The sequence below is a fragment of the Shimazuella alba genome (genome assembly GCF_009831235.1).
In the GTDB taxonomy this organism is placed as follows: Bacteria; Bacillota; Bacilli; order Thermoactinomycetales; family Thermoactinomycetaceae; genus Shimazuella; species Shimazuella alba.
The window spans coordinates 115,344-173,014 of record NZ_WUUL01000009.1; the positions used below are offsets into that span (position 1 = coordinate 115,344).

The 57,671-nt window shown below is 38.5% G+C and carries 59 protein-coding genes and 2 pseudogenes (2 of these 61 cut by a window edge); 31 read left to right on the plus strand and 30 right to left on the minus strand.

Going from position 1 to position 57,671, the window contains the following annotated elements:
• The 7 genes from cas7c to GSM42_RS13970 form a co-directional block, all read right to left on the minus strand.
• On the minus strand, positions 1-587 hold the 5' portion of the coding sequence (gene cas7c, locus GSM42_RS13940; RefSeq protein WP_160802143.1) for a type I-C CRISPR-associated protein Cas7/Csd2. It extends 283 nt beyond the left edge of the window; only the first 587 of its 870 coding nucleotides appear in the window; its start codon is at positions 585-587; its stop codon lies beyond the left edge, outside the window.
• Positions 574-2,439, minus strand: a complete 1,866-nt coding sequence (gene cas8c, locus GSM42_RS13945; RefSeq protein ID WP_160802144.1) for a type I-C CRISPR-associated protein Cas8c/Csd1 — start codon at positions 2,437-2,439, stop codon at positions 574-576. The genes cas7c and cas8c overlap by 14 nt, the downstream gene beginning before the upstream one ends.
• Positions 2,440-3,153 (minus strand): type I-C CRISPR-associated protein Cas5c, encoded by a 714-nt coding sequence (gene cas5c / locus GSM42_RS13950; protein ID WP_160802145.1) that lies wholly within the window; start codon positions 3,151-3,153, stop codon positions 2,440-2,442. It abuts the gene before it with no gap.
• A gap of 15 nt (positions 3,154-3,168) precedes the next feature.
• The gene (gene cas3, locus GSM42_RS13955; protein ID WP_160802146.1) at positions 3,169-5,571 is read right to left on the minus strand and encodes a CRISPR-associated helicase Cas3'; all 2,403 of its coding nucleotides are present in this window, start codon (positions 5,569-5,571) and stop codon (positions 3,169-3,171) included.
• 503 nt (positions 5,572-6,074) lie between these two features.
• On the minus strand, positions 6,075-6,233 hold the full coding sequence (locus GSM42_RS13960; RefSeq protein WP_160802147.1) for a helix-turn-helix domain-containing protein: 159 nt from the start codon (positions 6,231-6,233) through the stop codon (positions 6,075-6,077).
• A 252-nt stretch (positions 6,234-6,485) separates the two neighbouring features.
• A complete protein-coding gene (locus GSM42_RS13965) occupies positions 6,486-6,872 on the minus strand; it encodes a hypothetical protein (RefSeq protein WP_160802148.1) in 387 nt (128 codons plus the stop codon).
• Positions 6,873-6,973: 101 nt separating this feature from the next.
• The gene (locus GSM42_RS13970; RefSeq protein WP_202404930.1) at positions 6,974-8,167 is read right to left on the minus strand and encodes a M24 family metallopeptidase; all 1,194 of its coding nucleotides are present in this window, start codon (positions 8,165-8,167) and stop codon (positions 6,974-6,976) included.
• Positions 8,168-8,228: 61 nt separating this feature from the next.
• Between GSM42_RS13970 and GSM42_RS13975 the strand changes: the two genes are divergently transcribed.
• Genes GSM42_RS13975 through GSM42_RS13985 form a run of 3 tightly spaced genes read left to right on the plus strand, consistent with a single transcriptional unit; the run spans position 8,229 to position 10,780 of the window.
• Positions 8,229-9,689: an alkaline phosphatase family protein gene (locus GSM42_RS13975; RefSeq protein ID WP_160802149.1), complete on the plus strand. Its 1,461-nt coding sequence runs from the start codon at positions 8,229-8,231 to the stop codon at positions 9,687-9,689.
• A 51-nt stretch (positions 9,690-9,740) separates the two neighbouring features.
• Entirely contained in the window at positions 9,741-10,442 is a 702-nt protein-coding gene (locus tag GSM42_RS13980; protein ID WP_160802150.1) for a hypothetical protein, read from the plus strand.
• Between the two features lie 32 nt (positions 10,443-10,474).
• Positions 10,475-10,780 carry a winged helix-turn-helix transcriptional regulator gene (locus GSM42_RS13985; RefSeq protein ID WP_160802151.1) on the plus strand — a complete coding sequence of 102 codons (306 nt, stop codon included), beginning with the start codon at positions 10,475-10,477 and terminating at the stop codon, positions 10,778-10,780.
• A 119-nt stretch (positions 10,781-10,899) separates the two neighbouring features.
• On the opposite strand, the gene GSM42_RS13990 is transcribed toward GSM42_RS13985, so the two are convergent.
• The 4 genes from GSM42_RS13990 to GSM42_RS14005 form a co-directional block, all read right to left on the minus strand.
• Positions 10,900-11,133, minus strand: coding sequence for a hypothetical protein (locus GSM42_RS13990; protein ID WP_160802152.1), 234 nt, complete (start codon positions 11,131-11,133; stop codon positions 10,900-10,902).
• A 196-nt stretch (positions 11,134-11,329) separates the two neighbouring features.
• Positions 11,330-11,677: a hypothetical protein gene (locus GSM42_RS13995; RefSeq protein WP_160802153.1), complete on the minus strand. Its 348-nt coding sequence runs from the start codon at positions 11,675-11,677 to the stop codon at positions 11,330-11,332.
• Positions 11,678-11,838: 161 nt separating this feature from the next.
• A complete protein-coding gene (locus GSM42_RS14000) occupies positions 11,839-12,000 on the minus strand; it encodes a hypothetical protein (protein WP_160802154.1) in 162 nt (53 codons plus the stop codon).
• Complete coding sequence (locus GSM42_RS14005; RefSeq protein ID WP_160802155.1) at positions 12,001-12,147, minus strand: hypothetical protein; 147 nt, start codon at positions 12,145-12,147, stop codon at positions 12,001-12,003. It lies immediately after the preceding gene.
• A 210-nt stretch (positions 12,148-12,357) separates the two neighbouring features.
• Between GSM42_RS14005 and GSM42_RS14010 the strand changes: the two genes are divergently transcribed.
• Positions 12,358-13,890, plus strand: coding sequence for a fumarate hydratase (locus GSM42_RS14010; RefSeq protein WP_160802156.1), 1,533 nt, complete (start codon positions 12,358-12,360; stop codon positions 13,888-13,890).
• Positions 13,891-13,991: 101 nt separating this feature from the next.
• Positions 13,992-14,906, plus strand: coding sequence for a DUF1002 domain-containing protein (locus GSM42_RS14015; protein ID WP_160802157.1), 915 nt, complete (start codon positions 13,992-13,994; stop codon positions 14,904-14,906).
• Positions 14,907-14,978: 72 nt separating this feature from the next.
• Here GSM42_RS14015 and GSM42_RS14020 read toward each other — a convergent pair.
• Together GSM42_RS14020 and GSM42_RS14025 are read right to left on the minus strand one after the other, a co-directional pair.
• A pseudogene (locus tag GSM42_RS14020) lies at positions 14,979-15,536 on the minus strand (nitroreductase family protein); the annotation flags it as partial.
• Positions 15,537-15,613: 77 nt separating this feature from the next.
• Positions 15,614-16,567, minus strand: coding sequence for a DMT family transporter (locus tag GSM42_RS14025; RefSeq protein ID WP_160802159.1), 954 nt, complete (start codon positions 16,565-16,567; stop codon positions 15,614-15,616).
• 127 nt (positions 16,568-16,694) lie between these two features.
• Between GSM42_RS14025 and GSM42_RS14030 the strand changes: the two genes are divergently transcribed.
• The 5 genes from GSM42_RS14030 (at position 16,695) to sdhB (ending at position 24,902) form a co-directional block, all read left to right on the plus strand.
• On the plus strand, positions 16,695-18,053 hold the full coding sequence (locus GSM42_RS14030; RefSeq protein ID WP_160802208.1) for an aminotransferase class I/II-fold pyridoxal phosphate-dependent enzyme: 1,359 nt from the start codon (positions 16,695-16,697) through the stop codon (positions 18,051-18,053).
• A 148-nt stretch (positions 18,054-18,201) separates the two neighbouring features.
• Complete coding sequence (locus tag GSM42_RS14035) at positions 18,202-21,351, plus strand: MMPL family transporter (protein WP_160802160.1); 3,150 nt, start codon at positions 18,202-18,204, stop codon at positions 21,349-21,351.
• A 350-nt stretch (positions 21,352-21,701) separates the two neighbouring features.
• A complete protein-coding gene (locus tag GSM42_RS14040; RefSeq protein ID WP_338055306.1) occupies positions 21,702-22,358 on the plus strand; it encodes a succinate dehydrogenase cytochrome b558 subunit in 657 nt (218 codons plus the stop codon).
• 16 nt (positions 22,359-22,374) lie between these two features.
• Positions 22,375-24,132, plus strand: coding sequence for a succinate dehydrogenase flavoprotein subunit (sdhA, locus tag GSM42_RS14045; protein ID WP_160802162.1), 1,758 nt, complete (start codon positions 22,375-22,377; stop codon positions 24,130-24,132).
• Positions 24,129-24,902: a succinate dehydrogenase iron-sulfur subunit gene (gene sdhB, locus GSM42_RS14050; RefSeq protein ID WP_160802163.1), complete on the plus strand. Its 774-nt coding sequence runs from the start codon at positions 24,129-24,131 to the stop codon at positions 24,900-24,902. Before sdhA ends, sdhB begins: the two co-directional genes overlap by 4 nt.
• 110 nt (positions 24,903-25,012) lie before the next feature.
• Here sdhB and GSM42_RS14055 read toward each other — a convergent pair whose 3' ends face one another.
• The gene (locus tag GSM42_RS14055; protein ID WP_160802164.1) at positions 25,013-25,861 is read right to left on the minus strand and encodes an HAD family hydrolase; all 849 of its coding nucleotides are present in this window, start codon (positions 25,859-25,861) and stop codon (positions 25,013-25,015) included.
• Between the two features lie 485 nt (positions 25,862-26,346).
• Between GSM42_RS14055 and GSM42_RS14060 the strand changes: the two genes are divergently transcribed.
• From GSM42_RS14060 to GSM42_RS14070, 3 genes are all read left to right on the plus strand, one after another.
• A complete protein-coding gene (locus tag GSM42_RS14060; RefSeq protein ID WP_160802165.1) occupies positions 26,347-26,949 on the plus strand; it encodes a hypothetical protein in 603 nt (200 codons plus the stop codon).
• Between the two features lie 323 nt (positions 26,950-27,272).
• Positions 27,273-28,007 carry a hypothetical protein gene (locus GSM42_RS14065; RefSeq protein ID WP_160802166.1) on the plus strand — a complete coding sequence of 245 codons (735 nt, stop codon included), beginning with the start codon at positions 27,273-27,275 and terminating at the stop codon, positions 28,005-28,007.
• Between the two features lie 1,254 nt (positions 28,008-29,261).
• Entirely contained in the window at positions 29,262-29,609 is a 348-nt protein-coding gene (locus GSM42_RS14070; protein ID WP_160802167.1) for a hypothetical protein, read from the plus strand.
• A gap of 767 nt (positions 29,610-30,376) precedes the next feature.
• On the opposite strand, the gene GSM42_RS21515 is transcribed toward GSM42_RS14070, so the two are convergent.
• Together GSM42_RS21515 and GSM42_RS21520 are read right to left on the minus strand one after the other, a co-directional pair.
• A complete protein-coding gene (locus GSM42_RS21515) occupies positions 30,377-30,493 on the minus strand; it encodes a DUF3885 domain-containing protein (RefSeq protein ID WP_160802209.1) in 117 nt (38 codons plus the stop codon).
• A complete protein-coding gene (locus GSM42_RS21520; protein ID WP_476712896.1) occupies positions 30,457-30,777 on the minus strand; it encodes a DUF3885 domain-containing protein in 321 nt (106 codons plus the stop codon). Before GSM42_RS21520 ends, GSM42_RS21515 begins: the two co-directional genes overlap by 37 nt.
• Positions 30,778-30,982: 205 nt before the next feature.
• Between GSM42_RS21520 and GSM42_RS14085 the strand changes: the two genes are divergently transcribed.
• The gene (locus GSM42_RS14085; RefSeq protein ID WP_160802169.1) at positions 30,983-31,147 is read left to right on the plus strand and encodes a hypothetical protein; all 165 of its coding nucleotides are present in this window, start codon (positions 30,983-30,985) and stop codon (positions 31,145-31,147) included.
• Positions 31,148-31,323: 176 nt separating this feature from the next.
• Positions 31,324-31,692: a hypothetical protein gene (locus GSM42_RS14090; RefSeq protein WP_160802170.1), complete on the plus strand. Its 369-nt coding sequence runs from the start codon at positions 31,324-31,326 to the stop codon at positions 31,690-31,692.
• Here GSM42_RS14090 and GSM42_RS14095 read toward each other — a convergent pair.
• Positions 31,682-32,698, minus strand: coding sequence for a LacI family DNA-binding transcriptional regulator (locus tag GSM42_RS14095; RefSeq protein ID WP_160802171.1), 1,017 nt, complete (start codon positions 32,696-32,698; stop codon positions 31,682-31,684). The genes GSM42_RS14090 and GSM42_RS14095 overlap by 11 nt on opposite strands.
• A gap of 311 nt (positions 32,699-33,009) precedes the next feature.
• Here GSM42_RS14095 and GSM42_RS14100 point away from each other — a divergent pair, with 311 nt between their 5' ends.
• The 3 genes from GSM42_RS14100 to GSM42_RS14110 all read left to right on the plus strand — a co-directional run bounded on the left by GSM42_RS14100 (position 33,010) and on the right by GSM42_RS14110 (position 35,834).
• A complete protein-coding gene (locus GSM42_RS14100) occupies positions 33,010-33,978 on the plus strand; it encodes a sugar phosphate isomerase/epimerase family protein (RefSeq protein WP_160802172.1) in 969 nt (322 codons plus the stop codon).
• Between the two features lie 11 nt (positions 33,979-33,989).
• Complete coding sequence (locus GSM42_RS14105; RefSeq protein WP_160802173.1) at positions 33,990-35,012, plus strand: Gfo/Idh/MocA family protein; 1,023 nt, start codon at positions 33,990-33,992, stop codon at positions 35,010-35,012.
• Between the two features lie 537 nt (positions 35,013-35,549).
• A complete protein-coding gene (locus tag GSM42_RS14110; protein WP_160802174.1) occupies positions 35,550-35,834 on the plus strand; it encodes a hypothetical protein in 285 nt (94 codons plus the stop codon).
• A 218-nt stretch (positions 35,835-36,052) separates the two neighbouring features.
• Here the strand turns inward: GSM42_RS14110 and GSM42_RS14115 are convergent, their stop codons facing one another.
• The gene (locus GSM42_RS14115) at positions 36,053-36,607 is read right to left on the minus strand and encodes a helix-turn-helix domain-containing protein (RefSeq protein ID WP_160802175.1); all 555 of its coding nucleotides are present in this window, start codon (positions 36,605-36,607) and stop codon (positions 36,053-36,055) included.
• Positions 36,608-36,719: 112 nt separating this feature from the next.
• Between GSM42_RS14115 and GSM42_RS14120 the strand changes: the two genes are divergently transcribed.
• Positions 36,720-37,307, plus strand: coding sequence for a LysE family transporter (locus tag GSM42_RS14120; RefSeq protein ID WP_160802176.1), 588 nt, complete (start codon positions 36,720-36,722; stop codon positions 37,305-37,307).
• A 121-nt stretch (positions 37,308-37,428) separates the two neighbouring features.
• A complete protein-coding gene (locus GSM42_RS14125) occupies positions 37,429-37,953 on the plus strand; it encodes a 5' nucleotidase, NT5C type (protein ID WP_160802177.1) in 525 nt (174 codons plus the stop codon).
• A gap of 303 nt (positions 37,954-38,256) precedes the next feature.
• Here GSM42_RS14125 and GSM42_RS14130 read toward each other — a convergent pair whose 3' ends face one another.
• The 3 genes from GSM42_RS14130 to GSM42_RS14140 form a co-directional block, all read right to left on the minus strand.
• Positions 38,257-39,129: an NAD(P)-dependent oxidoreductase gene (locus tag GSM42_RS14130; RefSeq protein ID WP_160802178.1), complete on the minus strand. Its 873-nt coding sequence runs from the start codon at positions 39,127-39,129 to the stop codon at positions 38,257-38,259.
• A 213-nt stretch (positions 39,130-39,342) separates the two neighbouring features.
• Positions 39,343-39,921: a TetR/AcrR family transcriptional regulator gene (locus GSM42_RS14135; protein ID WP_160802179.1), complete on the minus strand. Its 579-nt coding sequence runs from the start codon at positions 39,919-39,921 to the stop codon at positions 39,343-39,345.
• 174 nt (positions 39,922-40,095) lie between these two features.
• Positions 40,096-40,374, minus strand: a complete 279-nt coding sequence (locus GSM42_RS14140) for a zinc ribbon domain-containing protein (protein ID WP_338055309.1) — start codon at positions 40,372-40,374, stop codon at positions 40,096-40,098.
• 87 nt (positions 40,375-40,461) lie between these two features.
• On the opposite strand from GSM42_RS14140, the gene GSM42_RS14145 reads away from it, so the two are divergent.
• Positions 40,462-40,647, plus strand: coding sequence for a hypothetical protein (locus GSM42_RS14145; protein WP_160802181.1), 186 nt, complete (start codon positions 40,462-40,464; stop codon positions 40,645-40,647).
• Between the two features lie 24 nt (positions 40,648-40,671).
• Positions 40,672-40,920, plus strand: a complete 249-nt coding sequence (locus GSM42_RS14150; protein ID WP_160802182.1) for a hypothetical protein — start codon at positions 40,672-40,674, stop codon at positions 40,918-40,920.
• 329 nt (positions 40,921-41,249) lie between these two features.
• Here the strand turns inward: GSM42_RS14150 and GSM42_RS14155 are convergent, their stop codons facing one another.
• The 8 genes from GSM42_RS14155 to GSM42_RS14190 all read right to left on the minus strand — a co-directional run bounded on the left by GSM42_RS14155 (position 41,250) and on the right by GSM42_RS14190 (position 49,840).
• Positions 41,250-42,383 (minus strand): mannitol-1-phosphate 5-dehydrogenase, encoded by a 1,134-nt coding sequence (locus tag GSM42_RS14155; RefSeq protein WP_160802183.1) that lies wholly within the window; start codon positions 42,381-42,383, stop codon positions 41,250-41,252.
• 1 nt (position 42,384) lies between these two features.
• A complete protein-coding gene (locus GSM42_RS14160; protein WP_160802210.1) occupies positions 42,385-42,819 on the minus strand; it encodes a PTS mannitol transporter subunit IIA in 435 nt (144 codons plus the stop codon).
• Positions 42,819-44,942 carry a BglG family transcription antiterminator gene (locus tag GSM42_RS14165; protein WP_160802184.1) on the minus strand — a complete coding sequence of 708 codons (2,124 nt, stop codon included), beginning with the start codon at positions 44,940-44,942 and terminating at the stop codon, positions 42,819-42,821. The genes GSM42_RS14160 and GSM42_RS14165 overlap by 1 nt, the downstream gene beginning before the upstream one ends.
• 76 nt (positions 44,943-45,018) lie before the next feature.
• On the minus strand, positions 45,019-46,416 hold the full coding sequence (locus tag GSM42_RS14170; RefSeq protein WP_160802185.1) for a PTS mannitol transporter subunit IIBC: 1,398 nt from the start codon (positions 46,414-46,416) through the stop codon (positions 45,019-45,021).
• Between the two features lie 456 nt (positions 46,417-46,872).
• Complete coding sequence (locus GSM42_RS14175; RefSeq protein ID WP_160802186.1) at positions 46,873-47,388, minus strand: hypothetical protein; 516 nt, start codon at positions 47,386-47,388, stop codon at positions 46,873-46,875.
• An 18-nt stretch (positions 47,389-47,406) separates the two neighbouring features.
• Positions 47,407-47,982, minus strand: coding sequence for a hypothetical protein (locus GSM42_RS14180; RefSeq protein WP_160802187.1), 576 nt, complete (start codon positions 47,980-47,982; stop codon positions 47,407-47,409).
• A gap of 94 nt (positions 47,983-48,076) precedes the next feature.
• Positions 48,077-48,214, minus strand: a complete 138-nt coding sequence (locus GSM42_RS14185; protein ID WP_160802188.1) for a hypothetical protein — start codon at positions 48,212-48,214, stop codon at positions 48,077-48,079.
• A 276-nt stretch (positions 48,215-48,490) separates the two neighbouring features.
• Complete coding sequence (locus GSM42_RS14190) at positions 48,491-49,840, minus strand: helix-turn-helix domain-containing protein (protein ID WP_160802189.1); 1,350 nt, start codon at positions 49,838-49,840, stop codon at positions 48,491-48,493.
• Positions 49,841-50,022: 182 nt separating this feature from the next.
• Between GSM42_RS14190 and GSM42_RS14195 the strand changes: the two genes are divergently transcribed.
• The 4 genes and pseudogenes from GSM42_RS14195 to GSM42_RS14210 all read left to right on the plus strand — a co-directional run.
• Positions 50,023-50,187: a hypothetical protein gene (locus GSM42_RS14195; RefSeq protein WP_160802190.1), complete on the plus strand. Its 165-nt coding sequence runs from the start codon at positions 50,023-50,025 to the stop codon at positions 50,185-50,187.
• Positions 50,177-50,464 carry a hypothetical protein gene (locus GSM42_RS14200; protein WP_160802191.1) on the plus strand — a complete coding sequence of 96 codons (288 nt, stop codon included), beginning with the start codon at positions 50,177-50,179 and terminating at the stop codon, positions 50,462-50,464. Before GSM42_RS14195 ends, GSM42_RS14200 begins: the two co-directional genes overlap by 11 nt.
• Positions 50,465-51,048: 584 nt before the next feature.
• Positions 51,049-51,453, plus strand: coding sequence for a hypothetical protein (locus GSM42_RS14205; RefSeq protein WP_160802192.1), 405 nt, complete (start codon positions 51,049-51,051; stop codon positions 51,451-51,453).
• A gap of 208 nt (positions 51,454-51,661) precedes the next feature.
• Positions 51,662-52,092, plus strand: a pseudogene (locus GSM42_RS14210) (transposase); the annotation flags it as partial.
• Positions 52,093-52,258: 166 nt separating this feature from the next.
• On the opposite strand, the gene GSM42_RS14215 reads toward GSM42_RS14210, so the two are convergent.
• The gene (locus GSM42_RS14215; protein ID WP_160802193.1) at positions 52,259-52,651 is read right to left on the minus strand and encodes a hypothetical protein; all 393 of its coding nucleotides are present in this window, start codon (positions 52,649-52,651) and stop codon (positions 52,259-52,261) included.
• Between the two features lie 1,371 nt (positions 52,652-54,022).
• Here GSM42_RS14215 and GSM42_RS14220 point away from each other — a divergent pair.
• The 5 genes from GSM42_RS14220 to GSM42_RS14240 form a co-directional block, all read left to right on the plus strand.
• Complete coding sequence (locus tag GSM42_RS14220; RefSeq protein ID WP_160802194.1) at positions 54,023-54,673, plus strand: N-acetylmuramoyl-L-alanine amidase; 651 nt, start codon at positions 54,023-54,025, stop codon at positions 54,671-54,673.
• A 349-nt stretch (positions 54,674-55,022) separates the two neighbouring features.
• Positions 55,023-55,661, plus strand: coding sequence for a pyrophosphatase PpaX (gene ppaX / locus GSM42_RS14225; RefSeq protein ID WP_160802195.1), 639 nt, complete (start codon positions 55,023-55,025; stop codon positions 55,659-55,661).
• 41 nt (positions 55,662-55,702) lie between these two features.
• On the plus strand, positions 55,703-56,077 hold the full coding sequence (locus GSM42_RS14230; protein ID WP_160802196.1) for a globin domain-containing protein: 375 nt from the start codon (positions 55,703-55,705) through the stop codon (positions 56,075-56,077).
• Positions 56,078-56,136: 59 nt separating this feature from the next.
• Positions 56,137-57,168, plus strand: a complete 1,032-nt coding sequence (fni, locus tag GSM42_RS14235) for a type 2 isopentenyl-diphosphate Delta-isomerase (RefSeq protein ID WP_237446614.1) — start codon at positions 56,137-56,139, stop codon at positions 57,166-57,168.
• Between the two features lie 358 nt (positions 57,169-57,526).
• On the plus strand, positions 57,527-57,671 hold the 5' portion of the coding sequence (locus GSM42_RS14240; protein WP_160802198.1) for a hypothetical protein. Its footprint extends 77 nt past the window's final position; 145 of the gene's 222 nt are visible here — the first part of the coding sequence; the start codon lies at positions 57,527-57,529; its stop codon lies beyond the right edge, outside the window.

Here is a 57,671-nt window from a genome sequence, read left to right on the forward strand (position 1 = left end):
TTTTCTGCCAATTGTGTGTTGATACTGCCATAAAAGACGTAAACGCCAAAGTCTACCCGATGTTTCATTCCCATCGTGTCGGATCCTTTTATATCGCTTGTCTCACTATTTACACTTTTGGTGATTTGCATACTGGAAATATCAATCGGATCTATACTGGTTGCTGTATGAATAGAAACCGGTCCTCTCACTCCAACTGATACTCCTTTTCCTTTCGCCTTACCCTTAAAAGAGAATACCTGCCCAAAACTTCTTACATCGATCCATTCTTGACAAGCAATACTTGCAAACAGGTCACTCACATCCTGTTTTTCCTGTAGCAATTTCTCTAATTCTGGATGAGCTTCCGCCCGTGCTTTCAAACTACTGTATCCATCTATTTGTTTGTCATTAGATTGAACAAACACCATTTCACCCATATCAAGTAATCTATTACGGATTTTCCGTTTTATCGCAACATCAGATATCTCACCATGACCGTCATAGTCTTGACGAGGACGGTTACCATTCAATGGATCACCATTAGGATTAGCTTTATGCACCGTTAACACAACCGCGAAATCAATTTTATGATCAAGACTCATCATTACTTATCTCCTTTTTCCCAAACTCTTTTTGATACAATGCATACCGCTGACTGTAAAGACCATGTAAATATTTCCCGGACAACGATTTGTTATTAAAATCTTCCACCTTTATTTTTGCACCAATCTGATCAATCAATTTGTTCAAATCTGCAGCTCTTGCTCCTAATTTCACTTGATATGGTTGCAGTGCAGCTTGGATCATTCCCCAAGTACGCTCTGGATGTCGATGAAAAGCATTCATATAACGAATCGCATTCGTTGCGCGTTTTTCCGTCTTATCCATTGCCCTTCGCTCTAAAACGTCAGCAACCGCAAGCAACCGCCCAAATAAATAACTACGATCTTCATTTGTCAGATCTAATTCCACTCCAACTCCTCCTTGTTGTTTATGAATTAGTGCACAGGCTACACTCAATGCCTTTTCCCACTCGCCTTCTTCTTTAAAAGCCACAGGATTAGAAGCACGATGGAAAACATTGCGGATGATATCATTTGGAATCGCTCGTCCATCAATAATGCATGGTAGAAAACGTTCCATCAATCCCTTTACTACTTTTTCATTTACCTGTGGTCCATAGGCGGCTAGGGCAATATTTTGTGTAGATGGAGCACCCAAGTAAGTTCTTCCTTGAAATGGATGTAACCAAACACATGTAGTGTGCCAATTCTTCAATTGTTCTAAGTAGTCGTCACTTCGTAACTGACGATAGTAGAGAACAGCTAATCTACCAGGTGTTGCCGAATCAAGTACAATGATATTGACATTGGGATCAGCTGATAAATCATTTTTTCGCCCTTCAATTGCATTGGCTACCTGTTTAGCGTAGTGTTCAAAAGTATAGGTTTGTTTCGTTGATTGTGTTTCAAATCCAATATTCAACGCAGCAAGTGTGTCTGCCATTGGATCAGGAACAGATTCAACACGGTTGCCCCAAACGAGAAAAACACGATTATCAATGATTTTCGCTTGTTTTTGAATTAGCCACTTTAACGCATTATGTGCCTTCTGTGATACATCATAGCTAATATTTGCAGCTTGATTGGCAATATCAAATCTCCCTCGAAAAGTAAAGCCATTATTATCATTGGAAGAAATGAGCTTCGCTTTGTCACCAGCATGTCTGATTTTGTTTGCATGTCTGTATGTGCTAGCACGGATTTCGCCAGTGACATAACAATAATCATTTCCATGCAGCTGCTTGTGATAAAAGCGAATAAAAGATGTATACATCTTCTGATCTTCCCAAACTTTTGGTATTTGTTTTTGAGAAGCGTAAACACGAAAACGGATAAAAGCACCATCTATACTTTCAGTGATTGTCTGGAAAATTTGCGGTTTATCTCCTCTTGTTTTATCCCATTTTTCAATCAGTTTATTGTTCTCATCTACATGAAGGATACCTTCTTTGATCAAATCAGCAATCAATGCCCGTTTCCGCACATACTGATAAATACTTTTCACTTTCTCATCAGCATGAATCGAAGTAGCCCACTGTTTTAATTGTTCTAAGTAATGAGCAAAAGGCTTCTCCCCTTTGCTGCCTCCATAATCAGCAAAATCACCTGCAACATAACTAAGTTTGTCATGCAAAGGGTACGGCGCTATCTTTGAGCCTGATCGGCTCGCGGAATCCTCTGTACAAGGAATAACTGTGACATCACCCTTTTTCCCAAGAATGTTAGCTGTGAGAAAATTCCCATCTTCACTAATCAAGACCTCGATATGAGCTGTTTGTGTCGTATGGGAAATAGGTAAAAGTGTATATGTCTGATCATTATTTCTCTTCAAGAATTTACCCACTTGATCAAGATTCGCTTGATATGTTTCATAAAGCTGTAGTAAATAACTCATTTATTCACCCCCTAACTCTGACCATAATTCATCTGCTGATTGTATATTGGATACATCAAAATTTTTCATTTTCCAATCAGAAATCGAGCGAATTGCTGTACATTGATCAGGTCGGATAAACTCGATAACACCGTTTTTCATCACTGGATTCCAAAGACGAACTTCTAATTGTTCACGGCCTGTCTCATCTGGATAATTGATACCATGAACCATTGTTCCAAAATGAATTTCATCGTCGACATCATAAAACCCCTCACCTTCACCAAATACACAAGGTTCCACATAACCTTGGCATTCACGTGTCCCAAGGAAAATGTCTCGTCTCCCACCCACAGCTAACGACCGTTTGAATATGTTGTGATGCTTATGTTCGTTGTGATCAAAAGCTAAATCCGGACGATGAGGATTAAAAATAAAATGGGCTCTTACTTGGTAACAAACATCTCGCAGGTAAGTATAGTTAGCTAGCGTATTTTTGCCATCATTATATTCAAGCGGTCGCACTCCTTTGGATTCCATCTGAATGCGATTCATCACTCGTACCGCATCTACTACCATCAGTAAAGTTGGCTTCCAATAAATACTTTCTACAATACCTTTTAAAGCTTGATAAGTTGGAACTTGGTACGATAATTTTTCCCCACCTAATTTCATTAGTGGATCGGTAAATAGAGCATAGTTTCCAGTAAGTTGAAATTCCACACTGTTACGCAATCTTTCTCACCTCACTCATCCAAATAATGATCCTGACACAGTGTCATTTTGCACATCTACACCGTACGATTTATTATATGCAGCGTCTTTGAGCACAAAAATCTTGTCATCGTAGGAAATGATCCCTCCGTTTTGCATCAATTGCTGTTTTTCGTACTCAAATAACTCAACTGTATAAGTCTGGGCTCGCTGCAACCACTGACTAAGTCGGTCAATCGTACTCCCTCCACTAAGTTCAGCAATGATGTCACTGCCATCTCCATATGGCACAATCACCGAAGTTGTCTGGTTATCGATCACACGAAAATGCTTCGCCGCCGTCCCATAGCTATGGGGAAGTACAAGTGGAAAAGCTACTTTTTTTTCGTTCCGATAGGAATTGTAATAACTACTCGTTGTACGCGAAGCAAACAATAACTCCGTCATCTCTTTTTTTGATCCCTGAACGTCAATAGAGTAATTTAGATCATTTTTAAGTTCTTCATAGAACTCCTGAAAATAGCGGTTCATCGATCGTGGAGATAACAAATCATCATGCGCTACCTGCCTTTGTTTCCGATCTATAAGAATCCGTTTCGCTACTTCTTTTCCAATGCGAATTTCTTTTAAACTATTGTGATTTAAATTCTCTTCTTCATGATCAATGATATATACATCACCAATTACCCGTTCTCCATGCCGATTACACCTGCCAGCTGCCTGTGCAATCGAATCCAACCCCGCTAATGAACGAATGACACAAGAAAAGCTAATGTCCACTCCTGCTTCTACCAACTGGGAACTGATGCAAATGACTTTTTTCTTTTGATCCAAGTAATCTCTCATTTGTTCCAGAATGTCTTTCCGATGTGCGGCACACATTGCTGTACTCAAATGAAAAATAGGAATATCCAGGCTTTGATCTTTCAGGAGTTCATAGAGTCGTTTCACTACTGTCTTCGTATTTAAAATAACTAAGACACTGTCCACATGTTTCATACGTTCAAAAACAAAGTCAGCGAGTTGTTCGCTGCTCCACGATTTTTCTGTCGCATTATCGACAATATTTACTCGTTTAAACGCTTCCACAATAGCAGGCAATTGTTTAACCAATTCCCCATCTGAATTGATATCTAATTTTTGCTCAACAAAATCAAGTGCAGGTTGTGTTGCTGTACAAAGAACAATACTTGCACGTGCATATGTTTTTAAAAAATTAAGCGCTTCATTGAATAGAGAAATGCAGTGAGTAGGAACTTTTTGTACTTCATCAAAAATCAACACCGCATTGCTTAGTTGGTGCAATCGGCGGATATTACGTGTTCCGTAAGCATAAAACACATTAAGAAATTGAACAATTGTAGTAAAAATAATCGGCGAATCCCAGTTATCTTTTGACAGTGTTAACGCATCGGTAACACCATCTTTTTGTTCGTCATCTTTTTCATCGATAATGACATTGGAATGATGTTCTAAAATATTGGCAGGATCTTGCAAAATATCGCGTACAGTTGCTGCATTTTGCTCGATAATTGTAGTATAGGGAAGGATATAAAGAATACGTTGTTTGTGGTGTAGTTTTGCATGTTTTAGGGCATAGCGTAAACTTGTTAACGTTTTGCCACCACCAGTAGGAATAGATAGCGTATAAATCCCCGATGACTTTGCGGCGAAGTCTTCGCACTGTTCTGATAAATAATTTCTGAGTTTGTTTATCTTCGTATCGTTTGCAAAAGATTGAATTTCGAGCATCAATCGATCATAATACACACTCCATAACGACTGCGAATTGATGAAGTGTACAGTTGTTTGTTGCTCTTCAAATAAACAAGTATTGGTACGATCAGCATCGATCAGAGCACTAAACACAAATTTGGTTAAAAACGACATTTTTTTTTCGAAACTAAACACCGATTTACTTCTCAAAAAAGTTTCAAGTTCATCAACTGCACGACCGACGTAGACTTGGAAAGTTTGTACATCCATCACTTGGTCGAAAAATCGCTGTTTGGTTTGTTCAAACTCATCTAATGGTTTTTCTGCGCGCTTCAAAAAATCCGACTCTAAATCCGGTGTAATGAAATCTTTTAAATAGGAATGGTGCGAGAAAATTGCGTTACCAACTATTTCTGCAAGCATCATATAAAATGGCTGATCAGGTTTATGAAAATATTCGTATAATAACCTGCCTCCAGCTGTCGAATGATCAACACTCCCTCGACGTGGCGCGTAATCTGGATGATGAACGGCTTTAAATATATAATCACGAAACTGGGTGGTATATTTACCTAAATCATGAAGCAATCCCGCGAGTCCCGTAACATGCCTAATCCCCAACTTTTCCCCATATTCCTCCGCCAACTCTTTTGCTTCTAGCAGGTGCTGTTCTACAGTTTGTACCTGTTTATCCTTTTTTCGGATATGGGCAATACTATCCATCTAATCCCTCCTTTTTGTACTATGAAGATAAAACATATTATAAGAATACTATAATTTTGTCAAATCTTTTGTGGTGGACCAGCGTAAATAAATTACCTATTTTTTAATTAAACTAATGCAATATGTATGAATGCCCTATTTTTGTCCATCTCCTCAACAAGGTGGATATTCTATAGTTAAACAATGAAAAAAAGAGATGTTTAAATAGCAGTTTTTTTCCGATATGAAATTGGGGAAAGACCGTTAAATTTTAAGAGTTTATTAATGGATACGAAATCCATAAAACTGTTTTTACCAGTAGTCAAATTGAATGTTAAGCCTGATCGCAGAACGCAAATTGTGTTTATTAAAACAAACTCTACTGCTTTTGGCAAGGAAAAGCGTACTACCCAAAAATATGATATTTCGCAACCAGAAGTTCTACGAAAAAAGTGACAAAGACAGTGATTCTGATAGCGGATCACTGTCTTATCTAGAATAAGCATCAAAGAATATTTTATTTATCAAAAGGTACACATCACATTACTGATATGATTACGAACGGTTTTCTCACTGATAAACAATTGACCAGCAATATCTTTGGTGGTCTTATCTTGAACCAATAACTCAAATACTTCCCTCTCCCGATTGGTAAGCAGGGTTTTTCCCTTCTGATTGTGCAACTTCTATGCCACCCTTCCTTGCTCGAGCATTTGGATATGAGGGTCAGGGATTCAGTCAAGTTATCTTATGAGACCATCTACCTATGGGTGAGAGCAAAAAAGGAAATTTAGGCGAATCACTTAGTTTATGGAGACGAAGTCAAGTTATTTATATCTTGAATATACTTGAAATAATAAACAATTACCGGTTATATAAAAATGGGGCGCCCATTGGATATGGGCGCTGGACAGGGATTGACCCTAACCTGTTCCCTACTTGGCGTAGGAATCGCTCAGACGGGAGTAGAGAATCTCCAGATTCTCGTCGAGCAGAACATCCCACGGTACGCGGCCACTTCGCTTGTTGATGACCACCTCACCCTTGTCAGGGATCGTGACGGTGGACTTCACGCTGTCGAAGATCACACCGCTCCCGCGGAAGATCAGAGTGCCGGACAGACGAATGCCAGTGGACACATCCAGCGAACCGATGATTTTCACGGAAGGAGGCTGGTTCCCGGTTACCGGCTTCTGGTGAGCCGTACCCTTGAGGTCGACGCCCTTGAAGCTTGCCGTCACTTGGTACCAGCAGTCCTTTTCAATCGGAAGGCCCATCAGCGTGAATGCGTTGCCACCGAAGTTCTCTCCAAATACAATCACTCTGTTTTTCCCCTTACCTTGCGTAGGAAACTCTTGCTATCATTGTAGCATCCGTATTTCCAAAATACTACTAAATCATAGGCAAGTGAACCTAAACCAATCTAACCTTCTACTACTATAATTGCCTCACTCGAAATCGACAAAGATTCTAATCCATCACTTTTTACGACATAGGTATTTTCAATTCCTACTACTCCTCTACCAGGAAACGTAAACTTAGGTTCTATCGCGATTACCATATTCTCTTGCAACGATTGTTTGAAACCATTTGCTAAAATAGGTAGTTCATCGATTTCCATTCCAACTCCATGTCCCAGAAACTTTGCTTGATCATCTCCAAAGCCCATGAAATGAGCCTGTAAGCCTGCTTGTTCTACCATCTGAAGTGCATGTTGATACAAAGATTCCCAAGAGACACCGGGTTTTCCGAGTTTCTCAACTTCACGCAAAATATTGCGGCTTACTTCATATGCTTGTAAAAGATCATCTTGCAGAGAACCGATGACCGCAATTCGCGTTTGGTCTACCATATATCCTTCCACGACTGTACTAAAATCGAGTAGAATCGGCTCATTTTTAGCTAATTTTTTATAACTTGCACCTTGTGGGCTAGCCACGGTCAAACCTAAACCTCCAGCGGGACCATCAAAGTAAGTTGGTGTTGCTGCAGCAGATCCTGATGCAATCATTCCAAGCGCAAGTTCTTGGTTATATCCACGCATACGGTTGAGATTTATATTTCCACGAACACGTAAATACTGCTCTATTTTCGCTGCTAGTTCCACTTCTGTCATATCTATTGAAATCCAAGAGGGTAAAAGCTGGATTACTTCATCTACTAGATGTGCTGCTTTCCTGATTTGAGTTTGTTCATACTCCGATTTCACAGATCGTTGTAAACGAATGAGGGAAGATATATCTTTGATTTCCGTATTTAACATCTGTTGATAACGTACTCCAAGCTGATATGGCAGCACATCCAGCTCCAACCCTAATATAGAAGGCTTACCAAAATGAGCTTTTATTCGATCTCCCAATGTTCTCATTCTTCCTAATGGTTCTACTTCAATAGAGCTTTCCTCTGAGGCACGGACCACACTTTTTTTCACATAAAAGATAGGATCGCCAGCAACTGGCACATAGAGCAGACCATTTTGCATAGACCCTGTGAAATAAAAAATATCTACATTTTGAGTTATCAATGCTGCTGATATTGCTTGATTTTTCAACTCATTTTTCAGGGTTTCGATACGAGCCATTATTTCTGTTTTAGAAATTTTTGTAAGAAAATTCATCGTTATCATCCTCTACATAGAAGGAATTTTTTGGTGGAAAGATAATTATATGGGTGAACAGATGAAGGAGGTCAGTTTTATTATACATAAACCGATTATATGCCTGTTGATCGACTCGTTGATGGATGCACCATTACAAGAAGAAATTCAAGCAGGTCGGGCTCCTACTTTACAGTTTCTTCGAGATAATGGTACCTATTATCCACGAGTCGTTAGCCCTTTTCCTACTATGTCTGTCTCTATTGACTCCAGCATGCTCACAGGTAAACCACCCAACCAGCATGGAATCTATGGTCTTACTTATTATCATCAAAAACAAAAAAGAGTTTACAATTTTGGTACGGGTCCCAAAGAAATCTTTTTGTTTGGTGTAAAACGAGTACTCCGAGCCGGGATGCTGGAATTAAACCAAAAACTACTCCATAAAGACGTAAAAACGTTACATGAAGAAACGGATGAGCCTACTGCTTCTATTAATGCAATGATTTATCGCGGAAAAAATCATACGAAATTACGAGCTCCTTGGATTGCTTGGCTAACAGGACTACTACCCAGAAAGATCGAAGCATCTGTGCCAACATATTTTTCATACGGCTCTATGCACACCATCGATAAAAGATCTCATCCAAAAAATATGCTGACCCAATTTGGCGTAAATGATCATTTTTCATCGATGGAGATTATTTCCTTGATTAAACAAGACAAATTACCTCGCCTTTCTCTTGTTTATTTCCCAGGAAATGACATAATCGTACACAAAAAAGGTACTTCTGAGGGAAAAGGGATTAAGAAAACCGATGATGTCTTAAGTCCCATTTTAGATGCGTTTGGCTCATGGGAAGAAGCAATACAAAAATGTAATTTTGTCGTACTTGGGGACAGTGGGCAAACCAATATGGTGAAGACAGATACATACATCGATCTACGTAAGATTCTCCATCCATATGCGATCATGCCACTTTCAAGAGATACACCTCAACCCGAGGACCAGCTCATCACTTGTGTAAATGAGCGTATGAGTTATATATATATTTTAGATGAACAAATATCTTATCAAGACGTTGTTCGATTGTGTAAAGTAGAAAAAAAATTAGATGTTATCGCTTGGCAAGAAGAGGACGGCTGGATCCATGTAGTAAGTGGACAAACCGATGGCGCTCTCAGTTTTCGAGCAAATGGAGAGTACCATGATGAGTTCGATCAAAAATGGCAGCTAGAAGGAGATATCTCCATATTGGATTTAACACTTGATGAGCAAACAATCCAGTATGGAATGTATCCAGATGCATTATCTCGATTATCCGGAGCACTAGATCCAAAAAGTCGAAGTGTCATTGTTACGGTATCTCCTGGCTATGAACTAGTCGGCCAAGGTTCACCGAAGCATAAAGGTGCATCCCATGGTTCTCTACATCACTTGGATTCATTAGTACCGATGATTGTTACTGGAATACAGCAACCTCCTGAAAATTTACGAATCATTGATTTAAAAAAATGGTTTCTCGGATTATTAGAGGAATGAGCCAAGCATCCCCGTTCATACATGTAAAAAAACAGGAAACGGGGATTTTTCATGTCTACTTTGCAGACCAAAAAAAACATTCAATCCTTTGATTGGGAAAAATATTGGCCGAACCTGTCTCCACTTTACCTGTCTTATTTAGAATTAGAACGAGATCCTTATTATACATTTCTACCTACAGATGAACTGGAAGAGTATTTACAAAAAGCAATGCATATTGGTGCTCAAGCAGCTAAATCTTATATCCAAATGGATAATCTTTCCTTCTTTAATCATGTACTAAAAGAAAATATTCGTATTCATTTGTTAGAACAGCATCCACAACAATCCAATATTCGAGCACAATACAATAGAAAAAAACAAACGATTGTCATCTATAAAAATTCTATAAAGGAAATCCAACGCTTTCTTTCAAACGAAATTGGCGAAATTGCTCACATCGATCTCATCATTCTTCACGCATATCATGAATGGTTTCATCATTTAGAGGAAACATCTATAGGAAGAACAGATTTAAAATTCCGATCTGTTGTTATTAAAAAAAGAGGACCATTCCTTGTAAAACGTCCATTGTCACGATTACGTGAAATAGCAGCGCATTCCTTTACCCAAACAGCACTTGGCTTAAGATGGTCTCCACTTCTACTTGATCAATTTCGCTATCTTCTATCAAAAGGATATACGAACGCAAAAATTCGTGAGAGTTTTCAAGACACGCAAAGAACATACTATGCTATAATAAATAAAAAATAAGTCACTAACGGTTAAGAAGTGGAGGGAATTCGGTGGAAAGTTGCATCTGTCCTAAATTCGAAGCAGCAATTGAAATATTAGCAAAAAAATGGACGGGTCTTATCTTGCGGGTTCTCATGGAGGAAAAACGCCGTTTTCGCGATATACGGGAGCAAATACCGCAGATGAGCGAACGGATGTTGGCTGAACGCCTCAAGGAATTAGAGGCTTCTGGACTAATCAATCGGCAAGTTTATCCCGAGACACCTGTCCGCATTGAATATACACTAACTGATAAAGGAAAAGCCCTGCAGCCTGTTTTGGATTCTATTGAGAAGTGGGCACATGAGTGGATATAAAATCTTATTTTATACTAAGAAACCTCCCTTTTGGGAGGTTTTTCTCATAGGTAGGCGGGAGAACAATTTATAAAACATAATTGTTCTCCCCTGACTTTTAAAAGTCAGTTTTGCCAGTTTTACTTGCGATAGTGGGTCAAATAGGAGAGGACCACTGGCAGTTTTTCATGCTGCTCATTGGTCATCCATGAAGGCTTGCTCTCCTCCAGCTTCTGAACATACCGAATAAGTGCCTTTCCTGTCAGGGAATTGGCTCGCTTCTCGAAGAAACCCCCAGCAGGATCATCCAGTGCCTTGATGAGCTCCTCGATGTCCTCATTTGGGAAAAGCCGCTCATAATCGGACATCTTCATATCGCTAACCTTTCATTCAGGTAGTAACTACTGACTACGCTAATTATATCAATGTTTACATGATTACAACATATATCATCTAAAGATCATTCTTTTATTTCTCACTCCTGCATACTCAACTGACGAAAGCCTTAAAATAGACTCACGCCGCTACCTACAATAGGTAGCGGCGTGTTGCTGGTAAGTCAACTAAAAACTAGTTCCAAGTTGTCTTACCGGCAAAAACCATATTATCCAACGTATCATGGAAATCCATGCCGTACTTACGGATGATCTCCTTACTATATTTATCGAGATCTTCATTAGCCTTTCTAAGATCTTTCTGAACCGAAGTCTTTTTGGCTTGCAGTTGATTCATCTTATTTTGAAGATTTTTCAGATCGCTCGGGTTATCCCCAAGTTCTGCAGCATCTCGTACTTTCTGAAGTTCGGATACTTCTCGATAAACAGCAATGAGATCTCCGTCCAGACGCTTACGCTTATTAACTAGACCCGAATAAATTCGCAGAATTTCGTTGCGTTCTTTGATGTTAGGGTCAGCCATGATTCCATCCAATCAATCTGATTAATAACCATTTTATTATATCAGTTTTTTATCGGAATGATAATGAAAATATACACATGAGGTCATATAAAATTTGACTTTAAAAGCGCTCACGCCGCTACCTTAGAAGGTAGCGGCGTGTTGTGTAAGACAGTTAGAAGCTAGTTCCAAGTAATCTTACCAGCAATATATTTCTGAACCAGTTGATCGAGAAAGTCCTCACCATGATCCCGGGTGATCTCATCATGGAAATCAGCAAACTTCTTATGTGCTTGTTTACACTGAGTATGGAGTGTATTGCGCTTCTGGATCTTGCTCTCCATCTACCTCTGAGCAGTTTCTCGTTCCTTCTGCTTCTTTGGATCGTAATAGTCCAGTTCCAGACTGTCTCGGACACCCTGATGCTCGACTACTGCTCGCTGGGCAGTCTCTAATTCTTCCTTAAGCCGCTTCCACTCCTTATAAAGCACGTGGTGCTTCTTCAGAAGCCTGGTGCACTCATCGGTGTTAGGAACAGCCATAGTCTTTCCAATCAATTTGAGTTTATATCGCATTTTATTATAGCATTATTTTCATTAGGTGGTATATGCCATACTAGTCTTATTTCCTTCCATACTATCTTGCATACCTGTGTTAAAATAAAGTTGACTTTGTGGCGAAAAAAAGAGAGGTTTTTGAACATGCAATCATTTGAACAATCCATGCTCACCCTGATTACGGACACATCTACCCAATTATCTCCTGATGTGCGGGAAGCAATTGACAAAGCAAATGCAAAAGAAGACAGTGGAACACGAGCAGCACTTGCACTTAGCCGAATTACGGAAAACATTCAAATGGCAGAACAAAAAGTATCCCCAATCTGCCAAGATACTGGTATGCCAACTTTTATCCTTCATGTACCTGTTGGGGCAAATCAGTTGGAAATGGAAAAAGCGATCAAAAACGCCATTGCAACAGCTACCAAACAAGGAAAACTACGTTCTAATTCTGTTGATTCTTTGACTGGTGCTAATACAGGTGACAACTTAGGTCCTGGAACACCTGTCATCCACTTTCACCAATGGGAAAAAGATTACATTGATGTTCGCCTCATCTTAAAAGGCGGTGGATGTGAAAACAAAAATATCCAATACAGCCTTCCAACAGAGTTAGAAGGACTCGGTCGTGCTGGACGTGATCTCGATGGTATTCGCAAATGTATTTTACATAGCATTTACCAAGCACAAGGCCAAGGTTGCAGCGCTGGTTTTATTGGCGTTGGTATTGGTGGAGATCGTACCACTGGTTATGAACTAGCAAAACAACAATTGTTCCGCCATGTTGATGATGTAAACCCAATTGAAGATTTAGCCAAATTAGAAGACTACATCTTAGAAAAAGGAAATACATTAGGAATTGGAACGATGGGCTTTGGAGGTAACACCACTTTGCTCGGATGTAAAATCGGTGTGATGAACCGTCTTCCTGCCAGTTTCTTTGTATCTGTTGCCTACAACTGCTGGGCATTCCGCCGTCAAGGTGTGACGATCGATCCAGATACAGGAGCTATCCAAAACTGGTTGTACAAAGAAGAAAGACCAAAAGTAGAAAAAACAGCAAAATCACAAGAAGAAGCAAAAAGTTCAAATCGACAAGTTGTCCTTACCACCCCTATCACCGAAGAACAAATCCGCGACCTGAAAGTTGGCGATGTCGTGGTGATTAATGGTTTAATGCATACTGGCCGGGATGCTCTACACAAATATTTGATGGATAACGATTCTCCAGTGGATCTAGAAGGAAGCGTAATTTATCACTGTGGACCTGTAATGCTCAAAGATGATGAAGGAAAATGGCACGTTAAGGCAGCTGGTCCTACAACTAGTATTCGAGAAGAACCATATCAGTCCGATATCATCAAGAAATTTGGAATGAAAGTAGTAATCGGCAAAGGTGGTATGGGTGCTAAGACATTAAAAGGGCTTGAGGAACATGGGGCTGTCTATCTGAATGCGATCGGTGGAGCAGCTCAATATTATGCGGAATGTATTAAAGAAGTAGAGGGCGTGGACTTCCTTAACTTCGGTGTTCCAGAAGCAATGTGGCATCTGAAAGTGGAGAACTTCGCTGCGATTGTAACAATGGATTCTCATGGAAATAGTCTGCATGCAGATGTAGATAAGTCCTCATTAGAAAAATTAGCACAATACAAAGAAACCGTATTTAAATAAATTCCAGTTCACATCTGCGTCACAAAACGGTAAAATGGAGAGGGAATACGAAATCACGATCCCCCTTTGTACTTGTTTTTACTTATTAAGGAGGTTTGACTTTGAAACTTTTATCAAAGCTTGCTTTGGCTTCACTCTCTCTTGTCACTGCATTTACAGTTGTCCTTCCTACAGGAACATTTGCAGATGCTGTTGAAGGAGATACGGTTGTTACGTTAGGGAAAGACCTTACGATACAACAACAAGATAGTATTTTGGCTGAAATGAAAGTGCCAAGTAATGTTAATAAAATCTTTGTAACTAACCAAGAAGAACATCAATACTTAGGAAAATATATGTCTGCTGCAACAATCGGAACTCGTGCACTATCTTCCGCAAAAATCACGATCGCTGCTCCTGGTTCAGGGATTTCTGTGAAAACTAATAATATTACAACCATAACCGATGCTATGTATGCCAATGCTGCCATTACAGCAGGTGTTCGAGATGCAGACATCTATGTAACAGCACCGATTCGTGTATCTGGTACTGCTGGTCTTACTGGGATTATCAAAGCATTTGAAAAAGCTACTGGGAAACAAATTAGTGAAAACCAAAAACAAGTTGCAAACCAAGAAATTGTCAGAACCCAAGATATCGCAAAAGATATTGGTGGTGATTCGCAAACTGCTGGTAACCAAGCCGCTCAATTTATGAACAACTTAAAACAAGAGATCGCAACTCAAAATCCTCAAAGCGCACAAGAATACAGAGATATTATTATCAATGTAGCTGGAGATTTAAATATCAATTTAAACCAAACAACTATTGATCAGTTGGTTCAATACGGTCAAGCGTTCTCTACGCTGAATATCGATTACAACCAATTGAGCGATCAAATTTCTAAGTTGCGTGGTAGCCTTGGCGATGTACTCAGTGTAGATCCTCAAGGAATCATTGACACTATCTTGGAATTTATCGGAAGTATCTTTAGTACCATCGGTGATTTCTTCACCTCTTCTTCTTCTCAACAATAATTATAGAGAATAAAAAAATCTCCTTTTCGGAGATTTTTTTATTAGTTTTACAGCCAAACTAACTTATTCTAACTAGAATGATTCGTGAATCACAATACGATCCAACGGCAATCGTGTAGTGGCATGTGCTTGCTTAGATGCGATCCCTGCTGTGATTATCATCACCGGAACGAACCGTTCTGGTATACGAAGTTCTGCAACTAACTCCTCAGCCTGAAAACCTCCCATTGGAACAGTAGCATACCCTTTTGATTTTGCAGCTAACATCAGTTGCATGGCAAATAGCGAAGCATTTAAAAATGCACTATCACGTGATTTATGTTTTCTGTTTTCATATTCTTCTTTCATATCATCTAACAAATGTTTATATGTTTGCTCTGGCAAATCTCCAGATTGAACCAAAGGAAGATAAACAAACTCAGTATTCTTATCAGCTTCTAAATCACCTAGAATAATAAAAACAACAGAAGCATCTTCCACTTGTTGCTGATTATTGACGATTGGCAATAAGTTTTTTTTATGAGCTGGATCTTGTACCACTATTACTTGCCAGTGTTGTAAATTCCATGCTGAAGGTGCAGTTTGAGCTAATTGAATCATTTCTTCTATTTCATCTTGAGGTATGATATGACTTGACGAATAGAGTTACGCTCTGTTAGTACTTTTGAAAAAGAAAGCATCCTATTGGTTTTCATTTTTTTATCCTCTTAATTTTTTGTGTGTAATTCCATTTTACTCTTGATTGGTAGGGAGGATTTTCCGCTCCATCGCCCTGCCAGATTTGTTCCTATCACACCCACAATAATCATTACTGCACCAATTATATGGAAGTAAGTCACTTGCTCATCGAGAAATACCATTCCTGCTAGAATAGAAACCAAGGTGCTCAGATTGTTAAATACACTTACTTTATAGGCTTCTAGTTTAGATAGAGCATAGTTGGAAAGTAATATCGCAAAGACACTACTAAAAGCAGCTAAGTAGAAAATACTATACCAATAAACTGGCTGATAAAACGGCTGTATCATTTGTGACATCGTCCCATTAACAACATGTTGAACAATGCTTATAACTATAAAACTGACAGCACTAAGCATAATAATCACATAACTAAGATCATAAGCTTTATAGGTTTGACCAGAACGGCGTACCATTATGGTATACACTGCAAATGTCAGGGTGGAAGCGAGTAAAAATAAAATACTGCCCATATGATCGAAAGAAATAGAAGTTCCTTGCATAAGGAAGATAAATATCACCCCTGATACAGATAAAACCAAAAATAATCGCTGCCAAAGATTTGTTTTCTCTTTCAAAAACATAGTAGAAAGAATAATAGTGAATATAGGAGCTGTCGCTTGGATAATACCGCCTTCGGCAGAAGTTGCTCCAAGCAAGCCCAAAGTTTGAAAAGTGAAAAAAAGGATTGGGTAGAGTAAGGCAAGTGGAATGAGCCTATAAATATCTTTAAATTTTATCTGTAACTTTATCCATCCAAATACGACAGGAATTGTAAGCATCACAGATGCTAAAAAAAATCGAGTAGCGAGAAAATCCATGGGTGTAGCAATATTCACGACTAATTTAACGAACATAAAAGAAAATCCAATAAAAATCGAATATGTGATAGCAGCGAGATACGCCATTTTGGTTCCTTTCATCTCTTGGAACCTCCTATTTACAATATTTCTTGGCTGGTCTGCCAGTTAAGGTAACTATACCTAGATATAACCCTTCTGAAAATATATAATCACTTTAACTGTACCGGTACAGAGAGGATGAAGGATGATCTATAAATATGAAGCAATTATAGAAGAACTACAGACAAAATTATTAAATGGAACATGGAAGGAGGGACAAAGTCTCCCATCTATTCGCCAGCTCTCCGATTACTATCAATGCAGTAAAAGTACGATTATTCGGGCATATGCTGAATTGGAACGACAACATCTGATTTATGCGATTCCACAGAGTGGTTATTATGTTGTAAAACAGCAGTACCAGCAACACAAATCCAGTGATGCATGGATCAATTTTGTTTCTGCATCACCTGATCCAGCCTTGTTTCCATATCGTGACTTTCAACATTGTTTGAATCAAGCAATTGACCGCTATCAAAATGATCTATTTGAATACGGGACTCCCCAAGGACTTCCATCCCTCATAAATGTATTGCAAAAATTACTTGCTGATCATCAGGTATTTGCGCATCGCGAACAATTTGCCATTACTTCCGGCGTACAACAAGCACTATCCATTTTGACTATGATGCCTTTTCCCAATTCCAAGGAGACCATACTGATCGAACAACCTAGTTATCATCTGTTTATCCAAATGCTTGAGTTATTAAATAAACCGGTTATTGGCATACATCGAACGCAGAAAGGCTTTGATTTAGAACAGCTTGAACATCTGTTTCGTACAAAACCGATCAAATTTTTTTATACGATGCCTCGTTTTCAAAATCCTCTAGGCACCTCATTATCACAAAAAGACAAAAAGGCTTTAGCTGAGTTAGCCAACCGATATGATGTATATATTGTGGAAGATGATTATTTGATAGATTTGGAAGTAGAATCCAAAGCAGATCCGATCTATTCCTTTCAAAATGGTCGAATCATTTATCTAAAGAGTTTTTCTAAGATTTTATTTCCTGGTTTGCGAGTGGGAGTAACCATCCTTCCCTCTGAATTAGTTCCCCTGTTTCGGCAGTACAAAAAATTCCAAGATATTGATAGCTCTATGCTTTCTCAGGCAGGGTTAGAAATTTATATCAAAAACGGTATGTATCACTATCATCGTGAAAAAATACGAGCAGCCTATACCGCACGAATGCAAATGCTTCATGACACCATCGTATCGATGAAGATGGATGAATACATTTCCTTTCCAGCTATTCAAACTGGATCACATTCGCATCTCGTCCTGAAAAGACCTATTTCCATGTCCAAACTGGAACAAACGTTGAGACAAAACAATATCATTATCGGTTCTAATGCTAAAAACTACCTGAAAACTTACCCCAGAGATCACTTTTTGCAAGTGAAAATTTCCAATGTTCCTTCGGAAGCAGTGCGAGATGGGGTTACTGCTTTATTACTTGCAATAAAAAAGTTGTCTGACTTGAATGCTAGACAATTTTTTTGATCCTACAAACTCGAATCCAAGCAATATTCCTTTTCTTCGATTGGTATCATGTGCCATTCTTGTGTCATTTCTGTTTCAAATCAAAAGCAATGATATAATAATTCTATTCGTGTTCGAAATTACATCCTATTGGTGGTGATACGCAGCTATGCGCAGTATTATTCGATTGAAATGGTTTTGGCTTGTGTTTTGGGTAGCGATCCTTGCAGTGATCCTATTTACCATGCCTTCCATGGATACGTTAATAAGGGAAAAAGGACAGCCGAATTTGAGCGGGACATACTCATCAAGTACTGCTTCCAAATTACTAGCTGAATTTCACAAGAGTGATAAAGGTGGTAAAAACCTTGATACAATTCTTGTATTCCACAATCCAAAAGGATTTCAATCAGAACAGAAAAAGCAGATCGAACAAAAACTAAAACAGATCGAACAGAATAAAAATTTACATATTCAATCTCTTCTGAGCCCATTTGAAAGTAAAGATGCAGAAAAACGACTGCTTTCAGCCGATCAAAAAACGATCATGGCAATTGCGAGTGTGGAAAAAACTACACAAACCATCCCACAAATTCGAGCTCAATTGGAGCCGCAAATAAAAATAGAGGGGATCCAAACATATCTAACTGGCGATGGTTACATAGAAGAGGATTATGCGAAAAATTCGATTGATGGTGTAAAAAAGACAGAATTCTTTACGATCATTTTTATCGTTTTGGTACTTATCCTAGTCTTCCGGTCTCCTGTTACACCGATTATTTCGCTTCTCATTGTTGCTGTTGCATACCTTATAGCGCAAGGAACAGTGGGTTTGTTGGTAGAATATTTCGACTTTCCTTTTGCCAATACCACACAAATATTCCTTATACTAGTCTTATTTGGAGTAGGAACAGACTATAATATCTTGCTACTTATGCGTTTTAAGGAAGAACTAGGTCTTGGTAAACCACTGCTCACTTCTATTGTAGAGACCTATCGAACTGCTGGTAAGACGGTATTTTATAGTGGTTTAGCTGTATTAATTGGATTTAGCATGATTGGTTTTTCTAATTTCTCCATCTATCAATCAGCTGTCGCAGTAGCGATCGGTATCGTTTTCCTGTTAGGTGCTCTCTTTACATTAAACCCTATTATCATGGCGCTTATGGCACAACGGTTGTTCTGGCCGTTAAAAAATTTCCAAGGGCATGGACAAAGTCGTCTATGGTCACGGCTAGGACATTTTTCCGTTATTCGTGTGTCGATTAGTATTCTTTTAGTAGTAGTACTTTGTATACCTGTGTTCCTTTTCTATAAAAACCAACTTTCTTTTAATAATTTAGCAGAGATCGGTCCTGATTCCCCATCTGTAAAAGGTTTTCATGTCGTTTCTCAATCTTTTGGTGCAGGTCAAACCTTACCGACTACGCTAGTTATCAAATCAAAAACACCGATGGATTCAGCCAATGGCTTAGCATTTTTAGATCAAATCCATGAGCGTTTGACTCAAATCAAAGGTGTGAAAGATGTTTATGGACCGACCCGTCCAAATGGGCAGTATCTAAATGATCTCTATCTTTCCAAACAGACTAAAGGTGTGAGCTCAGGAATTAATCAATCCAGCAGCGGTTTGGATAAGATCTCCCAAGGATTATCAACCGCATCAGATAAGATTAAAACATCTACATCTGGTGATTTAAATGATATTAATAAACTTATTGATGGAACCGTTTCTGTTCGATCAGGACTTGGGCAAGTCCAAACAGCCTTATCTCAAATAAACAAAGGTATCAAGCAAGGTGCTACAGGAGCAGAACAAATAGAATCTGGACTGGCAGACTTGGAAATTGCTTTAAAGAAAGTAAATAGTTCTACCAAACAACTGAGCTCTGGATACATACAAATTAGCACTAGTCTAGGAAAACTGGCTCCAGGCTATCAAGGTATTGCTTCTGGTATTAACAGTCTAGCTGCATGGAACAGTACCATACAAACTTCCGTTGCTTCATTAGAAAAAGATCATCCTGAACTAGAAGACGATGCTAGCTTGACTTCTCTGAAAAATGCAAGCAATAGTATGTATCAAGCTTTACCCGCTCTTCAACAAAACATCACAAAATTAAATAGTTCATTATCTTCTTTAAATAACAGCTTAGCTTCTGCTAACAAAAGTCTTTCGCAGATCTCTAGCGCTCAATCGCAAATCACCGCTGGAACAACCCAATTAAAAAAAGGTGCTGGTAATTTGGCCAAAGGGTTGACCCAAGGGGCATCTGGACAATCACAAGTAATCTCCTCGATCCCTTCCATGAATGATGGACTCAATGCAATTACAAATGGACAACGGAAAGTCTTGGCTGGGTTAAACGACTTTGAGTCTAAGATGAAAGAGCTGCAACAAGGATTATCACAGAGTGCGACTGGTCTTGATAAGATCAATAACGGTTTATCAACAGCAAATAATTATTTGACAGAAGTAACTGGTGAAGGATCACCTTATGGTACCTTTTTTGTTCCAAAGGAAGTACGAAACAGCAAAGAATTCCAAACCGCAATGGATCTTTACATGTCTAAAGACCGTAAGATTGTTACATGGACAATTCCATTATCCGTTGATCCATATTCGAAGGAAGCAATGCTAATTGCACATGAAATCGATACAACGATTCGAGAGACGATCTCACATACGCAGTATACCAATTTGCAAATTGGTACTGGCGGAGTATCTTCGGTCAACTATGATTTGCGAAATATATCGGACGAAGATTTCTCGCTCACGATCATACTCATGTTAGCTGGTATTGGTGTTCTGCTTCTTATTATGTACCGTTCTGTTTGGATAACGGTAACCATTCTTGGAACCTTGATTCTTGCTTACTATTTTTCCCTCACTGTCTCGGAGAATATCTTTACCAATTTCTTTGGAGTCACAGGTCTTTCTTGGACCATACCGTTCTTCTCGTTTATCATGATTATTGCCTTAGGTGTTGATTACAGCATCTTTGTGATGATGCGATACAAAGAATACAAACATCAAGGTATGGTAGTAGCCATCTTAAAAGCAGTTGAGCGAACAGGCAGTGTCGTCATATCCGCAGCAATCATTTTGGCGGGAACTTTTGCAGCCATGTATCCCTCAGGTGTAACGACTCTTGTACAAATAGCAACCGTCGTTATCATTGCACTGTTGTTACTCGTTTTTGTACTTCTGCCAATGGTATTACCTGCTTCGATTTCCTTACTGGATCGCATCATGAAAAGTGATCAAGAGACTACTATTCCAGAGAAATCGGATGATGGATATGAATATTATTCCTAGAAAAGAGACCGAATATGGTCTCTTTTCTTTTCATCTGTTCATAAACCTAATTTTTATATATCTAAATTATGGTAATTCTAAAATGTGTCGTCATTTTGTTTGGCTCGATTATAAGAGAAAAAGCTATCTATAAAAATAATTTATTTACAAAAACTCAATATAAGGATCATCCCGTTAAATCTGTTGATTGAAATAAATTTTTAGGGATAAAAGTAGTTATTCCTTATGATTTTAACTCCCAAGCAGCTATGTCGATTTCTTGACGCTCGATGGATATTGGGAGTACAATAAGAAACGTTGAAGACCCTATGAAAACATTCATTACGGTAACGAGAAACGGAGGCTTAGTTGTGAGCAATCAGACCGATTTTCTCAACCGGCGGCTTCACTCCCTACTGGGCGTGATACCGGTTGGATTTTTTTTGCTCGAACACTTTTATACGAACTATCATGCAACCCAAGGCGCAGACGCATTTGTAGAAGCAGTTAATTTTCTTTGGGCTATTCCCCTTTTGCCTGTCCTTGAAATTTTCTTTATCTTCATTCCTTTGATGTACCATGCTTTTTATGGGCTCTATATTGTTTTTCGTGCAAAAAATAATGTGAGTCAATTTGGTACTTTTCGGAATTACATGTTTGTGATCCAACGGATTACAGGTGTAATTACCCTTATCTTTATCATATGGCATGTATGGCAAACACGGATTCAATTGTTGTTTGACTCTACGCCAACTGCACATGAGTTAGCTATGGATACAGCTAGTATTTTATCAAATGATGTAACAGCTATTTTATATGGGATTGCTGTTATTTCTACTGTTTTCCACTTCTGTAATGGTATGTGGTCATTCCTCGTAAGCTGGGGTATCACAATTGGACCACGTGCACAACTTGTTTCCACATGGGTATGGATTGTAGCATTCGTTGTTATTTCCTACTTTGGCATCAGTTCCATACTTGCTTTCAATGATCCAAACTTTGCAATTAACGTGACAGCACTGCAATAGAAGGGAGCTCTACCAAATGAACGAAAAAATTATTATCGTTGGAGGCGGTTTAGCAGGACTAGCTGCTGCATTGCGTTCTGCCGAAGCAGGTGCTTCTGTTGACCTTTTCTCCATCGTACCTGTTAAACGCTCCCACTCCGTATGTGCACAAGGCGGTATCAATGGAGCAGTTAATACAAAAGGGGAAGGAGATTCTCCTTGGGAGCACTTTGATGACACCATCTATGGCGGAGATTTCCTCGCTAACCAGCCCCCTGTAAAAGCAATGTGTGAAGCGGCTCCTGGGATCATCTATTTGATGGACCGGATGGGTGTGCCATTTAACCGTACCCCAGAAGGATTGATCGACTTCCGTCGCTTTGGTGGAACCAAACACCACCGTACAGCTTTTGCTGGTGCTACAACTGGACAGCAGCTCCTCTATGCACTAGATGAACAAGTACGTCGCTATGAAGTAGAAGGAAAAGTAGTGAAGTATGAACAATGGGAATTCCTTTCCATCGTTCAAGACGATGAAGGCAGATGTCGTGGTATCGTCGCTCAAGATATGCGCAGCAACGAAATCAAAGCATTCTCTGCTGATGCTGTTATTTTAGCTACGGGTGGTCCTGGAATCATCTTTGGTAAATCTACCAACTCCATGATCAATACAGGTACTGCTGCAAGTGCCGTATATCAACAAGGTGCATACTATGCAAATGGAGAGTTCATCCAAGTTCACCCTACTGCGATTCCTGGAGATGATAAACTTCGTCTCATGTCCGAATCCGCCCGTGGGGAAGGCGGACGTGTTTGGACTTACAAAGATGGGAAACCTTGGTATTTTCTTGAAGAAAAATATCCTGCCTATGGAAACCTTGTACCTCGTGACATCGCAACTCGAGAAATCTTTAAAGTATGCGTAGACTTAAAACTTGGGGTTAATGGAGAAAACATGGTTTACCTTGACTTGTCTCACAAAGACCCAAAAGAATTGGATATTAAACTTGGTGGAATCATTGAAATTTATGAGAAATTCATAGGAGAAGATCCACGTAAAGTTCCAATGAAAATCTTCCCAGCTGTTCATTATTCCATGGGCGGACTTTGGGTAGACTTTGATCAAATGACCAATATTCCTGGACTATTTGCTGCTGGCGAATGTGAATACCAGTACCATGGTGCAAACAGACTTGGTGCAAACTCCCTTCTCTCCTGTATTTATGGTGGTTTGATCACAGGTCCAAAAGCAATAGAATACGTTCGTGGATTAGATAAATCCGTTATAGATTTTGATCCTGCTTTCTCTGAGTCACAACGAAAAGAACAAGAAGATAAATATGAAAACACCCTCAAGATGGAAGGTACAGAAAATGCTTATGTGATCCATCGTGAGCTTGGTGAATGGATGACTGATAATGTAACAGTTGTACGCTACAATGATCGCCTGCAAAAAACCGACGAAAAGATCCAAGAATTGATGGAGCGTTACAAAAAAATCAATATGGTGGACACCAGCAGATGGAGCAACTCCGCTGCACCATTCACCCGTCACCTATGGAACATGCTGCAACTATCTCGTGTTATCACATTAGGAGCGCTTAATCGTAACGAGAGCCGTGGAGCACATTACAAACCAGAATTCCCAGATCGTAACGATGAAAAATTCTTGAAAACAACCAAAGCACGTTTTACTCCAGAAGGACCAGAACTATCTTATGAAGATGTCGATACCTCATTAATCAAGCCCCGTCCTCGTCGTTATGATGTGGCGAAAGGAAGTGACAAGAAATGAGTGAACAAACAGCTGTAGTAGAACAACAAAAAACGGTTCACTTGATTTTTACTCGACAAGATGGTCCAGATAGCAAGCCATATAAAGAAGAATTTCATGTTCCTTATCGGAAAAACATGAATATCATTTCTGCGATGATGGAAATTCAACGAAATCCGGTAAATAGCAAAGGGGAAACAGTTGCGCCGATTCAGTGGGAATCTAACTGTTTAGAAGAAGTTTGTGGAGCTTGTTCGATGGTGATTAATGGAAAACCTCGCCAAGCATGTACAGCACTTGTTGATAAACTACAACAACCAATCCGAATTGGTCCTATGAACACTTTTCCGGTTGTTCGTGACCTTGTTGTCAACCGTGGTCGCATGTTTGATGCTTTGAAAAAAGTAAAAGCGTGGATCCCTGTAGACGGCACACACGATCTAGGTCCAGCTCCTCGCCAATCAGCTATAGAGCAACAATGGCGTTATGAGCTATCCAAATGTATGACATGTGGTGTTTGCCTAGAAGCATGCCCAAATGTAAATGATAACTCTGCCTTTATTGGCCCATTTGCAGTTGGACAAGTAACCTTGTTCAATGCCCATCCAACAGGCGCTCTAAACAAAGAAGAACGTACAGACGCATTGATCTCCGATGGTGGACTACAACAATGTGGGAATTCCCAAAACTGCGTACAAGCATGTCCAAAAGGTATTCCACTTACAACTGCTATCGCCACTATGAACCGCGAAGCAACAAAACATATGTTTAAAAAATGGTTGTCCTTCTAAGTTACGACAGCGTGCCTCTTTTCTAGAGGTATGCTGTTTTTAAATTTATGCTAAAAAAGCGACTGGGCATTGTCCTAGCTTTTACACTAGAACAATGCCCAAAACAACCCTTATCGGAAAACAGCTCCTACCTTGCCCGGATCGGAGATAAAATATTCGATCTCGTACTCCATAGCCCCAAGAAAATCAATAAACGATTTAATCACTATCTCCACACCTGCTTCCAACAAGGCAAACTGCTTGGCATCCGTGTATGCCATTCCCAAAAAGTAACGAACACCAGCCTTATCGGCAGCTTCTTTGTCCGAAACAGAGTCACCGATCATCAAGGTTCTACTCGGATCCGCTTTAAGTGCTTCCATAGCTTCACAGAGCATATCTTTGTTTGGTTTAAGAGCCTCTGGGTCAGGACTTGTCCGTCCAAACACGTTATCTTCAAAGAAGCGAATTACTTTACTCTTCTTCAAAAAAATCTTTACCGCCTTTGGGCTGTTGTTCGTCGTAACTGCAATCTTTTTGTTCCTCGAGACCAGACATTCGACAAACTGATCAAAAAGATCGGTAGCGATCGTTTGTCCAGCTGCTCTACACTCCCATTCACAGAGGATGGATTCGAGCTTATATGCGATTGCTCGAAGTTCTGAATTTTTACTCTTACACAAAGATCCATAGAATCGGAGAATTGCGAGGGGATCATCTTCATATTGCATTCTCACAGATTCCGGATTCATCGGCAACCGATCATTTGCAAACAGCACACCTTCCTTATAAAGGAAAGTTTTCATTTGGTCAGCAGCACTGTATGCAGGATAGATGGCGAAGAAGTCGAGAGCTACACCATCCATATCAAGCAGAACACAGTCAACATTTTCCATCATTTTGTGCAATTCCTGATATTCCTGCTGATTAGGAAGGTTGAACTTGCGATAGGATTCTTGGAGATATGTTGAAAGAAGCATGATTCCTCATTCACTCTTTAAGGATTGAATTCATCATTATTATAACAAAAGAATCAGATATATGGAGTTCCTTAATTAATTTATCTGTATTCATCCATTGGAAGAAATCATACATCTAGATTGCAAAGCTAACATGAGTTGCATGGCAAACAGAGAGCCATATAAAATACACTTTCTCATCTTGTAGAAAGAGGTGTTTGATAGGCGCTTTATCCGTTAATGCCTGGTGATATGCTTGTTCTGATATAAACCAAAAAGTATTTTTACTACTGTGATCGCTATGATGAACTGAGCAGCAAAAAACACATGTTTAAAGACGGTTGTCTTCTAAGTTTATATAAAAAAGCGATATTTGCTTCGGTTGCAACTCATATACATCTGTTTCCCTTTTGTAGAAATAAATGTACCCTGTCTATGTTCTTTCCGATAGAAAAATTCATTGGTATAATAACTACAAGTAAAAGTGACCACACAAGGAGTGTGCCATGAGACTCACTGTCCTTCGTCGACAGGATGAGAACGACTCTCTTCTGCCAGACGATGTGAAGGAATTCGTGTGCCAGTTCGTTCCTGACAAGAAGAAGAAAAAAGCAGTCAAAACCCTGATTCCGACATACAAGAAATTTAACAAGGAGCAGCGTTACCGCTTCCAGCAGGTAATGCGCCTTCTCTTCCCCAGACTCGGAACCGATCAGTGTGAGAAAACAGGATGGCAGCCCGGGCTCCCTATCCAGGAAAGTATCCAGATCACGGCACGCTTTGCCATGCTCTCGAAGGAGTTGGAAGAAGCTGTAAAGCTGTCTCTCCTCAAAAGGGCATCACAGCAGATGAATCCGGGACGTCGACCTGTGGGACGCGTCACCTATCCTTCCCATGAAGTCGTCGTACTTCTCTGGCTTTACGAAGAAGATACTGACCGTTGGGACACGGACAACCGGATCTCTCAGTTCAAGCATTCCGACTACACTGCTGCACTGTCCAAGTTGGACGAACAGCAGCGTCAGGAGCTGGAGCTCTGGATCACCGTGTTCACTGTCCCTCCTTGCTCTAAACTGGTAGATGCAGCCCACGAGCTGCTGTCGGTCTGATCGAATCTGTTCTTGCACATAGTGTGGTCATGGGCAGCAGAACATTCTGTTGCCCACCCATTTTATAACAATAGCATGTAAGTTTATCTTTCTATAAAGGCTAAAAAACAAAAGACACTTCTTCAAAAAATATTAGGAACTACAAGATAAAAAATGACCCCATTTAGGATGTTTCTGCTAAATGGGGTCTTTTCATGTCAATTTTATTGCTCTATGGTGCTTTCTGAAAAGGTTTTTTCTAATCTACACATAACTAGATTGATCTTACATCCGATAATGGTACAATAAAACTACAGTACAAGCGACCACACAAGGAGTATGTCATGGGTATTCGTCGATTCTTCAAGCCGTTCGAGTCTGCGCGTGAGGAGATGGAGGAGTACATCAACTCCCTGCCGGAAGACCAGGAGCCTGCCGCAAGGAGGGCGCTCGAGCTGTTCTTCCCGGTCTCCGAAGCGGAGAAGGGCGTGCTCGGCGGGATCTACATCACCGCTGGGACCGACAAAATCAACGTCAGCGTCCCGCAGCTCAAGGAGCTGATCTCAAGCTACGTGGAGCTGACCCACGAGCAGCGAGTCACCTTCGTCAAGGCTGTTCCCCTGTTCATGAAGCGACTCGACTATGACTTCAACCTCAGGGAAGAAGGGCTGCCGGTTTCCGATCGCCTTCAGATCGCGAGGCTATTTGCGGAGCTGCCTGACTTTTTGGCAGAGACGATCAAGCGGACCCTCCTGTTCATGTACCTGTCCGAAGTGAAGAAGAGTGAGGCACAGGTGTGTACCAGGGGACGACGATTCTACGTCAACACAGAACGTCTCAACGCTCTCAACATCCTGTTCAACGACTTTGCTGATGGTGCTCACCAGATGAACACCCTCCTCATCAATGACCTCGACGTGGACCAGATGAGGTACCGCATGATGACCGCTCTCAATGTTCTGGACAACGAACTGAAGCAGCAGGTTGATCTGTGGGTCACCTGCCTGTCACACGACGGTGGTTCTCTGCCTGTGGGCGCTGCCCGCAAGCTGATCGAGCTGCTCTCGCCAACAGCTTGATCCCAAACCCAAGGGCTCTACAGCTCTGCCCTGTGTGGTCGCGGGCAGCGGAAACCTCCGTTGCCCGTCCATTTTTATATATTGAAATGATCTCCATATGTTGATCCTACTATAGACCACGTGAGTAGAATTGTATTTATTAATTAATAGGTCTTCCACCTTACGATCCGTAACATAGAAGACTAAGACCAGTCTATTTATATTAAAGTTGGTTTAACTTTTAGCATAGTAAATCGAGTAGTTATCATTTACTTGATGCAAAGGATCCTGTCAATTTTATGTTTCATTAAATTCAGCCATTGCTTCATACTGTTTGATAACGGATCATTTCATTTTTCAAAAGCACGTTGAAAAGATCTTTCTATGTTTCCAAATTTCTTGTGTCAAGATCATCAAGCAATTGCTTCATGCTTTCTATGAAGTAAAAACGATTCAAAGAATTGGGCTTGCTGCTCATAGCCATCAATTTCCCTTTCTTGGGAAGAGGTTTCGACCTTTCTTACTTTCACTATACCTTTTGCTTGATCTCTTTTAAAAGTGTTCTTATGTTCACTTTAAGAGGAACAGTGAGACGGTAGCTGCTCCCGTCCAATGGTGTGTGGTCCCTTATTTCCTTGAATTTACCCCTGTTCGAATATTACTTTACATTCGATTTTCTCTTAGCTTGATGGCTATTTTTGCCCAATCCCCAAAAAAGTACATGAAGGGATAATCCGTAAATAACAAGATAAGTTTTCGCTAGGCTATAATTTAATTTAGGATACTAATCGATTCTAGAAAGGATCAGTGTGAAACTTGCAGTCTACCACGACTTTTATAACAAGAGTATTCTTCCTTTCTGTTGCAGACACCATCTTATTGCTATCTTTAATTGTACGAACAATTAAAGATTCGATTCATATTCTTTAATCCTTCTGTAAAAAATGCTACTATTGATTTTTCCTTTTTTCATGGCTTCTACAGCTGTTAAGTCAAGATAAACAGCTTTTAAGTGGATGTCACTACCCCTATACGGCAGGAACGCTGTCACTAGGTCATATAAAAAAATAAAGTTTTTATCAGGAAAACTATTCCCATAATATTTAAAACAATAAATGAAATTAACCAAAATAGTTATAAAACTTGCACTTCTTTACAAGAATAATTCTTTTTTTATTAAAATAAATAATAATTCAAGTAGGAAAATGAACTCACTCTATCGAATACCTTGTTGATTAAAGCAGATTTTCTATTACACCAAGAAAGGTTGTTCTCATGTATATCATAACTCTTATTTTGGAACTCACTCCCGAAACAGACTACAAACAAATCATCGAATTCTATGAGAAAAAGATTGCGCTTCCATCCCTCAAAATACCTGCAATAGAGCGAATAAACTGCGTTCAACTTATTTCAACCCCCTATAATGATTATGATACGAGACCACTACGAAATCTCTTCTACCAGATTCAAATTTCGTTTACGTCGGAAGAAGCAGTGGAAGAAGCCCTGCAAATGCCAGAAACTATGGGACTTATTCAACGTTTCATCATCTTTAGCAAGTGCAAATTTCACTTTTTCGTAGGACATGAGCATACCTTTTATAAAGAACAGCCTGAATAAATATGAAAGCGCTTAGCCTTTCATAAATAATTATCATATATCGAAAATGATCGTCATCCCATGATTGAAATTGTTTTAGCAGAAAAAGAAATTATATATATAATCAGCTACATAATAAAAAATAATGATCTATTTTTGATTTAAATAGGAAAGGTTGTCTGTATGTATATTGTTACTCTTATTATGGAGCTAAAGCCAGATACTGATCATTTACCAATCTTTGATTTTTTTCGAAAAGAAAGTGCACCTTCGATCTTACAAATTGAAGGGATTGAGAAAGTCAAAACGACCCAATTGCAATCCACTCCATTCAACGAATATGACAACACTCCTCTACGGAATCTTTTTTTTCAAGTTCAAATATACTTTTCCTCAAAAGAAGCTCTTCAAGCTGCTATGAAACTACCATTGAGCATGGAGTTAATAGATAATTTCCTCACTTTTAGTAAATGCACTTTCCATTGGTTTATAGGACACGAAAAATCCTTTCCCGATAAATAAGAATCCATCAATAATTGCAAAACCGCACCATAAGGTGCGGTTTTTTGTATATGATGAACTGTTTAATAAAACAAAGAAACTTCTCTTTTTTAACTTGCATGGAAAACCTAAAACGACAAAAGCCCTACCTCTCTTTCATCTTTGCGGCTCCGATGACCGCGCCAAATGAATTGGGCTTCCAACAAATAGAACTTTCTCTGTATTCATCTTGCTAGTTTCAACACGACTTACATTATAACACTCTTCATCAAATATTACAATTTATCTCATGATTTTAGAAACAGGTTATCAATACCTTCCCTATCGTAATCTAATACCCAATCTGAGTATGTCTGGTAAATTTCTCTTAATTCCTCCGTAGATGCAGCAATAACATCACAAATTGATGAGTGAGAATCTCTTCCTCTGTTTCATCAAACATAAATGGCATCTGATAATGGCTAAAAGTAAAGCGTACAGCACGATTCGTTACATATTTATTGTAAATATTAGTTTTTTTTAACTGTTTCTTTTTCTCTTGATAAACATTTATGACTACAACAAGATCATCACCTGTATGAAAAATCGTGCGAAATAGTTTTATTGCTCTATCATAAAACATCTTGTAAATAATACTTTTCCTTTCTGTTTCACGATTCCCATTTGAAACCAGATACCTATATCCCAGCTATAAAAAATGGGTGGTTGAAGAGACAGCTTTGGGAAATATGTATGGAGATAAGTTGCAACTTTGTTCCTATCCTTTTCTGACATCATCTTCTCCTTCTCTCACTTCTGCTCACATACATATTTATATTTTCTAGGTGAGGATTAAACGCTTTCTATTAAGTTCGCATAAATTAATAGAATCGAAAATAGAAAGGAGGAACTCCATGGATATCATAAAAAGCTGTATTCGTGAAACAGACGGAAAATATACGTTAGAAATTACGATTACAGTAAATGATAGTAATATCACACTTGATCCATTAGTTATTCCCATTACGGAAGCCCAAGCTGCTGTTTTAGAGCGTGCAGGTGTACCAAGCTGCTCATGATAAGAAAGTCACACCAATTGGTGTGACTAATTGGTGTGACTTTTGAGTTAATTAGGAGATATTTTTGTTTATTACTATTTTTTTATTGTAATCTTATTATGTATAATGATAATCATAACTACAGCAAAAAAATTGGTGTGAGACTTTACTTAAAATAAGACACTAGGTGAACAAGTATGAAAAGCATCATAGAAAATTTCCAAGACTTGATAGAGTTACAAAAATCGATATGGAGTAAACCATTTCCAGTGAATGTCCCCGGTTATTTAGCCATCGTTGAAGTTCCACATGGTTTTATCTATGCAACCATTACCTCTTCTAGCATGGAAAAATTCAAAGCGGAAGTCGCTAGTTATCCTTATCTTTTTGCTTGGAAAATATCTGAGTTAGAGAAAGTCACAATCTTCTTAGATATCCTTTTAGACTATTTAAATGAAGAGCAAATAGAAGATTTAGAAATAGAGGATACTTGCTTTGAAATGTTGATCCAAGAGATCCAACCATTTATCATTCACGAAGTGAATCCCTATGCCCCTACTTCGTAGACTCTCGTATAATTAATCGATGAGGAACAATAACTTGGGTTGGAAGATTTTGTTCTTTCCCAGATAACTTGCGTATCAGATGTTGCACCGTTTGATAACCCAATTGATAAATTCCAACATCTACAGTAGTAATAGGAGGATTACTCATTTCTGACATATAGATGTTGTTAAAGCCTACTATCGAGATATCTCTGGGTATCTGAAAACCTGCCTCTACCAACTCTCGTATCAAACTAATAGCAATTACATCATCTATTACTAATATGGCTGTTGGGCTATCTTCAGCATTCATTACCATGGATATGGTATGGTATCCATTTTGCTCCAGCATTTCCGCACTTATGATCCAATCTGGATTTAATACACAACCCGCCTTTTGCAAAGCGTTTTTAAATCCTTGTAACCGATCAATAGACACCACTAATTCTGGTTTTCCAGTCACAATTCCAATTTTATGATGTCCTTGGGACAGCAGAAAATTGGTTAGATCAAACGAAGCTTTTATATTATCGTTATTAACAGATAGCACTTCCGGATATTCCAATGACCTACCTAATAAAACAAAAGGAAAATTATATTCCATCAATTTTTCCACAATTCTATCATCTCGATTAGGACTCATTAAAACTACACCATCAACTCGTCTTCCCAACACCATTCGGTTGATCGCTTCTAATTCTTCTGATTGATTTCTAGCAGATGATAAAAGCAGGTCATAATTTTTATTATTGGCATATGCTAACATTCCCCTTAAAACTTCAGAGAAAAAAGGGTTAATAAATAGATTATCTGAAGAATACGGAAGCACAAGCCCGATTGTCTGCGTGCTTTTAGAAACTAAACTTTTAGCCATTATATTTGGATGATAATCAAGCTGAATCATTGCCTCTCGTACTCTTTTTCTCGTCGTTGAGCTTATTTTTGGGTTATTGGAGATGACTCGAGAAACAGTCGAAGGAGAAACTCCTGCTAACTGAGCCACTTCTTTTATTGTTACAGCAGACATATTCAACCCCCAGTGCAAACGTTTTCACTACTATATTAACAGATAAGAGATCATATGCAAACACTATATAGAATTTTATGTATTTCACTATAATTTATTTCTCTTTGTCTAAAATTGCATAAAAAAACTGTTTTCAGATCGTTTTTTTTATTGTAGGATAGAGGCAAACGTAGTCTTGGTAATTTACCACATATGAAAGCGGTTTCTTTATCTTTTTTTGTGTCAGGTTATCGGACATAATTTGCACAGTGGATTTCTGTTTTATTCCTTTCGTGCAAACGTTTTCCAGTATTTTATAAAGGATGATTCAAATGAAACTCGGTACTTTTACAGTACTATTTAGCAAAATGAATTTCGAAGAGATGCTAGACCACGTCAAAGCAAAAGGCATCGAAGCAGTGGAAATTGGCACTGGATGCTACCCTGGTAATGCACATTGCAACCCTCAAGAGCTACTTGAAAATGAAACAAAACTACGAGCTTTTAAGAAAGCAATAGATGATAGAGGATTGACGATCAGTGCTCTTAGTTGTCATGCAAATCCTCTAACACCTGATCGTAGTTTTGCAGAAGAATCCCACAACCTATTCCTACAAACTGTACAATTAGCAGAAAAGTTAGATGTTCCGGTAATTAATTGCTTTTCTGGGACACCCGGTGACCAGGAAAATGCTAAATATCCTAACTGGCCTGTTGTTACTTGGCCAACCGAGTACCGTGATGTTTTAAAATGGCAGTGGGAAGAGAAAATCATACCATATTGGAAAGATGCGGGAAAATTTGCGGAAGATCATAATGTGAAGATCGCCCTAGAGCTTCATGGAGGTTTTTCTGTACATACACCTGCAACCCTTCTACGTTTACGTGAAGCAGTAGGTGAGGTAATCGGTGCTAATTTCGATCCAAGTCACATGTGGTGGCAAGGAATTGATCCAGTAGCAGCTATCAAAATTTTAGGCAGAGAAAATGCTATTTATCATTTCCATGCAAAAGATACTTCTCTTGATCAAGAGCATGTGAACATGTATGGAATAACTGACATGCAACCATTTGAAAATTTACAAACTCGCGCATGGCAGTTCCGTACAGTGGGATTCGGTCATGATATGAAAACATGGGCTGATATTCTCGGTACACTCCGTGTCGTTGGTTATGACTATGTCGTAAGCATTGAACACGAAGATGCTTTCTTCTCAGCCGATGAAGGATTTACCAAAGCAGTAAACAATCTAAAACAAATTATCCCACAAGAACCACTACCAAGCTTATGGTGGAATTAGGAGTGAATACCATGGAACCATTACGTATCGGAATTATTGGCTGTGGTAGCATTGCCAAACATCGCCATATACCTGAGTACGCTCAAAATCCAAATGTAAAACTAGTCGCATTTTCTGATGATGTCTTAGAAAGAGCTCAAGAGTTCTCTACCCTCTATGGAGGATCTGCTTACAACAGTTTCGAAGCATTGCTTGCAAATGAACAATTAGATGCTGTAAGTGTCTGTACACCTAACGCTTTTCATGCGCCGATCTCCATTGCAGCAATGAAGCATGGTCTTCATGTGCTTTGTGAAAAACCGATGTCGATCACGCTGGAAGAAGCAGAAGAAATGATCCAAACTGCAGCAGAAAACAATGTTCAATTAATGATTGGCTATAACCAACGTTATTTCTCCCCTCACGTGATAGCAAAAGAGATCATCGAGAGCGGCAAACTTGGTAAAGTATTGACATTTAGAACCACCTTCGCCCATGGCGGCCCAGAACAATGGAGTGTAGAAAAGGAAAACTCATGGTTCTTCTCCAAAAAGAAAGCTTTTATTGGCTCCCTTGGAGATCTTGGTGTGCATAAAATCGATCTGATTACCTGGCTCTTAGATGAGAAGATTGAAGAAGTGTCTGCCCTTATAGCTACTTTACAAAAACCAGGTGATGTCGATGATAATGCTGCTATCGTAGCAAAAACCAGCTCTGGAGCTGTTGGAACCATCACCACAAGTTGGACCTTAGTTCCTGGAGAAGATAACAGCACTGTCATTCATTTTGAAAATGGAACCATGAAGTTAATTACGGACTCCGAATATCCATTAATAGTAGAATATCGTGATAGTTCAGTAGAAAAGCACACAGTAGATGCTGTTTCTACGAATGAAGTACAACTGAATAGTGGTGTTATTGATGCATTTGTAGAAGCATTGATCAACAACCAGCCTGTACCTATCACAGGCCAAGATGGTCTTAACTCCATCAAAGTAGTCTTAGCAGCACTGCAATCAAGTGAAGAGAGAAAAACTATTCCTATTGTGTATTAGGTATATGAAGGAATAGATAGATATGGAGAGTCACTTTTTTCGGCTCTCCATATTCTATAGGTGGTAAATCCATTGAAAAAGAGCGAGGTTTCAGTGAGAAAAATATAGTTTATTATTTATCATTTCCAGCGATTTTGATTATGCATGTAATAACCTAGTAATCCGCACAATTTAGTCGAATTTATATAATGCTCGGATCGGATATCCATTACCATCAAAAAATCTTTATACAGGTTATAAACTCAATATAAATTCGTTTTGTAGAATGAAAAGTCTGCAAGTGCTCTATCGCAACAATTGCTTGGCTTTCAAATGAAGTTCACATCCCCATCTGTCTTTCTCCTATTTCTTTCAACATCTCTTTATATCTTCTTATTCTTCCAACCTAAAGTCGAAAAGTAAAAAGCCCTCGACCATTTTATAAACCATAAATATATCCATGAGAAAAAAGAGTATAAATACCATTGAAAACAGATACATGTTAATCAATAATAGAATAAGCAACACTATTCCGATCACATCCAAGAAGGAGTCAGAATGCGACTTGTGAAGGCGCTCCGATCGGCTGGTCAGACCTACTTCGTCGTGTGTCCCGAGGGCGTGAACATCTACACCGGCTACCTGCTCTACAAGGCTACCCCCACGGGTGTCGAGCGAGTTCAGGTGAACGACATTTGGGGTCTTCGATGCTTCGGTGAGTGTGTATTCGTGACTCCCACCGAAAAGATCGACACCATGCGTGCGGAGAAGATCGACGGGGAGTTCGAAATCATTCTGTCGACGGACGGTCAGATCGACCAGATCGTCGAGAAGTCCGCCTAGCTTCTGCTCAGTTCCGGGTGTGAGATTCTCCCTGACCTATCGTCAGGGAGGATCTCCATCAAATTATTCAGCTAAAATAAAAAGCCTAACGCTAGATATTGGCATTAGGCTTTATTTATCTAGACTTCCCTGTCTTTGAATAGGTAAAATCGTATCAAAAAAATTTTTTGGCTTGTTTATAACAGATGAAAAGCACTTTCAACTTTGAAGGCAAAACTTTAGGATGGATAATACAAGATCATACTCAAACGTGTCATCTGTGAACCTTGGTTATGATACGAATGAGCTCGATCTGCCTTAAACCGAATCGAATCCCCAGGTTTTATCACATACTGATCATCATTGAAATGGATGGTTAGTTCTCCTTCAAAAACGGTCAGATATTCTTCTGTCCCATCTAAGTGGGACTCAGAATCTAAAAATCCACCCTCATCAATCTCTACCGTATAAACCTCAAATCTTCTCCCATCCTCAAAAGGAAAATTAGCATATACACGATATTTCCCATCAGCCTCATATAATGTTTGTCGCTCGCTTTTCGGAATAACAACAGTATCCGGCTGTGGATTATGGATAAGCGAACTAAATGATAGTTTAAGCCCATTGGCAATTTTCCAGATCGTTTTAATCGTTGGACTTGATTCCCCCCGTTCAATCTGTCCAATCATGGCTTTACTTACTCCAGTTAACTCTGCAACCTTATCCAAACTTAACTTCCTAGACTCTCGAAAGGTTTTTAAGTTTTTCGCAATAATCAAGTGTAGCTCTTCCAACACATGCACTCCTCTATATAATATAACGCACGATATGTACAATAAATCATCATATATGTTATAGTGTCTATAAAGATTATTATAACATACCATCTTAGAGGAGCGTTCCATTATGCCTGTTTTATCTTTCTTTTTATATGTATTCGTCACAAGTTTTACTCCAGGTCCCAACAACATTATGGGCATGGCATTTGGAAGCACCTACGGCCTAAAAAAGTCCATTCGATTTTGCTCTGGAGTTGGTATTGGTTATTTTCTCGTCATGTTATTATGCTGTTACCTGAATTTACTCCTAGAAGACATTATTCCAAATATTACATTTGCAATGTCGATATTGGGTGGAATCTACATGCTTTACCTTGCTTATAAGATTGTGACCAGTAAGGATTCCAAAAGCAGCAAAGACCAAAAACAAGATCATATTTTCTTTACTGCTATTCTATTACAATTTGTCAATCCGAAAGGCATATTGTCTGGGATAACTCTAGTAACAACTTTTATCTTGCCTTACTACCATTCCAATATCAGTTTTATTTTATTTGCACTACTTATCGGTTTTATTGGTTTTCTTTCGACCTTTAGCTGGAGTTTGTTTGGTTCTGTCTTTCAAAAGTTTTTGTCCGCTTATCGTACCCCTTTTAACATTGTCATGGCACTATCGTTGGTCTACATTTCTATTTCTATCTTTATAAAAAGCTGACTCTATCTAAGAAAAGTCAGCTTTTAAATTAAATATCCACATTCAAGCGTGATTAATGTTTTCATCGTTCCATAATAGAGTATCCTATCATAAATAACGATCATCATGGAGGAATAGGTATATGCAAAGAATTGCGATTGATATGGACGAAGTAATGGCGGATTTTGTACCCAAACATCTTGCACTTTTCAATCGAGACTTCAATGAAAATATTACAATTGAAGACTTAAAAGGAAAAAAACTAAGAGAATACCGTCCTCACTTGAAGATGGAAATTCGCAATTACATAACAGAACCTACTTTTTTTCGCGATTTAGCAGTGATCAAAGACAGCCAAGAAGTAATCAAAGACTTAAGCAAACAATACGAAGTTTTCATCACTACTGCTGCTATGGAGTATCCGACATCGTTTACAGCCAAATATGAATGGTTAAAAGAGCACTTTGGTTTTTTAGATGATATGAACTTTGTCTTTTGTGGTGATAAGAGTATTATTAAAGCAGACTATCTCATTGATGATCACACAAGACATTTTGCCAGATTTTCTGGTCAAGGAATCTTATTCACAGCACCCCACAATGTGAATGAAACAGGCTATGTTAGAGTCAATAACTGGCAAGAGGTTAAGAATTACTTCCTTAAATAAACAAAGTTATACTACCACTTCCTTCTAAATAGAAGTAGGGGTTTGAATTAGATGACATGTTTTTAGGAGTCTTTATCAATCTCCATTCAAAGATGTGGATAGCAAATAACTGCCATTCAGATTTACCATTGTGGTCTGGGGTTAGACGAAAAAATGCACTTTTAAAATATACACAAGCTCTTTTTCATTGCTTAAAGTCTGGTATTCAATTGCATCTTTTGTACTACATTGGAATTTACAACACGTGAAAATTTTAGAAAAAAAGCAGCTGGTTTTGTAAACAACTAGCTGCCCTTTTATATATCAGTTATTATTACGTAATATCTTTATAATAGATGAAACTTCCTCATTTCCGAAGCCATTAGCAAGAGCTTGTTTCATGATAGGTATGGCAAATAAAGGGTAATCAGCGTTTATCCCAGCCTCATGCGCTTGTTGCACAAGTCTTTCCACACTGTCCAATGAAGTTTGGAGGGAGCTTTCTGGATTTTCAAATTTGTTATTCTCAATAACTTTACCTTGATGCTTAGCCTCAGCTCCGAGGAGTGGAGCTATCGCTTCAATCAAATGTCCGAAAGAGTCCACAGGAAGTCCTTCTGATTCCAAAATATGTGCACCATGAGCAAAGCCAAACCAAGTTCCTAGTAGATAGGAGACTACAGCCAGTGCTTGCGCAGACGCTGATCCAATCGATTCACCCATATATACCAGATTTCCAGCTATATTTTTTAAAAGTTGTTCGTTCTGTTGGAATACATTACTTGATCCTGAAAAGAGTATGGTGGTATCAGGTAGTCCTATATGACTGGGCCATGCCTGAATTGCTCCATCAAGATATTCCGCTTTATAGTTTCGAATCCAATTTTCACTGTTACGAGCTTCTTGAGGAGTACCCGTACTTAATTGTATCAAAGTTCGACCAGCAAGAACTGGAGTTACATCTTCCGTATTCAACAGACTATCAGCAATCTCATAGTTAGCAACGCATATGATGATGGTAGTACTGGCACCTATTGCAGAAGCAACACTTGAAGCTAGAACCGCTCCTTCTTGGACAAGCACTTCGGCCTTTTCCTTTGTTCTATTCCAGATAGTTACATGATTTCCGCTTTTAAGCAATGCTTTTGACAAAGCAGTACCCATGGGCCCTAAACCGATAACTGTGACTTTATTCAAATTACATCCTCCTTTAATAAGCTTCACTATCTAATTTTTTCTTTTACAAATTTGTATCCGAGAAATCTATATCCTCCTGTTCATATACTGTCAAGTGATAAAATAACTAATACTAAACGGTATAGTATCGAATAAAATGATACTATACCGTTTAGTATTGTGTCAATGAATGAAAAAATCTGTTTGCATTACATACTTTGCATCCTGATTTTTTTAATTCCTATCAGCTAGCTTCTGCTCTATTAGTTGAGTTGTGATTGTTTTTAGTTGTACTGCAGAACCCTCAAAACCTAGCACAGGAACGGAAGAATAAGCTCCATTAATCACCATCAGTAATTGATCTGTCCAGCTGTCATCGCGTACACCTGCCTTTTGACTTAAATGAGATAAACGTAAACGTAATTGATTATTATATTCTAAAGCAAGCTGGTGAGCAGGATGATTTTCTTCAGGAAATTCTGCGAGTGCATTCAAAAAGGGGCAGCCTCGATAATATTTTGGCTTCAATAGTTCAATCGTCGCATCGATTACAGCGTACAACTGCGCTTTAGCTGAACCTTCATGTTGATGGATAGCTTCATCATAATGGTGCCATATATGATGATCATGTTCTTTCAGATAAGTAACAATTAAATCATCTTTAGTTGGAAAATGCCGATAGAGAGTAGCTTTACTTACACCAGACTTCTCCACAATTTTATCCATACTTACTGAACGAATACCTTCCTGATAAAACAAATCAGAAGCCACATTTAATAGTCGTTGACGTGCAGACAAGCGTGTTGTTGCCATTTTCTCACCTAACCGATCTGTAAGTAATTCCGTACTTGACAACCCCACGGCTAAAGCCGTGGGATTCTTGGGTAATCCTCGGTACTCCAAGGAAGTTTACCAAGCTTAAACCGTGAGCCCCACGGCAAGTAATCTTCTACCTTCTTGCAAAATGTTCTTGGCATCATGGATATCTCAGTCATGGTGCTCATTGCAATTGGAGCATGTCCATGCTCGCAACTTCAGATGCTTCACTTCTTTGTTTCGATGACCACAATACGAACAAAGCTGACTGGAGGGAAAGGATTTTCCTGCTTTCACCAATTTAATTCCATATTCTTCCCCTTTGTATTCCAACATCGAAACAAACTCCGACCAAGATGCATCGGTGATCGATTTCGTCAGCTTCTGATTTTTCACCATGTTCTTCACTTGCAAATGTTCGATATGGATGACTTGGTTTTCGACATAAATACCCGTCTAGGGGGCTTTTTTATACGATAGATCAAAAGATTGCCAATACTTATATTTTCTATTACTATAATAGTGAGAGTTGTGTCGATGGAAACGTGCTTGATCGAGCAACCAGCGTTGCTCTCACCGCTTTCTCCACAACCCGCATCACTACAAGAGCCCCAAAAGTATACCCATGTAGCAGATCTCCCCATTCGCAGTGCCTTTGAACCGAGCAAAGGTAGTGCCGATGGGGAGATCAGGGAGACTCGTCTCTTTGCTCTCTCCATCTAGTCTTCCCCAAAAGGGGGTGAAAGTATGGAGCGACATATCGAGCGGGTTTCCCGCACAAAGCGCATCACTTTCCATCAGGATGGCTCAGTCGATCTGGAGTATATCGAGACAATCGAGACTACTATAGAATCCGACCAACCTTCTGAGGAAACGAAAGCGCCCCAAAATGGCATCGTTCGGAACATCCTGGCGGGGATGATTCCCAATGTCATATGGGACGCAATCAAAATCGCGCTTAACTACATGTGGAACTTTTTCAGGAGTTTCATGTAGCCGAAGCGAGCACAGCGTAAAGCTGTGCTAACTAATTATATTAAAAGACAAAATCTTTTGCAAGAGCGAATGATTTTGCTTCCCATAAAATCTGCGCCCTCTGTACAGATATCACGGTCTGCACAGGGGGCATTTTACGAATATGGATGTGGGTGGAGTGTCCTTTGTGTTTGTTCAACAACAGACACAGAAAACATAGCGCAACTTGCCACAATAAGTGGCTTAAGTAGCGACTTGTGCTGTAGGTGCACATACAGCAAGCGCTTTATACCATCTTTAAACTTCTTTTATCCAACAGCCTCTACATAAATATAAGCTTAAAAAAAGAATTATATATGTTTCCGTATTAAATGAAATAACCTGCTATTCTCTGAAATTCCTGTATACCTTTGAATTGCCTTTTCTATACCATGTTCTTGGATATACGCTTGCATCTCTTGTGCCTCTGGATCTCCTTTATAGTCATACTTTAGCACACTAGCAATGACATAGGCTAAATGAATAGGGTCTATTTTCAATTCCAAGCACTTGATTGCCGGCGCAACTAGACGATCGTCTGGTTGTAACTTTCGTATGGGAGACCTAGCTATACGAACGATATCATCTGGCAAATAGGGATTACAGAAACGCGAAAGAATCTTGTTCATGTATTTTTGATGTTCTCTCTCATCCAATTGATAGGTTTTTGTCAAGATATAGCCTGTTTCATTCAAAACATTTTTTGTTGTCTTTAAAATCTCTTCATCCTTCATGGCCTCAGCGACCCACTTATAGCCTTTCTTATATCCAAGATATGCTGCTGCAGCATGTCCTGTATTAACCGTATATAGCTTTCGTTCGATGTATGGTTGTAAATCATCAACAAAGATAGCTTGTGGTATAGATAGTTGATTACTAAATGAATCTTTGGTTTCTATCACCCATTCATAATATGGTTCTACTACTACAAAGAGAGGGTCTTCATTTTCTTGTATGGGTACAATTCTATCTACTGCTGCATCTAAAAAATGGACATTACTTTGAAGAGCTATTTGTTCTTCTGAAGAAAGATGTTCCTGAATGAATGCTTGAAATTTGGAGGTTCCTCTCACCATATTTTCACAAGCGATGATCGAGAGGGGTCTACGTGTTTTTTTTGCTCTTCTTCGTAAACCTTCCGCTAAAGTTGGAGCTAAATATCTTAAAACACTGGGCCCAACAGCAGTAGTTATCAGATCTGCTTCGGTCATTGCATGGAAAAGTTTTTCTGGTTCCTTTTGACTATGAATGCCTTGTACACCTGTTACTATGAAAGTTTCATGAGTGGTATCTGCAATTTCAACTTGGTATTCTTTCCGATAATTTAGTTCCTCTATTACTTTTTCATTGATATCAGCAAAGGTTACTTCAAAACCTGATTGCTGAAGGATCAAACCGATAAAACCTCTGCCGATATTTCCAGCACCAAAATGTAAAGCTTTCATTTTAGTTGCCTCCTTGAAACATTTCAATGATTGCCTCTTTGCTTTTTGCTTGAGAAAGTCTTTTTACATTTTCTTCGTCTGAACAAAAGATCGCAATTTGAGAAAGAATGTCAAGATGCTCATCCGACATAGCCGCAATACCTACAAGAATATATGCGATATTGCCATCTCCAAAATCAACACCTTCAGGTACTTGTATGACACAGATTCCTGTTGAAGAAATAAATTGTTTAGCTTCGTTTGTTCCATGAGGAATTGCAAGTCCGTTTCCCATATAAGTAGTCGTTAATTTTTCTCGTTCCATCATTTGTGGGATATAATCATTTTTTATATGGCCAGCTTCTACAAGGATCTCTCCTGTTGCTCGAATCGCTTCCCATTTATCACGAAAATGAGCATTTAATTTAATCTTTTCTGGTGTAAACAACTCTGTCATCATAAATCATCTCTCCTTTGAATTTGCTGAATGATGTATTGGGAAAAATGTTGTTCTAAAAAGAAAACAATGTTTTCTCTCGTTCCTGTTTGAAAAATATCAATAGCTGTTTTATCTAAAAGTAAGATACTAATTTCACTGAGAATTTCAAGGCTTTCTTTGGACACATTAGAAGGACTAAGGAGAAATAGCAGCTTTTCCACTTGAATCTCTTCTCCTGTCATCGAATGAATCGCATAAGGTTCACGTAGAGAACAAATATGAAAAGAGATCTTTTTTATCATATCTGATCTACTATGATAGAGCGCTAAATTCGCATTTGGAATGCCGATTCCTCCCATTTCCTCACGATGGAGGAGTTGAGCTACTAATAACTCTACCTCCGTTTCTGTTAGTTGTGGATTAATATTAGAACAAATTTGCTTTAGCGAGGTTTGCTTGGTTATCCCTTTATTTTCTAAAGAGAGCAATTGGAAATTACGAATTAATTCATAAACAATATGGGTGTATTTCTTCATTTGAGTTATGGGAGCATGGATTTTGTTCGTTTTTTCCCGAACAGGATTCAAATCTTTTGACTCTCTGTTCAAACCAAGTTTAAATCTAATTTGCCGAAGATATTGATGAACCTTTTCTTTATCTCTTGCTGTTAAAAAAGGGCTGATAAGTACATAGTGTTCAGAATCTATTTTGGGCAATGGGACCGTAGAGATCAGGATACTATGATCTATATCGACTTTATCTAATTCAAACATAGAAATATTTTCGATCTTCTCAAACTGTGGAAACTCTTGTCTAAGCTGTTTTGCTAACATTCTAGATGTTCCAATTCCGCTCGAACAAATGACAAAAGCATTGGGCCAGATGAATGCAGCATCGGATAATTGAAGCGCAGCACCTACATGCATCACGATGTATCCTATTTCTTCATCAGGAATGTCTATTTGTGAAAAAACATCCATACAATTCTTTTTCACTACCAAAAATAGCTTATTGTATTTTTCACGAATAAGAGGAAGCATGGGATTACGAATAGACATGTGAGTTTTGATTCGAAAGAGTGCAGGTCCCAAATGAGTAGTTAGCCCATCAAGGGCTTCATTATCTGAGTCCCAAGTGGTCTTTAATTCCAAAGCACATCGATCAAGAATTTCCTTCGCTTTACTTTTTAGTTCTAAGGAGTGTTCTATGTCTACTAATTCATCTTTAAAAGATGATCTTAGTTTAGAACCCATCAAATGCATGGTGACATAACCAATTTCGTCAACTGGTATAGGAAAACCAAATTCCTTCTCCAATCGTTTGACAATTTCGCTCGCAACTTTGTATTCCATCGAACCCTGTAATTCTTTTAATGTATCTGAGTTAAATGAAATGGCGTCCCCATTCTTAATGCGTTCAAGAGCAAGTGCTAAGTGAACACTAAGCCCGATATAAGCACTATCAGCTAGAGGATATTTCATTTGCTCAAATATTTTATTGAGTTCTCTTTCTATCATTTGCAACGTATCTTGATCCACTAGCCCAAGCAAACGTTGGGAGATATTTTCCTCAGCATTAGATGAAGCATTTCTATTACGAAGAAGTTGCATGAGTTCATCTGTACTAAGATTATCTGCAAGCATACTACTCATCGCTTGACGCTTAGATGATTCGGTTCCTAAAATCTCCACCCCGGAACCTCGTTTTCGTGATACTTCTAGCTGAAAGGTTTTTAACCAATTTTCGATCTCATCTAAATCACTACTCACTGTCGCTGTTGTTACCTTACATTGCAAGGCAAGTGCCATTAATTTGATAGGTTGATTTGCCGTAAGAAGAGTTTGAAGAATTAAGGTTTTACGTTCAAACGGAAAGAAATCGATTCGTTTGCTTTCTTCTATTTTTTTCCTAACATATTCCTTTTGTGTTTCAGAACCTTCTAATCGAATTCCTTCTCCGATTTGTCTTTCCAAAGTGAGAGAAAAATCTTCAAGGATTAATTTTTCCATTCCTTTGATCTCTCTTTGAATGGTACGAACACTTACTGTTAGTTTTTCGGCAAGCTCCGATAAACTTACAAATTCATCACCCTGTTTTAATAGTTCTAATAAGATGGCTTGCTGCTTCAAAGTGAGTTTCATGTTTCCAACTCCTAAAATGAGAGAAGCACAAGAAAAATGAATCTCTCTCATGCTGCTCTCCAATACATTACAAGTATTAGTTACGGAAACGTTCCTTTAATTCTTCATATTTTGGGCTATTTAAAAAGTTATCAACGGAAATATGCTCTGCATCTGAGTGCTTAGCTTTTGCTCGATCTGTCAGTGTTTTTTGTGTGATTACAATATCAGCATCTTCTGGAATATCATTTATAGCTTTATTGATAACCTCGATCGATATACCTGCATCTTGGAATTTTTTGCGAAGGATAGAAGCACCCATGGCACTTGATCCCATTCCTGCATCACAAGCAAAAACAACTTTTTTAACGTCTCTATTTGTATTTGTTAATACTTGACCTTTGCTCTGTGCTTTCATTTCTTTCATTTTTACCTGTGCTTTCTCTATATCCTCCTCATTCTTTTTAGAAGTGCGGATGAGAAGGGTCGCTACTAAGAAGCTGACAGCTGTACTGATCACAACACCTAGTAAAACTGGAAAGAGTCCCCCTTTTGGCGATATTGCCATCAAAGCAAAGATGCTGCCAGGAGAAGGAGTCGCTACTAAACCTGCTCCAAATAGTTGGAAGGTAAAGACTCCACTCATACCACCAGCAATGGTCGCAAGAATCAAACGAGGATTTGCTAGAATGTAAGGAAAATATATCTCATGAATACCGCCAAAAAAATGAATAATCGCAGCCCCTGGCGCAGATTGTTTGGTAGCACCTTTCCCAAAGATCCAATAAGCTAAAAGCAGTCCAAGCCCTGGACCTGGGTTTGTTTCTAACAAGAAGAAGATCGATTTTCCAGTCTCCGCAGCCTCTTGTAGTCCTAAAGGAGAAAGGACCCCGTGATTGATGGCATTGTTAAGAAATAACACTTTTGCTGGTTCGATAAGTAAACTAACCAGCGGCAAAAGACCCATTCCTACGATGACTTTTACACCAGCACTTAAAACAGCAGATATTGCCGCGACAATAGGACCTATTCCCAAATAGGAAATGATCATAATAATCGCTCCAACGATTCCAGCCGAAAAGTTATTCACTAACATCTCGAAACCTGTGCGAACTTTTCCTTCAAAAAGAGAGTCTACTTTTTTTATGATATAACCGCCAAGCGGACCTGCTACCATCGCACCTAAAAACATCGGAACTTCGGCACCTGCTATTACCCCGATTGTAGCGAGAGCCCCTATGACACCTCCACGCACATCATAAATGAGCTTTCCGCCTGTATACCCAATAAGAAGTGGCAACAAATATTTAATAGTAGGATCAACTAACGCAGCTATTTTTTCATTTGGTAGCCAACCTGAAGGAATAAATAAAGCAGTAATAAGTCCCCATGCAATGAATGCACCAATATTGGGCATTACCATACCACTCAAAAAACGCCCAAATTTTTGGATTCTCACCTTTAGGCTGGATGTTTCCATTGATTGAGCAGCCATTCTAAGCAACCCCTTCCCTCTAGTTGAATTTGTAAAAATATATCTTCGCTTTCATTGTAAAGCGCTTACAAAGCAGCCGCAAGAAAACAAAAACACAATTTCGTCACATACTAGTGTGACAAAATTGTGTTTGTTCGGGATTAAGATTTTGTTTTCATCAAAAGTCGGACAAGTTATTCATTGTAAATTTACCATACACAACAAAATCATTCACTACATTATCTGATAAAACTCCTTATTGATAACATGAAGATTTGAATTCATCGGTTTGGACTAATGAGAAAGCATCATTACTAGAAACGCTTTGTATCCTCACTTTGGTTTGGACAAAAAGAACTACTTCCATCTATCTATATTTTTGTTGAAGCCATTTTATATGAAAGTAGTTTGTTAAAGTCGGACAAGTTTTGTATGATCTTTTATTCAAATGTTCCAATTCAAAATTTCTAACTAGTTTTATGCAGTTGCCATTTCTTTTTGCTCTCTGACTGCCTTATAGCTAGATTCTTTTGTCCATATATATAACGGCAATCCAATCGCTTTTTCATGTTGATATGTATCAAATAACCATTTCGCCTCTTGCTCTGCATAATCAAGATGAGAAGCAAAGAAAAAACCAGCCCATATAATACCTAATCCATTTAGCCTTTCATCCTCTGGATAATAACCTATCTTATCTTCCAAAGCTCTCATTTTTGCAAAATATTCAACGCTTCTCTTTGGAAAACCAAGATTTTCACCAACAATCATATGAAAATCATAAGAACGCAATGCAACACCTTTTATTTTTCTTTGATACTCTTCTGTCTGCTTTTCTGTTTGAAAAAAGATGTGGCTTCCAGGTTCTTCATCAAAAGGTGTTATTTTTGGAAAATCGGATACTGCTACATCTTCAAAAAATGGACTTCTTGGTGATATTAATAAGGCAAGTTTGTATCCATCTAAAAAGGAAAAGTGTTCACGCTTTCGCATGAAAAAGACCTCTCCCAGTTATGCAGTCACTGTTGCTTTTTGTTTTCTAAATTCTTGAAGTTTGTTTACAATCATATTCATTCTTTTAAAGTCTCCATAAGGAATATCAGGAGTATCGAAACCTGCTACCCAAATAGAAACGGGTAAACCAACTGCCTTTTCATGTTTGTATGTATCAAAAAGCCATTTAATCTCTTGTATCACAAAATCAATATGAGATGAGAAAAAGAAACCAGCCCACTCTACCCCTACACTATCTCTTCTCTCTTCATCTGGATAATGACCTATCTCATTTTCTAAAACTCGCATACTAGCATAATACTTAACGCTCTTTTTAGGAAAACCTAATGTTTCACCCACAATCTTATGAAAATCATAGGTTCCCCACTCTACTCCTTTAATCTTTCTTTGATATTCCTGTTTTTGTTCTGCTGTTTGGAAAAAGATATGGCTGTCGGGTCCAATATCAAAAGGTGTTATTCTTGGGTAATCTAATTTTGATACTTCTTCAAAATATTTGCTAGATGAACTTATTACTAGAGCTAGTTTGTATCCTTCTAAAAAAGCTTCATGTTCTCGCTTTGCTTTAGACAAAAAGAACCACTCCCTTAATTAAACTTCTTGTTGAAGCCATTTTATATGAAAGTGGTTTGTCAAAGGTGAACAGGTTTTGTCGAAATCTTATAAACTAATCCGGCTCTATAATACGCCTACATCGAGCACATTTCCACTCGCCTTTTTCCCACATCAGCTCATCATCTTTGTAACACTGAGGACAATGACTTGGTTTTGGAGCTTTCCAGCGAGACAGCTTAAAAATATGCATGAAGTTCACCCCCTTCGTAACCAATATCATTTTATTATGCTTTTATTTCATTCTGAATATTACAACATTACATTTTATTTACTACCAGAAATAAAAGACACCATCAATTATTATGGAATTATTCAAAAATAGATTAAATCTGCATATACCTAACCTTTTACAAAATATAAGCACAAAAAAGAACCTGTATGAAATACAGGTTCTTCATCAAAAGTCTAGTCAATTCCAATTGTATCGTCCGGTCCACTGCAACGCATTAAAGGACACCTCCTAGCCTCATTGATGGGTTGCTTCCAATTCCATCATACTAACTTGAAGCTCAAATGTCTTTTTCAAATAATAATTGTGAGCATCCATATTGTTTGTTTTTTTATAACAATAGCACAGATTAACAATATTTTCATACTGTTTTTCTAATAACTTATGCTTTACAGATAGTTCTAGTGCATTTTTATATGATGGTATGGATTCTAAGTACAAACCTTGTTCACGATAACATGTACCTTGCACCATCAATGTATCTAAAATCGTAACCTCATCTTTTCGTTTCCCTGCTATTTCAATAACTTCTTCTAAAACTTTCTGTGATTCCTCAAACTGTTTCATTTTTATATAAAGGAATCCAAGATTTTTTAGTGCGTAAACTATGTTTTGTTCCTTTACCTTCTCTCTTATGCTCAATGCGTTTAGGTAATGCTGAACTGCTTCATTAATATTCCTCTCTTCATAGATAGTTCCTATCATAGTCCAAAGTAGAGCTAACTTATCATAGTTATTATTTTGCCTCGCAATATTAACACCCGCTTCTGCAAATTCAAGTGCTCTTTGATAATGCTTGACTTTATTAAGTACCTTTGCAAAATTAATATGAATTTGCAAAAACGTTTCTAACCTCAATACGGCAAGTATTTTCGTTGGATTTGAACTAGATATTTTTTCCCAAAGTTCTTCGAGCGTTTGTAAAGCTCTTTCATCCTCATTTAAATGCTCCAAATACATCGCTTTATTGACCAAAAGATAAAACATGGTTGCTTGTCGTTTACCCGTTTCCCTATATGCATCTATCCCTTTCTCTGTACACTCTAACGCTTTGGTATAATCCCTCAAATAATAAAAAGTTCTACCTAATTCGTTTAAAGTAGCTGCTCTCAAGTTAGCCTCGTCAGGTTCTAACGATTTCAGAAGTAAATTGAGAATTTCGTTATAATGTTTTTGAGCTTTATACAACATCTTTTCTCCGTTTATTGTTCTCTTTAGAAAACAACATCTACCAAGTAAAAGATGATATTGAGGGGAAAGTTTGCTGTCTTTGCTTATGAAACTTAGTTCTTCTAATTGCTTCATAGATGCGTCAAGGTCAGCAGTTAAAACTCCATCTAATTTAGAAAGTTTTGCTTCTAACTCTTTCTCTCTTCGCTCTGCCTCACTCAAGATTCCAAAAAGCTCTTTCCCTAATCCAAGTTTCTCTGCATAGTATTGAATTTTTTCTTGTGCAACATTTGGTAACCCTCTTTCAATATTTCCGACTGTTGAAGCTGAAATAAATTCATCAGAAATACTGTCCATACTCTCTTTAAGCTCTCTTCTTCTCTCTTTCAATTTTGCTCCTAACAGTTTTCTATTCATTCTGCACAACCTCCGTAATACAAAAATTTAATTTATATTACGTATTCCAGAAAAATTACTTTCATCCTTCTCATTATGGAAAATATATTACTTATTAATATAAAAAATATAAATATTGAAATATTTTATATTAAATTTTATAATTTTACCAATGACACAATGAAGGAAAAGGAGTGTCTTATATGTTAAATCTATTAGGAATATCTTTATCAGATTTAAACCAATCCTCATTAGAGATAGACATAGAACCCATCGAAGGTCATGAAAAAGGCTCTATTCATCTTGAAAACGTTAGTATATTCAAGACTCCATCAGGCACAATTTTAATCTATGGTTATGAAAATTAAAGATATCATATACAAAGTAATTCAAGACAACCCACAAATAGAGCTGTCGAAATTTTTACATGATGAGAATATCAGCAGACATAAGTTATTGATCTTCTTTCAAAAGCTGGAAGAATTATCAGGAGTAGAACTTTCTACCTATATCAATTTTGTAAAAACTTGTGAGCGCGAAAAGCTTTGTGATCTTTACGCGTACTTAGGATATTTCATCATGAAAGCAGAGTTAAATAGAACAAAAAATCACATTGAATCATTAATGAAAAAAGACATCATTTGAGTGTCTTTTTTTAATGCTCTTTTGTAAGTACTCGATATTTCTTCTTTGACCACTTCCAACACATGAATGCGGGGGATTCTTGGGAGACGGTAGTCTCATGACCACTTCATTACCAAGCTAACCCCGTGAGCCCCATGGTTTATATGTTCCATTAATCCCTTAAGCAGCATGGTTATCGCTGCGCATGGTGCATAACCATGCGCATAGGTGTTTGTAAAGATCTTTTTTCAAAAAATGTCATGGTATGAGAGGGGAAAAAATACTCCTCCCTAGTCTGGCGTTCGCTTTCATCCCCATTGCTGAAACTCGGGGTTTTCTCTCTCCCATAGATATAAATTTCGCCTACACAATGATAGCTCATCGTCTTTGTTACATCTTGGACAATGACTAGGTTTAAAAGATTTCTAGAAATAAGTTTAAATAATAAACGTAGAAATTTCCCCAAAATCGGATATTACAAAATTTGAATAAAATAAGTTCCATAGTCATTTTTTTCAAGCATTCATTGAGTTGCAAATGCAGATTTGATAACATAAAGATTAGCATACAGAAGACATTCCCGATGCATTTTTTTAGGAGATACAATGATTATTGCAGCTTTCAACATCATCGAAATCAACAGGAATCATGCGACCTTCGAAGGCATCGAGTTCAACGGCGTCAAGGGAATCATGCACAGCGGTTTCCGTCCGGATGGCCGCCCTAGTGTCCTTCGCCTGACCGCGAGGGAACTCCGCAATATCAAGGCAGGGGAGAAGCAGTACTTCGAGTTCACCCCTCGCAATGGAACCAAGAAGGAGAAGAAACTCCTCTCTCTCGAGACTCACCTGCTCGGCGAGTCCGTTCGGGTGCAGGTCGGTGATCTCCGCGTTGAGGTGGATATCGTTCATCTCCTCAATACGGAAGCGGGAATCGTCAAGGGCATGCTCAAGATGAAGATTGACGAGTTCAACCAGCTCCTCAATCTCCTTGAGGGTCGTATCGGTTGAGTGTGGCGTATGTGCCTGTGATCAGCTAATCCCGGACACAAATGTCCGATTATTTGGTTACAAGACTATCGAATGGTCGATAGTCTGCACGCTCATTTCATTCATAATATTCAGATTATTTATCATTGATTGCTTTGTTGCTTTCCATTGTTCCATATCTTTCTTTTTGCTAATTGAGGCTTAAGAACGCATTCTCACTTAGATGATAAACCATATCCACCATCTTTATTCCCTGCGTTTGCAGATCGAGATCGTATTTAAAACATGGAAATCTTTTTTCAGATTGACCAATGTAAGAATGTAAAACAGGAGAGATTGGAATGTCACTTGTATGAGCATCTTATTGCCATTCTTATTTGTCCCACTACCTTGTTTCAAATGCGAGAGCTTTTGCTACGTAAAAAACACATCGAGTTAAGCGAATATAAGGCTTTCTATATAATTCAAACCCATTTTTTCTTTATTCCATCAGGCTATACAGAAAAACACCTAAGCATATGCAAAGATCCTTCTTCACCTCTTTCACCTGCTAAAGAAGAATGGGAGAAAGTCTCACCGGTATAAGAAAAAACGATCTTTGACATATTGGGTGTTGTCTATGAGTTTAACCTATCCATTGCGAAAGTGCATAATTTTTAAAAACAAGCCTAGATAGGCTTGTTTGGCATGCTTTTCAATCTACCAATTTTCATGTAGGGGTGGCATCGATTCTGAAATTGCCTGCTCCATCCTGCATGTAATGTACAGAATGGAGCAGAGCCAGAAACTCTTTCGACAAGAAGAGGAACGAGAGGCATTCAGTGAGTTACTCGTGAAGCATGATCCTCTGGTTGGTTCCGGCAATGACGAGGTATCCCTGTTCGTCGAACGAGAGCCACACTCCGAGGGTGAAACACTTCCTATAGCGATGATCCCCGAATGAGTTCTCGTTGCCGAAGAACTTCACCACGAAGCCATAGGCAGTTCCGGCTCGGAGTTGGCTGCTGTCGTTCAGCGACTTGGGATTCGCCATGAACCGGTTCCCCTGCTCGTCGACCGTCACGATGTGATCGTCGGTCATGTACTCCTTCACACCGTAGCCAGATGGAGTACTGCATCCGCGAAATTGCACACATGTGGTCGTTGTCTCCAGCATGAGCCATTTGTTGGAGAGGATGGAGAAACGATCCGGAGAGGTGGGATCGATGAACTCAGCCATCACGGTTCCTTTTCTTGGGTTGTGGTTCTGACCTTTCTTACCCTACACTATACCTTGTATTTAATAATTTTAAAAGTGTTCTTATGTTCACTTTTAATAGGAGTAGTGAGACGGTAGCTGCTCTCGTCCGATGGTGTGTACCCTCTTATTCCTCGAAAGCTGTACTCCTTGTTTGAGTATTCCTTTACATTCAATTTCTCTTAACTTGATGGCTATGCCTTCTAACCCCTCTTTTTACCTCAAATAGGGTTACAAAACAAATATTTTGTAACCTATTATGCTTCCGCAGCCCAGAACCCTTATAAATAAAGGCTTTTCAGTCTCAAGAAAATCTCCTGTTTCTCGCTCCAAAACCAATTGAGAAATCCTAAAACAAATATGATTCACATATCAAACCAGCCTCATCTCCCTATCTGTTTTTTCTACACATAAACGAAAGGACATGAAGCAGATTGATAAAATTGCGATAACCTCCATTCTTCTCTTCTAAAAATATGAAAAATAGGTTATGATTAGGAGTGATCCATATCCTCGGAGTTGAAGAACTATCGAAAGGTTCGAACTATGAGTGGTGAAACGTGTAGCTGTGGTGGAGATCCCAATTTCTGCGGCTGCCCTGCGATCCCTAGGATTCCAAAGCAGAAGAACAACAAGAACAACAAAAACAAGAAGTAATAACAGCACACAACCTTTGACGATCTGATCGTCGTGGAATCAAAGTCTGGGCAGTATAACTGCTGTCCAGACACCAAAAAATGAGGGAAGTACATAGAGCGAGTCATCCAACGGATGGCTTTTTGCTTTTGCAACCTACTAGCTGCTTAACCACATTCCCAATCAATGCAACGACTGTAGGAAATCTGATACCTATACAAAAAAGTGCAGAAAAAAACAGAGGAGAATCACGAAAAGGATTTTCAACTGGTTAAGATAGTGGATTGGGATACAGAAACTGAGTTTTCATGATGTCTATTTTCAAGATTGGAGTAAGATTCGAATTTCTTCCGTATCTGTAACTCTGATTTCTCCATCTAAAATTGGAGTCAGAAACCAATTTGATAACAAATAGTTCGGGAAATTAAATTAAAATGTGTATTCTTCCTATGGCTTGTTTTGTCTTCTACGGTGAAGAGTATAAGTTGATTCCATCTATTTTCACATTGAAATTTATTATTAAGGTTTGTCTGTTTTGCGGAGCAACATTGGAGAATAATTATACAAATTTTTAGAACAAACAGAATAATATACAAGGAAAAGGGAACTATCAAATTGTTGATTCATTTTTCAAAATAATAGTATAATATCAATTAACACAAAGTAATCTTACATTTTTATCATCCTTTCGAAATAACTCAGGAGAATACGATTATAATGAAAAATTCTTTTTTGGTCATTTTTGCGCCGTGTTTATTCATTTTGGCGTTAGTAATAGGTCTCGTGATAACACAGGAATCTAATGTTGAAATTAAAAATCTGTCCCTTCCATCACAAAATTCCAAAATACGAACGAAACAAGTCACTCATGTGCTAATTCATTTTATTTCAAATGCCGCAATCAAACCTCAGAATCCCTATCATATACAAGAAATTTATCGTATTTTCGTTAACTCTGGGACTTCTTCCCATTATACGATTGCACGAGACGGCACCATCTACCTTTTGGTAGATGAAAATCGAGTTGCATTTCACGCAGGAAAAGGAGAGCTGCCGGGATTACCAGCATATAAAAATAAAATGAATGAGTATTCTATCGGGATAGAATTATTAGGAATTGGAACCCGCAATGAAATGTTGCCCATGATGTCAGAGAGTACATACCATTTGATCTCATCTAAAAATATAGGATATACAGATGCTCAATACCGTTCACTAAACATTTTATTGAATAAGATATTTAAACATCATCCATCTATTAAAAAGGACAGAAAACATATTATAGGACATGATGAATACGCACCTAATAGGAAAACGGATCCCGGAAAGTTGTTTGACTGGTCACGTCTGTGGTTTATTAAAAGTTAATACAGAACACAAAAGTGTTAGTGCAAGAAATCAAGGAACCATAAACAGAAATTACTGCTAATTCAAAAAAAAGAGAGGAACTGCTTAATAAAAGAGAATTTTGAAAAAACCCGATTTCATCAATACTAATAAAATACTTTACGATTAGAATTAATTACATGATCATAAGCCAATTTTATCTGTATAAGAAAATTGGCTTTTTTAATTATGCATTTCTTAGGATATGATGTTATCCGCTCGTTGATTTGGTTATTAACGGTTTTAAATCCGTCATTAGCTTTTGTTATTGGATGAAAGAATTAGGAAACCACCTATTATTTGTAGTACCATTAGAGAGAGGTGATTCATTATGCGATATTCCACAGTCCTATTTGATTTGGATGGTACACTGATCAATACAAACGAACTCATATTAGCTTCTTTTGAACATACGTTTGATATTCACTGCCCCAATAAATTTACAAGAGAAGATGTCATGCCAATCATGGGAGAGCCATTGACAGATCAGATGCATTTTTTTGATCCTGTTCAAGCAGATGAAATGGTAAAAACATACCGTTTGTTCAATGAAACGGAACATGACCGATTAGTAGAAGAGTTCCCTCATGTCCTCTCCTGTTTAGAAAAATTATATGAATACGGAATAACAATGGGTGTCACTTCCAACAAACGCCGCGTAGCAGTAGAGCAAGGACTAAGACGTTTTGGCATGGAGAAATGGATGAAAACCATAATTTGTGAAGGGGAAGCAGAACGCAATAAACCTCATCCTGATATGTTGCTTCTGGCAATGGAACAGTTACATGTAAGTGCCAAGGAAACGCTTTTTGTTGGAGATAGTCGCTATGATATATTAGCAGCTGAGCGTGCAGGTATTGATTCTGTTGGCGTTGCATGGAGTTTGCACGTAGAAGATGTCAAAAATCATCAGCCTACCTATTGGATCGAAGAAATGCGAGAGCTTTTGGAAATTGTAGGAGTGGAATGAAACGAATTGTTACATAGATATTTAGAAAGGGAATATATATCATGCAATCTGTTTATGAAAAAATAGGAGGGGCAGCGACGATTCAAAAAATCGTAGAAGCCTTTTATCCTCGTGTGCAAGCACATCCTGAGTTAAAACATTTATTTCCCGAAGATCTCACTGAAACTATGGAAAAGCAATTTCTTTTTCTCAGTCAATTTTTTGGTGGTCCTCCTATCTATACAGAAAAAAGAGGTCATCCTCGTTTACGAGCAAGACACCTTCCCTTCCCTATCTATCCAAAAACTGCTGAGGCATGGTTAGCTTGTATGGCTTCTGCACTACAAGAAGTCGGTATGGATGAGAAAGTACGAGAAGAAATGTGGGACAGGCTTGTAATGACTGCTTATCATATGATTAATCAAGAACACGAATAAGTTCGGTATGGATGAGTATTTTGCTAGCTTTAATTGAAAATAGGAGCGATGGATGGATAATGGCACCACAACAAGATACAAAACAACGCAAGGCTGAGCATGTACAGATTGTATTAAATGAAGATGTAACAGGGAAAGGAATTACGACTGGTTTTGAACGATATCGCTTTGAGCATCAAGCACTACCTGAGATCGATTTTGATTCGATCTCTCTTCAAACAAACTTCTTAGATAAAACCTTAGCTACTCCCTTGTTAGTAAGTTCAATGACAGGCGGAACACACGAAACGGGCAATATAAACCGTGTTCTTGCTACTGCCGCTCAAGAAAGAGGCTGGGCTTTAGCTCTTGGTTCCATGCGTGTTGCGATTGAAAATCCAGAGACACATGCAACATTTCAGATGCGTCCTTTTGCACCTGATATACCTATACTTATTAATCTGGGTGCTATCCAATTAAACAGAGGGATAGGTTTAGATCAGTGTCGTCAGATTGTGGAAATCGCTGATGCAGATGCACTTATTCTTCATCTAAACCCTATGCAAGAAGTATTTCAACCGAACGGAGATACCAATTTCGCAGGACTACTGCAAAAAATAGAAGCGCTATCCAAGAAACTGGATGTACCTGTCGGAGTGAAAGAAGTGGGCTGGGGTATACATGGATCACTAGCAAAACAACTATACGATTGTGGTGTGCATTTTATCGATGTTGCAGGTGCAGGTGGTACATCTTGGAGTCAGGTAGAGAGCTTTCGCTCCACTCCTATCTTAAAAAGAGCAGCAGATGCCTTCTTAGACTGGGGTATTCCAACGGCTGATTGTATATATGATGTTAGAAAGAAAGTACTAAATGGATTTTTGATTGCCAGTGGTGGTCTTCAGTCAGGTGTCGATGTTGCCAAGTCCATCGCCCTTGGAGCAAATCTTGCTGGCTTTGGCCGTTTTTTACTTCGCGATGCAGTAGATGAGCCATCCAAATTAGTAGAACGAATGGCTCAAGTGGAACTCGAATTAAAACTAGCCATGTTTGGTGTAGGTGCAGTTACCATTGATTCATTGGGTCACAAGTTCATTAACAGAATTGGGTAATCCATCTTAAACTATCCCATTGCCCAGAAACAATTAGACTTCACACATTCCATTTCAAGGGTAGATGAACAGAATAAAAATCTATCCTTTCTTCTCTTTAGCGCTCTCTTTTATTTACAACACCAAGTTTGAGGGAGACCATCATACTATCAAGTTAATAACAAAATAGTCCCTGAAAATAAAAAAACACCCTGCTCTTTCTTCAATAAATAGAAACAGCAGAAGTTGTTTGCCGTCTTGTGATTGTCTACTATTTATGTTTTTTAAAAGATAGAGTTGTTTCATTATTATAAGAAATATATACTACTGACAGGGAAGAAATCTTCCTACTCAACATATAAAGACAGAAAGATCAACCATGGCTAAGCTTATGGGCAATAAGGCAGAACAGAAGAAGATCCTGGATCGTCTCATCGCTATTGATCCGAAGAGTGATGCCGCTAAGCAGTTTACCGAAGATATTCAGCCGGCATTTCTAGCATCTACAAATGTGTGGATGGTCT

Coding starts and splice junctions, on each gene's coding strand:
- GSM42_RS14000 (WP_160802154.1), bottom strand. CDS start 12,000: ATGGAGAGCAAGATCCAGAAGCGCAATACACTCCATACTCAGTGTAAA.
- GSM42_RS13970 (WP_202404930.1), bottom strand. CDS start 8,167: ATGAATTTTCTTACAAAAATTTCTAAAACAGAAATAATGGCTCGTATC.
- GSM42_RS14155 (WP_160802183.1), bottom strand. CDS start 42,383: ATGAAAGCTTTACATTTTGGTGCTGGAAATATCGGCAGAGGTTTTATC.
- GSM42_RS14070 (WP_160802167.1), top strand. CDS start 29,262: ATGTATATCATAACTCTTATTTTGGAACTCACTCCCGAAACAGACTAC.
- GSM42_RS14135 (WP_160802179.1), bottom strand. CDS start 39,921: ATGGCAACAACACGCTTGTCTGCACGTCAACGACTATTAAATGTGGCT.
- GSM42_RS14065 (WP_160802166.1), top strand. CDS start 27,273: ATGGGTATTCGTCGATTCTTCAAGCCGTTCGAGTCTGCGCGTGAGGAG.
- GSM42_RS14105 (WP_160802173.1), top strand. CDS start 33,990: ATGGAACCATTACGTATCGGAATTATTGGCTGTGGTAGCATTGCCAAA.
- GSM42_RS14095 (WP_160802171.1), bottom strand. CDS start 32,698: ATGTCTGCTGTAACAATAAAAGAAGTGGCTCAGTTAGCAGGAGTTTCT.
- GSM42_RS13995 (WP_160802153.1), bottom strand. CDS start 11,677: ATGGCTGACCCTAACATCAAAGAACGCAACGAAATTCTGCGAATTTAT.
- GSM42_RS14145 (WP_160802181.1), top strand. CDS start 40,462: ATGGAAACGTGCTTGATCGAGCAACCAGCGTTGCTCTCACCGCTTTCT.
- GSM42_RS14195 (WP_160802190.1), top strand. CDS start 50,023: ATGTTAAATCTATTAGGAATATCTTTATCAGATTTAAACCAATCCTCA.
- GSM42_RS13975 (WP_160802149.1), top strand. CDS start 8,229: ATGAAGGAGGTCAGTTTTATTATACATAAACCGATTATATGCCTGTTG.
- GSM42_RS14185 (WP_160802188.1), bottom strand. CDS start 48,214: ATGCATATTTTTAAGCTGTCTCGCTGGAAAGCTCCAAAACCAAGTCAT.
- GSM42_RS14160 (WP_160802210.1), bottom strand. CDS start 42,819: ATGACAGAGTTGTTTACACCAGAAAAGATTAAATTAAATGCTCATTTT.
- GSM42_RS14085 (WP_160802169.1), top strand. CDS start 30,983: ATGGATATCATAAAAAGCTGTATTCGTGAAACAGACGGAAAATATACG.
- GSM42_RS14035 (WP_160802160.1), top strand. CDS start 18,202: ATGCGCAGTATTATTCGATTGAAATGGTTTTGGCTTGTGTTTTGGGTA.
- fni (WP_237446614.1), top strand. CDS start 56,137: ATGGCACCACAACAAGATACAAAACAACGCAAGGCTGAGCATGTACAG.
- ppaX (WP_160802195.1), top strand. CDS start 55,023: ATGCGATATTCCACAGTCCTATTTGATTTGGATGGTACACTGATCAAT.
- GSM42_RS14220 (WP_160802194.1), top strand. CDS start 54,023: ATGAAAAATTCTTTTTTGGTCATTTTTGCGCCGTGTTTATTCATTTTG.
- GSM42_RS14125 (WP_160802177.1), top strand. CDS start 37,429: ATGCAAAGAATTGCGATTGATATGGACGAAGTAATGGCGGATTTTGTA.
- GSM42_RS14200 (WP_160802191.1), top strand. CDS start 50,177: ATGAAAATTAAAGATATCATATACAAAGTAATTCAAGACAACCCACAA.
- GSM42_RS14170 (WP_160802185.1), bottom strand. CDS start 46,416: ATGGCTGCTCAATCAATGGAAACATCCAGCCTAAAGGTGAGAATCCAA.
- GSM42_RS14215 (WP_160802193.1), bottom strand. CDS start 52,651: ATGGCTGAGTTCATCGATCCCACCTCTCCGGATCGTTTCTCCATCCTC.
- cas8c (WP_160802144.1), bottom strand. CDS start 2,439: ATGAGTTATTTACTACAGCTTTATGAAACATATCAAGCGAATCTTGAT.
- GSM42_RS13990 (WP_160802152.1), bottom strand. CDS start 11,133: ATGAAGATGTCCGATTATGAGCGGCTTTTCCCAAATGAGGACATCGAG.
- GSM42_RS14150 (WP_160802182.1), top strand. CDS start 40,672: ATGGAGCGACATATCGAGCGGGTTTCCCGCACAAAGCGCATCACTTTC.
- GSM42_RS13980 (WP_160802150.1), top strand. CDS start 9,741: ATGTCTACTTTGCAGACCAAAAAAAACATTCAATCCTTTGATTGGGAA.
- GSM42_RS14165 (WP_160802184.1), bottom strand. CDS start 44,942: ATGAAACTCACTTTGAAGCAGCAAGCCATCTTATTAGAACTATTAAAA.
- GSM42_RS14175 (WP_160802186.1), bottom strand. CDS start 47,388: ATGCGAAAGCGTGAACACTTTTCCTTTTTAGATGGATACAAACTTGCC.
- sdhA (WP_160802162.1), top strand. CDS start 22,375: ATGAACGAAAAAATTATTATCGTTGGAGGCGGTTTAGCAGGACTAGCT.
- GSM42_RS14010 (WP_160802156.1), top strand. CDS start 12,358: ATGCAATCATTTGAACAATCCATGCTCACCCTGATTACGGACACATCT.
- sdhB (WP_160802163.1), top strand. CDS start 24,129: ATGAGTGAACAAACAGCTGTAGTAGAACAACAAAAAACGGTTCACTTG.
- GSM42_RS14090 (WP_160802170.1), top strand. CDS start 31,324: ATGAAAAGCATCATAGAAAATTTCCAAGACTTGATAGAGTTACAAAAA.
- cas3 (WP_160802146.1), bottom strand. CDS start 5,571: ATGGATAGTATTGCCCATATCCGAAAAAAGGATAAACAGGTACAAACT.
- GSM42_RS14120 (WP_160802176.1), top strand. CDS start 36,720: ATGCCTGTTTTATCTTTCTTTTTATATGTATTCGTCACAAGTTTTACT.
- GSM42_RS14055 (WP_160802164.1), bottom strand. CDS start 25,861: ATGCTTCTTTCAACATATCTCCAAGAATCCTATCGCAAGTTCAACCTT.
- GSM42_RS14110 (WP_160802174.1), top strand. CDS start 35,550: ATGCGACTTGTGAAGGCGCTCCGATCGGCTGGTCAGACCTACTTCGTC.
- GSM42_RS14060 (WP_160802165.1), top strand. CDS start 26,347: ATGAGACTCACTGTCCTTCGTCGACAGGATGAGAACGACTCTCTTCTG.
- GSM42_RS14025 (WP_160802159.1), bottom strand. CDS start 16,567: ATGAAAGGAACCAAAATGGCGTATCTCGCTGCTATCACATATTCGATT.
- GSM42_RS14230 (WP_160802196.1), top strand. CDS start 55,703: ATGCAATCTGTTTATGAAAAAATAGGAGGGGCAGCGACGATTCAAAAA.
- GSM42_RS14190 (WP_160802189.1), bottom strand. CDS start 49,840: ATGAATAGAAAACTGTTAGGAGCAAAATTGAAAGAGAGAAGAAGAGAG.
- GSM42_RS14205 (WP_160802192.1), top strand. CDS start 51,049: ATGATTATTGCAGCTTTCAACATCATCGAAATCAACAGGAATCATGCG.
- GSM42_RS14100 (WP_160802172.1), top strand. CDS start 33,010: ATGAAACTCGGTACTTTTACAGTACTATTTAGCAAAATGAATTTCGAA.